The sequence below is a fragment of the Halostella limicola genome (assembly GCF_003675875.1).
In the GTDB taxonomy this organism is placed as follows: Archaea; Halobacteriota; Halobacteria; order Halobacteriales; family Natronoarchaeaceae; genus Halostella; species Halostella limicola.
This window is the reverse complement of the sequence record NZ_RCDI01000002.1, coordinates 329640-384117: the sequence shown is the minus strand read 5'-3', so window position 1 is coordinate 384117 and position 54478 is coordinate 329640. Positions and strand designations below refer to the sequence as shown.

At 68.4% G+C, this 54478-nt stretch carries 57 protein-coding genes and 2 pseudogenes (2 of these 59 only partly in view); 31 read left to right on the top strand and 28 right to left on the bottom strand.

The genetic code is table 11. The features are described from left to right. Positions 1 to 15: the 3' end of a hypothetical protein gene (locus D8670_RS09990; RefSeq protein WP_121817966.1), read on the top strand. Its footprint begins 726 nt before the window's first position; only the last 15 of its 741 coding nucleotides appear in the window; the start codon falls outside the window, past its left edge; it ends in the stop codon at positions 13 to 15. 78 nt (positions 16 to 93) lie between these two features. Here D8670_RS09990 and D8670_RS09985 read toward each other — a convergent pair whose 3' ends face one another. Beyond that, positions 94 to 1527 carry a short-chain fatty acid transporter gene (locus tag D8670_RS09985; RefSeq protein ID WP_121817965.1) on the bottom strand — a complete coding sequence of 478 codons (1434 nt, stop codon included), beginning with the start codon at positions 1525 to 1527 and terminating at the stop codon, positions 94 to 96. A gap of 57 nt (positions 1528 to 1584) precedes the next feature. Here D8670_RS09985 and D8670_RS09980 point away from each other — a divergent pair, with 57 nt between their 5' ends. From D8670_RS09980 to D8670_RS09960, 5 genes and pseudogenes are all read left to right on the top strand, one after another. Then, positions 1585 to 2811 carry an MFS transporter gene (locus D8670_RS09980; protein ID WP_121817964.1) on the top strand — a complete coding sequence of 409 codons (1227 nt, stop codon included), beginning with the start codon at positions 1585 to 1587 and terminating at the stop codon, positions 2809 to 2811. Between the two features lie 125 nt (positions 2812 to 2936). Further along, a pseudogene (locus D8670_RS09975) lies at positions 2937 to 4225 on the top strand (dicarboxylate/amino acid:cation symporter). A 272-nt stretch (positions 4226 to 4497) separates the two neighbouring features. Next, positions 4498 to 5061, top strand: a complete 564-nt coding sequence (locus D8670_RS09970; RefSeq protein WP_121817963.1) for a GNAT family N-acetyltransferase — start codon at positions 4498 to 4500, stop codon at positions 5059 to 5061. Further along, positions 5061 to 5645: a GNAT family N-acetyltransferase gene (locus D8670_RS09965; protein ID WP_121817962.1), complete on the top strand. Its 585-nt coding sequence runs from the start codon at positions 5061 to 5063 to the stop codon at positions 5643 to 5645. The genes D8670_RS09970 and D8670_RS09965 overlap by 1 nt, the downstream gene beginning before the upstream one ends. Then, positions 5645 to 6205, top strand: coding sequence for a GNAT family N-acetyltransferase (locus D8670_RS09960; protein ID WP_121817961.1), 561 nt, complete (start codon positions 5645 to 5647; stop codon positions 6203 to 6205). The genes D8670_RS09965 and D8670_RS09960 overlap by 1 nt, the downstream gene beginning before the upstream one ends. Before the next feature lie 133 nt (positions 6206 to 6338). On the opposite strand, the gene D8670_RS09955 is transcribed toward D8670_RS09960, so the two are convergent. Both D8670_RS09955 and D8670_RS09950 read right to left on the bottom strand, forming a co-directional pair. Next, positions 6339 to 7208 (bottom strand): SDR family oxidoreductase, encoded by an 870-nt coding sequence (locus D8670_RS09955; protein ID WP_121817960.1) that lies wholly within the window; start codon positions 7206 to 7208, stop codon positions 6339 to 6341. A gap of 103 nt (positions 7209 to 7311) precedes the next feature. Further along, complete coding sequence (locus D8670_RS09950) at positions 7312 to 9327, bottom strand: AMP-binding protein (protein ID WP_121817959.1); 2016 nt, start codon at positions 9325 to 9327, stop codon at positions 7312 to 7314. A gap of 150 nt (positions 9328 to 9477) precedes the next feature. Here D8670_RS09950 and D8670_RS09945 point away from each other — a divergent pair, with 150 nt between their 5' ends. Further along, complete coding sequence (locus tag D8670_RS09945) at positions 9478 to 10056, top strand: GNAT family N-acetyltransferase (protein ID WP_121817958.1); 579 nt, start codon at positions 9478 to 9480, stop codon at positions 10054 to 10056. 24 nt (positions 10057 to 10080) lie between these two features. Here D8670_RS09945 and D8670_RS09940 read toward each other — a convergent pair whose 3' ends face one another. Then, entirely contained in the window at positions 10081 to 10326 is a 246-nt protein-coding gene (locus D8670_RS09940) for a DUF8142 family protein (RefSeq protein WP_121817957.1), read from the bottom strand. 117 nt (positions 10327 to 10443) lie between these two features. On the opposite strand from D8670_RS09940, the gene D8670_RS09935 reads away from it, so the two are divergent. The 3 genes from D8670_RS09935 (at position 10444) to D8670_RS09925 (ending at position 13587) form a co-directional block, all read left to right on the top strand. Then, positions 10444 to 12129 (top strand): acyl-CoA mutase large subunit family protein, encoded by a 1686-nt coding sequence (locus tag D8670_RS09935; RefSeq protein ID WP_121817956.1) that lies wholly within the window; start codon positions 10444 to 10446, stop codon positions 12127 to 12129. 141 nt (positions 12130 to 12270) lie between these two features. Continuing rightward, complete coding sequence (mce, locus tag D8670_RS09930; RefSeq protein ID WP_121817955.1) at positions 12271 to 12654, top strand: methylmalonyl-CoA epimerase; 384 nt, start codon at positions 12271 to 12273, stop codon at positions 12652 to 12654. Between the two features lie 120 nt (positions 12655 to 12774). After that, positions 12775 to 13587, top strand: coding sequence for an aldo/keto reductase (locus D8670_RS09925; protein WP_121817954.1), 813 nt, complete (start codon positions 12775 to 12777; stop codon positions 13585 to 13587). Between the two features lie 68 nt (positions 13588 to 13655). On the opposite strand, the gene D8670_RS09920 is transcribed toward D8670_RS09925, so the two are convergent. Then, the gene (locus D8670_RS09920; protein WP_121817953.1) at positions 13656 to 14216 is read right to left on the bottom strand and encodes an NUDIX domain-containing protein; all 561 of its coding nucleotides are present in this window, start codon (positions 14214 to 14216) and stop codon (positions 13656 to 13658) included. 66 nt (positions 14217 to 14282) lie between these two features. Continuing rightward, positions 14283 to 14906, bottom strand: a complete 624-nt coding sequence (locus tag D8670_RS09915) for a ferredoxin--NADP reductase (RefSeq protein WP_121817952.1) — start codon at positions 14904 to 14906, stop codon at positions 14283 to 14285. 128 nt (positions 14907 to 15034) lie between these two features. On the opposite strand from D8670_RS09915, the gene D8670_RS09910 reads away from it, so the two are divergent. Both D8670_RS09910 and D8670_RS09905 read left to right on the top strand, forming a co-directional pair. Then, a complete protein-coding gene (locus D8670_RS09910; protein WP_121817951.1) occupies positions 15035 to 16786 on the top strand; it encodes a 2-oxoacid:acceptor oxidoreductase subunit alpha in 1752 nt (583 codons plus the stop codon). After that, positions 16783 to 17646, top strand: coding sequence for a 2-oxoacid:ferredoxin oxidoreductase subunit beta (locus tag D8670_RS09905; protein ID WP_121817950.1), 864 nt, complete (start codon positions 16783 to 16785; stop codon positions 17644 to 17646). Before D8670_RS09910 ends, D8670_RS09905 begins: the two co-directional genes overlap by 4 nt. Before the next feature lie 124 nt (positions 17647 to 17770). On the opposite strand, the gene D8670_RS09900 is transcribed toward D8670_RS09905, so the two are convergent. Further along, positions 17771 to 18424, bottom strand: a complete 654-nt coding sequence (locus D8670_RS09900; RefSeq protein WP_121817949.1) for a DUF6517 family protein — start codon at positions 18422 to 18424, stop codon at positions 17771 to 17773. A 107-nt stretch (positions 18425 to 18531) separates the two neighbouring features. On the opposite strand from D8670_RS09900, the gene D8670_RS09895 reads away from it, so the two are divergent. The 5 genes from D8670_RS09895 to D8670_RS09875 all read left to right on the top strand — a co-directional run bounded on the left by D8670_RS09895 (position 18532) and on the right by D8670_RS09875 (position 23307). After that, complete coding sequence (locus D8670_RS09895) at positions 18532 to 19911, top strand: geranylgeranyl reductase family protein (RefSeq protein ID WP_121817948.1); 1380 nt, start codon at positions 18532 to 18534, stop codon at positions 19909 to 19911. A gap of 348 nt (positions 19912 to 20259) precedes the next feature. Beyond that, entirely contained in the window at positions 20260 to 21090 is an 831-nt protein-coding gene (locus tag D8670_RS09890) for an aldo/keto reductase (RefSeq protein WP_121817947.1), read from the top strand. 66 nt (positions 21091 to 21156) lie between these two features. After that, positions 21157 to 21894, top strand: coding sequence for a hypothetical protein (locus tag D8670_RS09885; RefSeq protein ID WP_121817946.1), 738 nt, complete (start codon positions 21157 to 21159; stop codon positions 21892 to 21894). A 63-nt stretch (positions 21895 to 21957) separates the two neighbouring features. Continuing rightward, entirely contained in the window at positions 21958 to 22149 is a 192-nt protein-coding gene (locus D8670_RS09880) for a DUF7333 family protein (protein WP_121817945.1), read from the top strand. A gap of 78 nt (positions 22150 to 22227) precedes the next feature. Next, positions 22228 to 23307 carry a guanosine monophosphate reductase gene (locus D8670_RS09875; RefSeq protein ID WP_121817944.1) on the top strand — a complete coding sequence of 360 codons (1080 nt, stop codon included), beginning with the start codon at positions 22228 to 22230 and terminating at the stop codon, positions 23305 to 23307. Between the two features lie 309 nt (positions 23308 to 23616). On the opposite strand, the gene D8670_RS09870 is transcribed toward D8670_RS09875, so the two are convergent. From D8670_RS09870 to D8670_RS09850, 5 genes are all read right to left on the bottom strand, one after another. Next, on the bottom strand, positions 23617 to 24588 hold the full coding sequence (locus tag D8670_RS09870; RefSeq protein WP_121817943.1) for a phosphoadenosine phosphosulfate reductase family protein: 972 nt from the start codon (positions 24586 to 24588) through the stop codon (positions 23617 to 23619). A gap of 147 nt (positions 24589 to 24735) precedes the next feature. Continuing rightward, entirely contained in the window at positions 24736 to 25605 is an 870-nt protein-coding gene (locus D8670_RS09865) for an FRG domain-containing protein (protein WP_121817942.1), read from the bottom strand. Positions 25606 to 25716: 111 nt separating this feature from the next. Then, positions 25717 to 26286 carry a DUF7110 family protein gene (locus tag D8670_RS09860; RefSeq protein WP_121817941.1) on the bottom strand — a complete coding sequence of 190 codons (570 nt, stop codon included), beginning with the start codon at positions 26284 to 26286 and terminating at the stop codon, positions 25717 to 25719. Positions 26287 to 26473: 187 nt separating this feature from the next. Beyond that, on the bottom strand, positions 26474 to 27121 hold the full coding sequence (gene gfcR, locus D8670_RS09855) for a transcriptional regulator GfcR (RefSeq protein WP_121817940.1): 648 nt from the start codon (positions 27119 to 27121) through the stop codon (positions 26474 to 26476). Next, the gene (locus D8670_RS09850; RefSeq protein ID WP_121817939.1) at positions 27108 to 28184 is read right to left on the bottom strand and encodes a glucose 1-dehydrogenase; all 1077 of its coding nucleotides are present in this window, start codon (positions 28182 to 28184) and stop codon (positions 27108 to 27110) included. The genes gfcR and D8670_RS09850 overlap by 14 nt, the downstream gene beginning before the upstream one ends. Before the next feature lie 161 nt (positions 28185 to 28345). Here D8670_RS09850 and D8670_RS09845 point away from each other — a divergent pair, with 161 nt between their 5' ends. The 3 genes from D8670_RS09845 to D8670_RS09835 all read left to right on the top strand — a co-directional run bounded on the left by D8670_RS09845 (position 28346) and on the right by D8670_RS09835 (position 31612). Continuing rightward, positions 28346 to 29614: an HAD family hydrolase gene (locus tag D8670_RS09845; protein ID WP_121817938.1), complete on the top strand. Its 1269-nt coding sequence runs from the start codon at positions 28346 to 28348 to the stop codon at positions 29612 to 29614. Positions 29615 to 29702: 88 nt separating this feature from the next. Continuing rightward, the gene (locus D8670_RS09840; protein WP_121817937.1) at positions 29703 to 30941 is read left to right on the top strand and encodes a mandelate racemase/muconate lactonizing enzyme family protein; all 1239 of its coding nucleotides are present in this window, start codon (positions 29703 to 29705) and stop codon (positions 30939 to 30941) included. 302 nt (positions 30942 to 31243) lie between these two features. After that, entirely contained in the window at positions 31244 to 31612 is a 369-nt protein-coding gene (locus D8670_RS09835; protein WP_121817936.1) for a sensory rhodopsin transducer, read from the top strand. Between the two features lie 38 nt (positions 31613 to 31650). Here D8670_RS09835 and D8670_RS09830 read toward each other — a convergent pair whose 3' ends face one another. The 5 genes and pseudogenes from D8670_RS09830 to D8670_RS09810 form a co-directional block, all read right to left on the bottom strand. Continuing rightward, positions 31651 to 33045: a GntP family permease gene (locus D8670_RS09830; protein ID WP_121817935.1), complete on the bottom strand. Its 1395-nt coding sequence runs from the start codon at positions 33043 to 33045 to the stop codon at positions 31651 to 31653. Between the two features lie 199 nt (positions 33046 to 33244). Continuing rightward, positions 33245 to 33469, bottom strand: coding sequence for a hypothetical protein (locus D8670_RS09825; protein ID WP_121817934.1), 225 nt, complete (start codon positions 33467 to 33469; stop codon positions 33245 to 33247). 36 nt (positions 33470 to 33505) lie between these two features. Continuing rightward, on the bottom strand, positions 33506 to 34087 hold the full coding sequence (locus D8670_RS09820; protein WP_121817933.1) for a hypothetical protein: 582 nt from the start codon (positions 34085 to 34087) through the stop codon (positions 33506 to 33508). After that, positions 34080 to 35164 (bottom strand): annotated as a pseudogene (locus D8670_RS09815) (DUF3179 domain-containing protein). Before D8670_RS09815 ends, D8670_RS09820 begins: the two are co-directional and overlap by 8 nt. A gap of 90 nt (positions 35165 to 35254) precedes the next feature. Beyond that, entirely contained in the window at positions 35255 to 35887 is a 633-nt protein-coding gene (locus tag D8670_RS09810; protein ID WP_121817932.1) for a rubrerythrin family protein, read from the bottom strand. A gap of 88 nt (positions 35888 to 35975) precedes the next feature. On the opposite strand from D8670_RS09810, the gene D8670_RS09805 reads away from it, so the two are divergent. Beyond that, positions 35976 to 37112 carry an MBL fold metallo-hydrolase gene (locus D8670_RS09805; RefSeq protein ID WP_121817931.1) on the top strand — a complete coding sequence of 379 codons (1137 nt, stop codon included), beginning with the start codon at positions 35976 to 35978 and terminating at the stop codon, positions 37110 to 37112. Between the two features lie 37 nt (positions 37113 to 37149). Next, the gene (locus tag D8670_RS09800; RefSeq protein WP_121818581.1) at positions 37150 to 37956 is read left to right on the top strand and encodes an AAC(3) family N-acetyltransferase; all 807 of its coding nucleotides are present in this window, start codon (positions 37150 to 37152) and stop codon (positions 37954 to 37956) included. Here the strand turns inward: D8670_RS09800 and D8670_RS09795 are convergent. Further along, positions 37953 to 38285 (bottom strand): 2Fe-2S iron-sulfur cluster-binding protein, encoded by a 333-nt coding sequence (locus D8670_RS09795; RefSeq protein WP_121817930.1) that lies wholly within the window; start codon positions 38283 to 38285, stop codon positions 37953 to 37955. The genes D8670_RS09800 and D8670_RS09795 overlap by 4 nt on opposite strands. 123 nt (positions 38286 to 38408) lie before the next feature. Here D8670_RS09795 and D8670_RS09790 point away from each other — a divergent pair, with 123 nt between their 5' ends. Beyond that, on the top strand, positions 38409 to 39794 hold the full coding sequence (locus D8670_RS09790; protein WP_121817929.1) for a geranylgeranyl reductase family protein: 1386 nt from the start codon (positions 38409 to 38411) through the stop codon (positions 39792 to 39794). 82 nt (positions 39795 to 39876) lie between these two features. Here the strand turns inward: D8670_RS09790 and D8670_RS09785 are convergent, their stop codons facing one another. From D8670_RS09785 to D8670_RS09775, 3 genes are all read right to left on the bottom strand, one after another. Next, positions 39877 to 40596 carry a class I SAM-dependent methyltransferase gene (locus tag D8670_RS09785; RefSeq protein ID WP_121817928.1) on the bottom strand — a complete coding sequence of 240 codons (720 nt, stop codon included), beginning with the start codon at positions 40594 to 40596 and terminating at the stop codon, positions 39877 to 39879. A gap of 244 nt (positions 40597 to 40840) precedes the next feature. After that, positions 40841 to 41836 carry a DUF7972 family membrane protein gene (locus D8670_RS09780; RefSeq protein ID WP_121817927.1) on the bottom strand — a complete coding sequence of 332 codons (996 nt, stop codon included), beginning with the start codon at positions 41834 to 41836 and terminating at the stop codon, positions 40841 to 40843. A gap of 59 nt (positions 41837 to 41895) precedes the next feature. Then, complete coding sequence (locus tag D8670_RS09775) at positions 41896 to 43179, bottom strand: amidohydrolase (protein WP_121817926.1); 1284 nt, start codon at positions 43177 to 43179, stop codon at positions 41896 to 41898. Between the two features lie 168 nt (positions 43180 to 43347). Here D8670_RS09775 and D8670_RS09770 point away from each other — a divergent pair, with 168 nt between their 5' ends. Beyond that, the gene (locus D8670_RS09770; protein ID WP_121817925.1) at positions 43348 to 44922 is read left to right on the top strand and encodes a Na+/H+ antiporter NhaC family protein; all 1575 of its coding nucleotides are present in this window, start codon (positions 43348 to 43350) and stop codon (positions 44920 to 44922) included. Beyond that, complete coding sequence (locus D8670_RS09765) at positions 44919 to 45179, top strand: DUF7513 family protein (protein WP_121817924.1); 261 nt, start codon at positions 44919 to 44921, stop codon at positions 45177 to 45179. The genes D8670_RS09770 and D8670_RS09765 overlap by 4 nt, the downstream gene beginning before the upstream one ends. Here the strand turns inward: D8670_RS09765 and D8670_RS09760 are convergent. After that, a complete protein-coding gene (locus tag D8670_RS09760) occupies positions 45176 to 45508 on the bottom strand; it encodes an uS10/mL48 family ribosomal protein (protein ID WP_121817923.1) in 333 nt (110 codons plus the stop codon). The genes D8670_RS09765 and D8670_RS09760 overlap by 4 nt on opposite strands. Positions 45509 to 45619: 111 nt before the next feature. On the opposite strand from D8670_RS09760, the gene D8670_RS09755 reads away from it, so the two are divergent. Further along, positions 45620 to 46069, top strand: coding sequence for a bis(5'-nucleosyl)-tetraphosphatase (locus D8670_RS09755; protein ID WP_121817922.1), 450 nt, complete (start codon positions 45620 to 45622; stop codon positions 46067 to 46069). A 79-nt stretch (positions 46070 to 46148) separates the two neighbouring features. Further along, positions 46149 to 47216 (top strand): DUF5787 family protein, encoded by a 1068-nt coding sequence (locus D8670_RS09750; protein WP_121818580.1) that lies wholly within the window; start codon positions 46149 to 46151, stop codon positions 47214 to 47216. 40 nt (positions 47217 to 47256) lie between these two features. Here the strand turns inward: D8670_RS09750 and D8670_RS09745 are convergent, their stop codons facing one another. The 3 genes from D8670_RS09745 to D8670_RS09735 form a co-directional block, all read right to left on the bottom strand. Continuing rightward, entirely contained in the window at positions 47257 to 48324 is a 1068-nt protein-coding gene (locus D8670_RS09745; RefSeq protein WP_121817921.1) for a twin-arginine translocation signal domain-containing protein, read from the bottom strand. Between the two features lie 58 nt (positions 48325 to 48382). Beyond that, positions 48383 to 49684 carry a DUF7405 family protein gene (locus D8670_RS09740; RefSeq protein WP_121817920.1) on the bottom strand — a complete coding sequence of 434 codons (1302 nt, stop codon included), beginning with the start codon at positions 49682 to 49684 and terminating at the stop codon, positions 48383 to 48385. An 87-nt stretch (positions 49685 to 49771) separates the two neighbouring features. Continuing rightward, positions 49772 to 50269 (bottom strand): DUF5797 family protein, encoded by a 498-nt coding sequence (locus D8670_RS09735; RefSeq protein ID WP_121817919.1) that lies wholly within the window; start codon positions 50267 to 50269, stop codon positions 49772 to 49774. Positions 50270 to 50373: 104 nt separating this feature from the next. On the opposite strand from D8670_RS09735, the gene D8670_RS09730 reads away from it, so the two are divergent. Beyond that, entirely contained in the window at positions 50374 to 50610 is a 237-nt protein-coding gene (locus D8670_RS09730; protein WP_121817918.1) for a DUF5789 family protein, read from the top strand. A gap of 49 nt (positions 50611 to 50659) precedes the next feature. After that, entirely contained in the window at positions 50660 to 50971 is a 312-nt protein-coding gene (locus tag D8670_RS09725) for a transcription factor S (protein ID WP_121817917.1), read from the top strand. Between the two features lie 239 nt (positions 50972 to 51210). Here D8670_RS09725 and D8670_RS09720 read toward each other — a convergent pair whose 3' ends face one another. Continuing rightward, positions 51211 to 52134, bottom strand: a complete 924-nt coding sequence (locus D8670_RS09720) for a 2-dehydropantoate 2-reductase (RefSeq protein ID WP_121817916.1) — start codon at positions 52132 to 52134, stop codon at positions 51211 to 51213. 130 nt (positions 52135 to 52264) lie between these two features. On the opposite strand from D8670_RS09720, the gene D8670_RS09715 reads away from it, so the two are divergent. Together D8670_RS09715 and D8670_RS09710 are read left to right on the top strand one after the other, a co-directional pair. Then, a complete protein-coding gene (locus D8670_RS09715) occupies positions 52265 to 52888 on the top strand; it encodes a hypothetical protein (RefSeq protein ID WP_121817915.1) in 624 nt (207 codons plus the stop codon). Positions 52889 to 52980: 92 nt separating this feature from the next. Beyond that, positions 52981 to 53430, top strand: coding sequence for an NUDIX hydrolase (locus D8670_RS09710; RefSeq protein WP_121817914.1), 450 nt, complete (start codon positions 52981 to 52983; stop codon positions 53428 to 53430). Here D8670_RS09710 and D8670_RS09705 read toward each other — a convergent pair. Then, positions 53408 to 54130 (bottom strand): methyltransferase domain-containing protein, encoded by a 723-nt coding sequence (locus D8670_RS09705; RefSeq protein ID WP_121817913.1) that lies wholly within the window; start codon positions 54128 to 54130, stop codon positions 53408 to 53410. The genes D8670_RS09710 and D8670_RS09705 overlap by 23 nt on opposite strands. Next, positions 54127 to 54478, bottom strand: partial view of a nascent polypeptide-associated complex protein gene (locus tag D8670_RS09700; RefSeq protein ID WP_121817912.1) — the 3' portion only. 50 nt of this gene lie beyond the right edge of the window; only the last 352 of its 402 coding nucleotides appear in the window; the start codon falls outside the window, past its right edge — the gene reads right to left on this strand; it ends in the stop codon at positions 54127 to 54129. Before D8670_RS09700 ends, D8670_RS09705 begins: the two co-directional genes overlap by 4 nt.

Genomic DNA, 54478 nt, shown 5'->3' with positions numbered 1-54478 from the left:
TATAGTAGAAATTGAACGCGATGACACACTCGATCCGCACCCAGCGTGCCGGTCGATGTGTGAATAGTTTCAATTTCTACTACAGGCGGCCGATCAGTAGGGCAGGAGGAACAGTACGACCGCGAGGAATGGGATCAGCGCGAGCAGCATCGCGATGGCGTAGCCGAACATCTCGCGGGCCTTGATCCCGGTGATGGCGAGCAGGGGGATCGCCCAGAACGGGTTGAACAGGTTCGTGTGGGCGTCGCCGACCGCGTAGGCCATGGTCGCGTGCCCGATCGGGATGCCGAGGTCCTGGGCCGCCTCGACCACGGACGGCCCGATGACGATCCATTCGCCGCCGCCGGAGGGGACGAACAGGTTCACGACCGCGCCGGTGAGCCAGGCGATCACGGGGAACGTCTCCGTCGTCGACACCGCGAACAGCCCGTCCGCGATGGTCTGGGAGAGGCCCGAGGCGTTCATCATCCCCTGGATGCCGGCGAAGAAGGGAAAGAGGAGGATGATGCCGGCGGCGGCCTCCGCGGCCTCGCCGAAGCGCTCGCGGTACAGCGCGGGGCGCTGGTAGATCAGGAGCCCGGAGAACAGGAACGCGAAGTTGACCACGTTCAGGTTCCACCCGTCCAATCCCTGCGTCGCGAGCGTATAGGCGACCATGGCGACGCCGGTGAGCGCGATGAGGCCGCCGAGGAGGCGGCTGTTGTCGATCCGTTCGGCGGGCACCGGCCCGCCGTCGCCGTCCGCGGGCGCGCGCTCGCTCTCTGTCGCCTCGCCGCCGTCGGTCGCCGTTCCGAACAGTTCGTCCTCGGGGACGTACTCGGTGATCCCGTCGCTGCGCTCCGGCGCGGGCGCGAGGAGATAGAGCACGGCCGCGGCGAACAGAGTCGACAGCGCGGTCAGGGTCAGCGCGTACGCGCTGAAGATCGTCTGGCTCGTGGGGACGACGTCGGTGATTATCTCCTGCTGGATGAACTCGTTGCCCGGCGTGTTGAGCAGCAGCGGCGCGGACCCGGACAGCCCCCAGTGCCACGTCAGCCCGAGGCCCATGTACCCCGCGACACAGAGCAGGGGGTAGTGGACGTCGATCCCGCGCTCGTGGGCGGCCTTGCCCATCTCGCGGGCGAAGATGGCGCCGACGATGAGGCTCAGTCCCCAGTGGACCCACCCCATCACCATCGAGAAGACGCCGACGAGGACGACGGCCTGCTTGCCGTCGTTCGGTATCGACGCCAGCCCCTGCAGCGCGTCGTTCACCCGCGGGTGATAGGCGATCACGAACCCGGTCATCAGGATGAGCACCATCTGCATCGCGAACGTGAGGAACGCCCAGAACCCGTCCACCCAGAACTCCACCATCTCGAACGGGCCGACGTTCTCCACCGCGACGCCGACGCCGAACACCACGTACGTGAGGATGATCGCGAACAGGAACGGGCTCGGCATCCACCGCTCGACGACGTCCGCGAGTCGCCGCCCGGCGCGTTCGATGGCGTTGCCTCCGTTCGCAGTGCCTGTATCACTCGACATACTTGACGATCGTCGACAATACTACCTTTAAACCTTGCCCGATCGATGTTACGCCGGATGGCCGAGAGCGAGGGCGTCTATCGCGGGTGGCGGGTCGTCGTCGGCTGCTTCCTCGGAACGCTGGTCGTCTTCGGCGTCTCGTACTCCTACAGCGTGTTCCTGGGGCCAGTCCAGTCGGACCTCGCCCTCTCCCGCGCCGACGTGTCGCTGGTGTTCTCCGTCCAGACCGCAGTGATCTACGTCGCCGCCGCGGGGATCGGCGTCCTCGCCGACCGGTACGGCGTCCAGCGACTGCTCGCGCTGGGCGCCGGCCTCTTCGTCGCTGGCGCCGCCCTCGCGACGCGCGCTCGGACGCTGCCGGCGCTCCTGCTCTCTTACGGCGTCGTCGCGGGGGTCGGCCTCGGCGCGGTGTACGTGGTCTCGTACGCGACGGTCCCGCGGTGGTTCGGGCGCCGGCGCGGCCTCGCGGCCGGTATCGCTACGGCCGGCCTCGGCGTCGGGATGCTCGCAGTCGCGCCGGCGGCCAGCCGTCTCGTCGGGGCGACGGGGTGGCGGACGACCCTGCTTGCGCTGGCCGGCGGCGCGGCGGTCCTGCTGGCGGCGGCGGTCGCCCTCGTCGCGGACGACCCGCCGAGCCGCGGCGTCGACCCGACGCCCGAGTTCCCCGACGGCTACCCCGAGAGGCCGCCGACCGACTGGGCGACCTACCGCGACGAGGTCGTCGCCGTCGCCGCCTCCCGGACGTTCGGCCTCGTGTTCGCCGGGTGGGTGCTCGTCTACGCGACGCTGTACGTCGTCTTCGTCCACGTCGTCGCCCACGCCGGCGCGGTCGGCATCGGGGAGCGGGCGGGCGCGCTGGCGCTGGCCGCCGTCGGCGCGACGACGAGCGCCGCCCGCGTCGCCGTCGGGTGGGCGGCGGACCGGCTCGGCCGCCACCGCACGTTCGTCGCGTGCTCGGCGGCGATGGGCGCGGCGACGCTCGCCCTGCCACTGGTCGACACCGCAGTCGGGCTGTTCGCGTTCGCAGCCGTCTACGGCGCGGCCTACGGCGGCAACGGCGCGCTGCTCTCGCCGCTGACGACGGACCTGTTCGGGACGGCGAACCCGAACGCCGTGTTCGGCCTCGTCTCACTCTCGTTCGCCGTCTCCGGGCTGGTCGCCCCCTGGGCCGCGGGCGCGACGTTCGATGCGACGGGATCGTACGCGCCGGCCTTCCTCGCCGCGGGGGCGGCGGGACTGGCGGGTTCGGCGCTCATCGCCCTGGCGGGCCGGGAAGGGGCGTGACGCGTCGGACCGGCCGCACGCGGTTTCGGGGGACCGACGGCCGCGGCGCGCGATCTACCGGCAACACTTATGCAAACGATCGATGAAGCCCGGACCGGGTGGAGATATTGTCATCCAGTGGCGCGATGCGGTACTGGCGACGGTACCGCTCGATACCGATAGTGTACCGGATCGGCGCGGCGTTCGTGCTCGGGTCGCTGTTCGGACTCGCAGTGGGGGAACCGGCGACGCGACTCCAGCCGCTCGGCGACCTGTTCGTCCGGCTGCTGAGCATGATAATCATCCCCATCATCGTGTTCACGCTGGTGATGGGCGCGCGGAAGCTGTCGCCGAGCAGCCTCGGAAAGATCGGCGGACAAGTGGTGTTGCTGTACGCCGTCACGTCCGCGTTCGCCGTCTTCATCGGGCTCGCCGTGGGGAACCTGATAAACCCGGGACGGGCCTGGAGCTGACCGACGCGGAGCCGCAGGAGGCCGAGGCGCCGGACCTCCAGGAGGTGTTTCTCGGCATCGTCCCCGAGAACCCGATCGGCGCGATGGCCGCCGGGGACGTGTTGCCGACCATCTTCTTCGCCATCGTGTTCGGCCTGGCGCTGGCGATGATCCAGGAGAGCGCCGAGGACGAGGCGGTCCTGCGCGGGGTGGAGACCATCTTCGACGTCGTCGAGGCCGGGGCCGAGGCGATGTTCAAGATCGTCTGGGGCGTCATGGAGTACGGCATCGTCGGCGTGTTCGCCCTGATGGCGGCGGTGTTCGGCGAGGCCGGCGTCGACGCCATCGTCCCGTTCGCGCTGCTCATCTTCGCGGTGGCGCTGGCCGTGACCCTCCACATCGCCGTCGTCCACCTCGGCGGCATCGTCGTGCTGCTCGTCGGGCAGTCGCCGCGCGGCTTTCTCGCCGGCGGCAAGGAGGCACTGATCACCGCCTTGAGCATCCGTTCGTCGAGCGGCACGCTCCCGGTGACAATGTCGAACGCCGACGAGAACCTGGGGATCGACGAGAGCGTCTACAGCTTCTCGCTCTCGCTCGGCGCGACGATAAACATGGACGGCACGGCGATGTACTAGGGCGTTGTCGCCATCTTCGCCGCCAACATCGCCGGCGTCTCGCTGACGATCGGCGAGCAGCTCACCGTCGTCGCCATCGCGGTGCTCGCGAGCGTCGGCGCGGCCGGCGTCCCCGGCACCGGGCTGATCATGCTGACGCTCGTGCTGACTCAGCTCGGCCTGCCGCTGGAGATCGTCGGCTTCGTCGCGGGGGTCGACCCCATCCTCGACCGGATGCGCACGATGACGAACATCAGCGGCGACCTGGCGGTGACGACGCTCGTCGCCAAGTGGAACGACGCGGTCGACTTCGACGGCGGCACGTGGGTCGAGCGCGGATCGCCCGCGGCGACCGCCACCGACGACTGACGGCGACGGAGGAGGTCCACCGTCCGATGCCGATCGCGGGCGGTAGACGGGGACGACGCCGCCCGGGCGTCGCCCGGCGGTCCGCCGACCGGCGCGGTGCGACCGTTCGTCAATGAGTAACAGTCTCTCGAAATCGATTTAATCCTCCCCTCCGATCCCGGTGACATGTCAACCGAGCTCTCCAGACGCGGCGACCGCGTCGCGCGCTCCGCGACCGAACGTTCGGTCGGGTGCCGAGACGGACTGCGCCCCGTGAGCGGAGGTGACGACTGATGCCGGGACCGATCGTCGAGGCCGGCGACGAAGTCACGCTGCGTACCGTCGAGCGCGAGGACGCCGCCTTCCTCCAGCGGTTCTACGCGGACCCGTGGGCCCGCGTCGGCGTCCACGCCGACGGCCACAAGAACGAGGCCGAGGTCGAGGAGGCCATCGAGGAGGAGTTCGAGGACGACGCGAACGCGGTCTACCTCGCCTGCGTCGACGACCCGGACGCGCCCTACGGCCACCCCGACGAGGACGAGACGACGCCGGTGGCGTTCGTGTTCGTCTCCCACGTCGACCGCGACCGGCCGGGGATCGTCCACTGGGTCGCGCCCGAGTTCCGGGGCGAGGGGTACGGCGAGGCGGCGCTCGAACTCGTCGTCGACACGCTGTTCCGGACGTACGACGCGCACTCGCTGACCGCGGCCGTGCTGGACGGCGACGACGCCCGGGAGCGCTTCGAGGCGCTCGGGTTCGTCCACGAGGGCGCGAACCGGGAGATGCACTTCGTCGAGGGCGAGTACCGCGACGCCCACCAGTACGGGCTGCTCCGACGCGAGTGGGAGGGCGAGTGATGCCCGGACCCGTCATCGAAGAGGGCGAGCGCGTCGTCCTCCGCACGGTCGAGCGCGACGACGCCGCCTTCCTCCAGCGGTCCCGCACCGACCCCCGGATCCGGTGGCCCCTCGGCGCGATCCACCACGGCAACCGCGCCGAGTCGGAGGAGGCCATCGAGGAGTGGCTGGAGAGCGACGGCGCCGCAGCCTACCTCGCCTGCGTCGACGACCCGGACGCGCCCTACGGCCACCCCGACGAGGACGAGACGACGCCGGTCGGTACCGTGACCGCACGGCACCTCGACGGCGACCGGCCGTGGCTGGCGTACTGGCTGCTCCCCGAGCACCAGGGCGAGGGCTACGGCGGCGAGATGGTCGAACTCGCCGTCGACACGCTGTTCCGGACGTACGACGTCCGCGGCGTCAGCGCGGGCGCGTACGACTTCAACGAGGCGTCGCGGGGCCTGCTCGAATCCCTCGGGTTCGTCGAGGAGTCCCGTCGCCGCGAGGCGCGGTTCGTCGACGGCGCATACCGCGACGAGATACAGTACGGCGTCCTGCGCGAGGAATGGGAGGCCGGCGATCGTCCGCGAAGCGACTGATGCCCGGTCCCGTTATCGAGGCGGGCGAGCGCGTCGCGCTTCGTACGATCGAACGCGACGACGCCGCCTTCCTCCAGCGATCGAACACCGACCCGCGCGTGCGGTTCCTGCTCGGCTCCTTCGTCCACGGGAACCACGCGGAGCGCCGCGAGCAGGTGGAGGAGGTCGCGGAGGGCGAGGGCACGCGCGGGTTCGTCGCGTGTCTGGACGACCCGGACGCGCCCGCCGGTCACCCCGGCGACGCGACGACGCCGATCGGGGCGGTGCACGCCTACGGCGTCGACGGCGAGCGGGCGTGGATCTCGTACTGGCTGCTCCCGGAACATCAGGGTCACGGCTACGGTCGGGAGGCGGCCGAACTCCTCGTTGACCTCGTGTTCCGCGAGAGCGGCGTCCACGGCGTCAGCGCCGGGGCGTACGCCCACAACGACGCGTCGCGGGGCGTCCTCGAATCTCTCGGGTTCACCCAGGACGTCCGCGAGCGCAAGGTGGAGTTCGCGGACGGCGCGTACCGCGACGCCTGCACGTACAGCCTCCTCCGCCGCGAGTGGCGGTCGTAGCGCGAGGGCGACCGCTCCGTCGGCCGGGCCGTGCGCCCAGCGACGTCAGAGGCGTCCCCGGCGCGGCCGGGGAGGCGCCGGACCCGCCCGCTGAGGCACCCGCCCGCGTCGGTGATGGGCGCCTCGCTTACCGTTACTCGTAGGTCAGCGTCATCCCGCCGTCGAACAGCAGGTCGCCGCCGTTGAGGTGCTGCGCGTGCTCGGAGAAGCCGAACACGAACAGGTTGGCCACGTCGACGGGGTCCATCATCTCCTTCACGCGGGACTGGCCGAGCATCACGTCGTCTATCACCTCGTCGACGGAGATGCCGCGCTGCTCGGCCGTGTCGGGGATCTGGTCGGTGACCAGCGGCGTCTTCACGTACCCGGTGCTGATGGAGTACGCCCGGAGACCGTCGCCGCCCTCCGCGGCGATGGACTGCGTGAGGCCACGGAGACCGAACTTGGAGACGTTGTAGCCCACCTTGTCGGAGGTGACGAAGTGGCCGTGGACCGACGCCATGTTGCCGACGGCGCCGACGCCGTCCTCCGTCTCGCGGATGTGCGGGATGGTTCGTTTCGCGAGGTACAGCGGCGCGCGGAGCATCACGTCGTGCATCCGGTCGTACTGCTTCATCGGGAAGTCCTCGATCGCGTCGATGTGTTGCATCCCGGCGATGTTAGCGAGATAGCGGAGGGTGCCGTGGCCGGCGGCCGCCCCCACGATGCGCTCGATGTCCTCGTCGTCGGTGAGGTCGCCGACCACCGTCTCGACGCGCCCGTCGGCGCCGATCTCCTCCGCCAGTTCTGCCGTCTCCGCGAGGCCGTCTTCGTCGACGTCGGTGGCGACGGCGGTCACCCCGTTCGCGGCCATCGCGACCGCGGTCGCCCGCCCGATCCCGGACCCCCCACCGGTGACGAGACAGACCGTCTCCTCCGTGAAGTGGTCGTCGTCGACGAACAGCAGCGAGTCGTCGTCGACCGGTCGCGCTTCGAGACGTTCGTGTGTGTCACTATCAGACATACAGTATCGGACGGCCCAGACTACCCAAAACCCGGCGGTTGATATGTACACTGCGAGGCGACGAGAGCGGACGGCGGGCACCGTCGACCGACGGCGTGAACGCCTACCGCGCCGCGGCGATCTCGTCTAGGGCGTCGGGGTTCTCGATGCTGCTCATGTCGCCCAAGTCCTCGCCGGTGTAGGTCGCCTGGATGGCGCGGCGGATGATCTTGCCGGACTGGGTTTTCGGGAACTCGTCGACGAACAGCACCTCGCGGGGCCGGAAGGGTTTGCCGAGTTCCTCGCCGACCTGCTCGCGGAGGTCCTCCCGCAGGTCGTCGGACTCCCCGACGCCGTCCTCGGTGACGACGTAGGCGACCACGGCGGTGCCGGTCGTGTCGTCCGGCGCGCCGATCGCCGCGGCCTGGTTCACGTCGGGGTGCTCGATGAGCGCCCCCTCGACCTCCGCGGGACCGACCTTACGCCCGGCGACGTTGAGCGCGTCGTCGGCCCGGCCGTGGAGGAACCAGAAGCCGTCCGCGTCCTTCTGGGCCCAGTCGCCGTGGTCCCAGAGGTCCTCCCACGTCGACCAGTACTCCTCCAGGTAGCGCTCGTCGCCGCTCCAGAGGCTCTTGGTCATCGACGGGCAGGAGTCGCGGGCGACGAGGAACCCGCGCTCGTTCGTGTCGGCGATCGACTCGCCGTCGTGGTTCACGATGTCGATGTCCATGCCGAGGCCGGGGCCGCCGAGCGTGCAGGGCTTGAGGTCCTGGATGGGCATCGGCATGAGGAAGCAGCCGCAGATCTCCGTGCCCCCGGAGATGTTGACGATCGGCGCTTCCCCCCCGCCGACGTGCTCGTAGAACCACTGCCAGGACTCGGGGTCCCACGGTTCACCGGTCGAGCCGAGAATGCGGAGGCTGGAGAGGTCGTGGCCCTCGACCCACTCGTCGCCCTGCTTGCGCAGCGCCCGGATGGCGGTCGGGGAGATGCCGAACTGGGTGATCCCGTGGCGGTCGATCATCTCCCAGAACCGATCGGGTTGCGGGTAGTCCGGCGCGCCTTCGTACATCACGACGGTCCCGCCGAAGGTGTGCGTCCCGATCAGCGTCCACGGCCCCATCATCCAGCCGATGTCGCTCACCCAGAAGAAGCGGTCCGCGGGCTTCAGGTCGAAGCCGAAATGGAGTTCCTTCGCGCACTGCACCTGCACGCCGGCGTGGGTGTGAACGATCCCCTTCGGCTTGCCGGTCGTCCCCGACGAGTACAGCAGCATCGACTCCTGGTCGGCGGGCAGTTCCTTCGTCTGGAACACGTCGTCCTGCGGCTCGACGGCGTCGCTCCACCACTCGTCGCGGTCGTCCGTCCACGGAATGTCGACCGCTCCGTCGTCCTCGCTCGCGCCCAGCCTGTCGTAGACGACGGTGTGCTCGACGTGGCCGGCCTCCTCGATCGCCTCGTCGGCCGTCTCCTTCAGCGTGACGGGGTCGCCGCGGCGGTAGAACCCGTCGCCGGTGAACAGCACCGAGCACTCGCTGTCCGCGATGCGGGTGGCGGTCGCGTCCACGCCGAACCCCGAGAAGATCGGCACCGCGACCGCGCCGACCTTGAAACAGCCGTAGAGGATGGCGATGACCTCGGGCACCATCGGCATGTACAGGCCCACCGTGTCGCCCGTCCCCACCCCCTGCTCGTCGAGGTAGTTCGCCACCTTGTTCGCCTGCCGCTGGAGCTCGTGGTAGGTGACCTCCCGGATCTCGCCGTCCTCGCCCTCCCAGATACAGGCGACCTTGTTGCGCGTCTCCACGTCGACAGCGGCGTGGCGGTCCAAGACGTTGTGCGAGATGTTGATCGTCCCGCCGGGGTACCAGTCCGTGAACTGCGGCCCCTCGCTGTCGTCTCGCACCTCGTCGTAGTCCTCGTAGAACTCGACGTCGAGGTAGTCGACGACCTCGTCCCAGAACCAGTCGACGCCGGACGCCTCGACGCCCTCCACCTCGCTCGTGGTTCGCCGGATCAGGTCGTCGTAGTCGTCGACGCCGTACGTCTGCATGAACTCGTACACGTTCGTCGACTCCACGAACGCGTCGGACGGTTCGTGCACCACATCGTCTAGCTCCGCCAGTGATTCCGACGCCATGCTTGTCGTGCAAATTTCACCGCATCTGCAAAGTACTTTCCCGCGATCCGACCGCTTTGCCGAGTTCTGCCGGCGGGTCGCCGGCCCCGCCGTCCCCGGAGACGCCACCACTCACAAATACTTTTTGCCCGGCGGCGCGAAGGTTTCGATATGTACGTTCGGGACGCGAAAAACCGGGAGGAGGTCTGGCTGCTGGACCACATCGAGGAGATGGGGCTGGACGAGACAGCGTTCCGTTCGCGCGACTACGTCATCGCCCTCGACGAGGAGACGGGCGAGAAGTCCGGGTTCGGCCGCATCCGGATCCACAAGGTCGACGGCGACGACGTCTGCGAGCTCACGAGTATCGGCGTCCTGCCGGTGTGGCGCGGGCAGGGTGTCGGCGCCCACGTCGTCGAGCGGCTGATCGAGCACGCCCGCGACGAGGGCTTCTCGTTCGTGTACGCGCTCGTGGACGAGCCGAGCTACCTCACGCAGTTCGGCTTCGAGCGCATCGGCGAGAACGAGCTCCCCGAGGCGCTGCAGGGGCGACTGGAGGACAAGCGCGAGAACATCTCCCCGGAGGCCGTCCCGATGGTGCTGTCCGTCTCGGAATTCGTCATGCCCGCGCGCCTCCGCGAGGCGTTCAAGGGCGCCGAGGCCGGCGGCGACGAGGAGCCCGAAGAGTCCCCGGAGGACTTCGGGATCGACCCCGACAGCGCCTCGTACAAGTACGACACCGGCCGCTGACCGTACCGGGGTCGGTCCGAAGCGTTACTCCCCCACGCGGTCGTCGGGCGCGCCGCCGCGGTCGTGCGCGAACCCGCCCTTGAACGCGATCCAGCCGATGACGCTGATAAAGAGGATGGGCGGGAGGATGGCGAACCCCCAGAGCGGGTTGACGCCCCACATGAGGATCAGGAGCAGGTTCCCGACGCCGAGAACGAGAAACGGCGCGATGTACAGCGCCGCCCGCCGGCGGTCAACGTCCTCGTCGTCAGTGGGAATGGGCGTCGACATACCCGTACGTCCGTCCCCCGCCGGCAAAAAGTGCCCGGTGCCGTTCGACCGCGGCCACCCCGGCGGAGTTGCGCGATTCGTCAAGGATTAAGTCCCGGGGAACCCTCGTTTTTAATAATGTTCGACCCGGACGACCTCGAAGCGATACGCGAGACCAAGTCGGAGTGGGAAGCCGAGGACGTCGAACCGACGGTGGAGCGGTTCGGGGAACGGAAAGAGGAGTTCGAGACCGACACGGGCGGCCGGACGGTCGACCGGCTGTACACGCCCGACGACGTCGCCGACATGGACTACGAGGAGGACCTCGGGTTCCCGGGGCGCGAGCCGTACACCCGCGGCGTCTACTCGACGGGCTACCGCGGCCGCCTGTGGACGATGCGCCAGTACGCCGGCTTCGGGACCCCCGAGGAGACCAACGAGCGCTTCAACTACCTGCTGGACGAGGGCCAGACCGGGCTCTCGATGGCGTTCGACCTGCCGACGCAGATGGGGTACGACTCCGAAGACGCGATGGCCGCCGGCGAGGTGGGGAAGTCGGGCGTCGCCATCGACACGTTAGACGACATGGAGACCGTCTTCGACGGTATCCCGCTCGACGAGGTGTCGACGTCGATGACGATCAACGCGCCCGCGTCGGTGCTTCTGGCGATGTACATCGCCGTCGGCGACAAGCAGGGCGCTGACCGCGAGGAACTGCGGGGGACCATCCAGAACGACCTGCTGAAGGAGTACATCGCCCGCAACACCTACATCTACCCCCCCGAGCCGTCGATGCGGATCATCACGGACATCTTCGAGTTCTGCGCCGAGGAGACCCCCAAGTTCAACACCATCTCCATCTCGGGGTACCACATCCGCGAGGCCGGATCCACCGCCGCGCAGGAGCTCGCGTTCACCCTCGGCAACGGGATCGAGTACGTCGAGGCGGCCATCGACGCCGGCCTCGACGTCGACGAGTTCGCCCCCCAGCTCTCCTTTTTCTTCAACGCCCACAACAACATCTTCGAGGAGGTGGCGAAGTTCCGCGCCGCCCGCCGGATGTGGGCCCAGATCATGGACGAGCGCTTCGACGCGGAGAACCCCAAGTCGAAGCAGTTGAAGTTCCACACCCAGACCGCCGGCTCCACCCTGACCGCCCAGCAGATCGAGAACAACGTCGTCCGCGTGTCCTATCAGGCGCTCGCCGCCGTGCTCGGCGGCACCCAGAGCCTCCACACGAACGGCAAGGACGAGGCGCTCGCGCTCCCGACGGAGGAGAGCGTCCGCACCGCGCTCCGCACCCAGCAGATCCTCGCTCACGAGTCCGGCGCGGCCGACACCATCGACCCGCTCGCCGGCAGTTACTACGTCGAGAGCCTCACCGACGAACTCGAAGCGGAGGCGTTCGACCTCCTCGACACCGTCGACGACAAGGGGGGGATGCTCCGCGCCGTCGAGGAGCAGTGGGTGCAGCGACAGATCCAGGACACCGCCTTCGAGCGCCAGCAGGAGATCGAGGAGGGCGACCGGATCATCGTCGGCGTCAACGAGTTCGAGACCGACGACGAACCGGAGATGGACATCCAGGAGGTCACCGAGGAGGACGAGCGCCGACAGATCGACCGCCTGGAGACCGTCAAAGCCGACCGCGACGAGGAGGAAGCGCAGGCCGCGCTCGCCGCGCTCCGCGAGGCCGCCGAGGGCGACGAGAACGTGATGCCGTACATCGTCGACGCCGTGAAGGCGTACGCGACGGTCGGCGAGGTCTGTAACGTCCTCCGGGACGTGTTCGGCGAGTACCACCCCGGGAGCGCGCTGGGCTGACCTTTTTATATCGAGGCGCGGCCAGCAGCCGTCGTGACCTGAGAGGGATCGCGCGACGGCCGAGGCGGGTGCGCGACGCACCGTCGCGCGCGGCGACGCGTCGCCTGTTCATTTTAGTGGCTACTCCCCGTTCGTCCGCGCATGCAGTTCGACCACGCCGGCATCGCGACCGACGACGCCGACCACCTCGCGGACCTGTACGCCGACCTGTTCGACGCGCCGGTCGCCCACGAGGAGGCACTCGACGACCTCCGGGTCGTCTTCCTCGATCTGGGCAACGGCTACTTCGAGTTGCTGGAACCCACCGACGGGGGCACCGTCGCGGACTACCTCGACCGGAACGGGCCCGGGATCCACCACCTCGCGCTCGAAACGGACGACGTCGAGGCGGCGCTCGACGCCGTGCGGGACCACGGCGTCGACCTGATCGACGAGGAGCCGCGGCCGGGCGCGTGGGGCCACGACGTCGCCTTCCTGCACCCGAAGTCGACCGGCGGGATCCTCGTCGAGTTCGTCGAGCACTGATAGGGACTGCTGTAACCGGTTACCGGTGTTCGGCAACACCGGTCGCCGAAATACCGAAATGACGTACAGCAGTTCCTATGACCGGCCCGCTTTCTTTGCGGTGGCTGCCGTACGGCGTTCATGGAGACAGTCACCGCACAGGGCGTCGAGGTCCCGGCGCTCGGCCTCGGCACGGCCCGGATGGAGGGCGAGGAGTGTCGCCGGGCGGTCGAGACGGCGTTGGATCTGGGGTACAGACACGTCGACACCGCGCAGATGTACGAGAACGAGGAAGCGGTCGGCGCGGCGATCCGCGACCACGAGGTCGACCGCGACGACGTGTTTCTCGTCACGAAGGTCCACCCGTCGAACCTCGCGCGCGAGGACGTGTTCGACTCGTTCGAGGGGAGCCTCGACCGCCTCGGCGTGGAGTACGTGGACCTCCTGTTGATCCACGCACCGCGGTCGTACGCAGATACCGCGGAGACGCTCGGCGCGATGAACGAACTGCAGGAGGCCGGAAGCGTCGAGCACGTCGGCGTAAGCAACTTCTCGGCCGAGCAACTGGAAGAGGCGATCGCGGCCTCCGCGACGCCGGTCGTCACGGACCAGATGGAGTACCACCCGTACAACGAACAGACCGACCTGCTCTCGTTCTGCATCGAGGAAGACGTGCTCCTCACGGCCTACAGCCCGCTCGGGAAGGGGAAGATCGTCGACGACGAGACCCTCGCCGAGATCGGTGAGCGGTACGACAAGACCCCGTCGCAGGTCGCGCTCCGGTGGCTGCTCCAGCAGGAGAACGTCGCCGCGATCCCGAAGGCGTCGAGCGAGGAGCACCTCCGGGAGAACGCCGCGGTCTTCGACTTCGAGCTGACGAACGAGGAGATGGAGGCGGTGTTCGAACTGCAGGGCGGCCTGCTCGACCGGCTCCGGTCGGTACTCGGCCTCTGAGGCCGTTTCCTCACCGATCGGTCGGCATCACAATCGCCTCTGGGGCGTGGTCCGGCGTCAACACCGCGCTAGGGACGCTGCGCCCGGTCGTGGTCGGTCGCCCACTCGTGCACTCGCGACTGGACGACCGGATGGACGACGTCGGGCGGCGACTGCCACCACTCCGTCGCCGTCACGTCATCGCCCGCCGGCGTCGGCGTCCCCGCGTCGTAGTCGGCGTCGAAGAAAGCCCAGAGGCTGTGTATCGTCGGGCCGTCGGGATCGTCCGCGGCGACGGTCCGTCGCCGCCGAACCTGATAGAGGTCGCTGACCGTGCACGTCACGCCGGTGGCGTCGCGGACGGCACGCGTCGCCGCGGCTTCGAGCTGTTCGCCCGGGGTCGCGGCGGCACCGGGGACGCCCCACGCGCCGGCCGACTCCCGGGTCCGCACGAGCAGGACCCGATCGCCGTCCAGCACGCACGCGCTCGCGCCGCCGACGCGACCGTCCTCGGCCCGCTCGCGGGCGAGGGCGAACTCCTCGTCCGTCAGTTCGACGGTGTCGCCCGCCACGCGGAACCCGTCGTACCCCGCGCTGAGGTGATCGAGGCGCTCGTTGACCGCCCGGCGGGTACGTTCGAACAATGACATGTAAGATAGCCAATCATGCGCGGTACTTAGTTCCCGCCGTTCTTTTATCCCGCCGCAGTCCGGCGGTTAGCCGAAGTTCTCGACCTTCGCGTCGTCCGGGTCGCCGCCGGCGGCCTCGACGGCGGCCAGCGAGTCGTCGACGAACTCGCGGAACCCGAACACGTACACCTGCCCGCCGCCGGCGACCTCCGCGACCGCCTCGTCGAGGCTGCCGCCGGTGACGATGACGGTCGCGCCGCCCGCCGACAGCGCGGCGAGACGCTCCTCGTGCGCGGGCGAATCGTCCTGATACACGATAGCCACGTCGTGGCCGTCCGCCAGCGCGCGCTCGCCCATCCCGACGGCGGGACCGACGCCCGGTCCGCCGGCGAGCAGGACCACGTCCTCGTCCTCGTAGAACACGGTGCCGAACGGCCCCTCGACCGAGACCTCGTCGCCCGCGTCGAGGTCCGCTAACCAGGGGCTGAGGTCGCCGTCGGGGTCGACGCCGACCGTGATCTCGAAGGTCCCCTCGACGTCCGGGGAGGAGAGGGTGTAGTGTCGCGATACTTCCTCGCCGTCGACCGTCGCGCGCAGGAGCACGAACTGGCCGGGTTTCGCGTCGAACCCGTCGGGCGTCTCCAGTTCGAGCGCGACCGTGTCGGCGCCGACGGACCGGACGTCGCGGACCGTCACCTGAGTTGCGTCCATGGGCGTATCGTACTCGAGGGCGAGTCAAAGGCCTTCCTTTTACGCCGGACGCGTATCTATCACTTACGATTTGTTGGGTTGGTGTTTCAGAAGGCTTTTGATTTGGTGGGGGCTACTCCTACGTCAATATGGCCGAGGACCTGAACTGGGCGATCGGTGGGGAAGCCGGCGACGGCATCGATTCCACCGGAAAGATCTTCGCGCAGGCACTCTCCCGAGCAGGACGGCACGTGTTCACATCCAAGGACTTCGCGTCCAGGATCCGCGGCGGGTACACGGCGTACAAGATCCGTTCGTCGACAGATCGGGTCCAGAGCGTCGTCGACCGCCTCGACATCCTCGTCGCGCTGACCCAGCGCACCATCGACGAGAACGTCGAGGAGCTCCACGACGACAGCGTCGTCATCTACGACGGCGAGCGCTCCTGGGACGCGGAGATCCCCGAGGGCGTCACGGGCGTCGACGTCCCGCTGAAGTCGCTCGCCGAGGACGCCGGCGGGGCGATCATGCGCAACGTCGTCGCGCTCGGCGCCGCCTGTCAGATCGCCGACTTCCCGATCGAGAACCTCGACGAGTCGCTCGAGAAGCGCTTCGCCAGCAAGGGCGAGAAGCTCGTCGAGAACAACAAGCAGGCCGCCCGCCTCGGTCAGGAGTACGTCGAGGAGAACTACGACGACCTGCCCGAGTACAGCATCGACACCACCGACGAGGACCTCGTCCTCCTGAACGGCGACGAGGCGATCGGCATGGGCGCGATCGCCGCCGGCTGTCGGTTCTACTCCGGCTACCCGATCACGCCCGCGACGGACGTGATGGAGTACCTGACCGGTCGCATCGACCAGTACGGCGGCACCGTCGTCCAGGCCGAGGACGAGCTCTCGGCGATCAACATGGCGCTCGGCGCGGCCCGCGCCGGTGCCCGCGCGATGACGGCCACGTCCGGGCCGGGGATCGACCTCATGACCGAGACGTTCGGCCTCGTCGCCACCAGCGAGACCCCGCTGGTCATCTGCGACGTGATGCGCTCGGGCCCCTCGACCGGGATGCCGACCAAGCAGGAGCAGGGCGACCTCAACATGACGCTGTACGGCGGCCACGGCGAGGTGCCGCGGTTCGTCGTCGCGCCGACCACGGTCGCGGAGTGTTTCCAGAAGACCGTCGAGGCGTTCAACCTCGCCGAGAAATATCAGCTCCCGGTCTATCTCGTCTCGGACCTCGCGCTCGCGGTGACGGAACAGACGTTCAAGCCCGAGGAGTTCGACATGGACGCGATCGAGATCGACCGCGGGAAGGTCGTCGACGAGGACGACATCGACCAGTACCTCGACGAGCAGGACCGCTTCCAGCCCCACTACGACGCCCCGGACGGGGTCAGCCCCCGCGCGTTCCCCGGTACGGACGGCGGCGCCCACATGTCCACCGGCCTCGAGCACAACGAACTCGGCCGCCGAACAGAGGACACCGACGAGCGCGTCAAGCAGGTCGACAAGCGCAACCGGAAGGTCGAGACCGCCGAGCAGGAGGAGGACTGGGACTACCGCGAGTTCGGCGACGAGGACGCCGACACCCTCGTCATCTCCTGGGGATCGAACGAGGGCGCGATGGTCGAGGCGCTCGACTTCCTCGAGGACGACGGCATCGACGTGCGCTTCATCTCGGTGCCGTACATCTTCCCGCGTCCGGACCTCACCGAGGAGGTCGAGGCGGCCGAGGAGGTCATCGTCGTCGAGTGTAACGAGCAGGGCCAGTTCGCCGACCTGCTGGAGCACGACACCCTTACCCGCCTGAAGCGCGTGAACAAGTACAACGGCGTTCGGTTCAAGGCCGACGAACTGGCCGACGATATCAAGGCCGAACTCGAAGCGGAGGTTACACCATGAGCTCGGAAATCCGATTCACTGACTTCAAGTCCGACAAGCAGCCCACCTGGTGCCCCGGGTGCGGCGACTTCGGCACGATGAACGGTATGATGAAAGCGCTCGCCGAGACCGGCAACGACCCGGACAACACGTTCATCTGCGCCGGTATCGGCTGCTCCGGCAAGATCGGGACGTACATGCACTCGTACGCCCTCCACGGCGTCCACGGGCGCGCGCTCCCGGTCGGCACCGGCGTCAAGCTCGCCAACCCCGACCTCGAAGTGATGGTCGCGGGTGGCGACGGCGACGGCTACTCCATCGGCGCGGGCCACTTCATCCACGCCGTCCGCCGGAACGTGGACATGACCTACGTCGTCATGGACAACCGCATCTACGGCCTCACCAAGGGCCAGGCCTCGCCCACGTCGCGGGAGGACTTCGAGACGAGCACGACGCCCGAGGGCCCTAAGCAGCCCCCGGTCAACCCGCTCGCGCTCTCGCTCGCCGCCGGCGGCACGTTCATCGCGCAGTCGTTCTCCTCTGACTCCCAGCGCCACACCGAAATCGTCCAGAAGGCCATCGAGCACGACGGCTTCGGCTTCGTCAACGTCTACTCGCCGTGCGTGACGTTCAACGACGTCGACACCTACGACTACTTCCGCGACTCCATCGTCGACCTCGCCGACGAGGACCACGACCCCACGGACCGCGAGGCCGCCAAGAAGAAGATCCTGGAGGGCGACAAGGAGTACCAGGGCGTCATCTATCAGGACGAGAACTCCGTCCCCTACAGCGACCTCCACGGCCTCGACGCGAACATGTCCGAGATCCCGGACGGCGCGCCCGAGGACGCGATGGACCTCGTCCGCGAGTTCTACTAAGACGACCTTTTTTCCGCTCGGATTCGCTCGTTTCGCTCGCGCGGACATTTTCGAGAACTCCGCTCGTCCGTACTCCTCGCTACTGGACTATCCGCACTGACGAGAGGAGAGACCGCGACGCCGACTACTCGTCGCCGTGTTCGACCGACTGCATCAGCGTCTCGATGTTGTACTCCTCTTCGGGCCGCTGGGTCGGGTGCGCGCCCATCATGACGACCCAGTCGCCGTCGTGTTTGACCTTCGTGATGTACACCGCGACCTCGACCTCCTGTCCCTCGAACTCGGTGGTGCCGGTAAAGCGCGTCACGTTCGCCGATTCGCCGAGCACGCCGTTGACCGTCTTCGACTCGTCGACCGTGAAGTCTGTGCCGCGGTACTCCTCGGGCATCTCCGACTGGAACCGGTCGAGCAGTTCCTCGTTGGACATCTCGCTGAGCGGATTGAACGACCGCCCCAGCACTTCTACTTCCGGGATCGACGTGGTGGCGAACATGGCTATCTGCTGTTCCCGGTCGAGGAACTCGTCGGTCTTGGCGTAGACGTTGGCGTGCCCCTCGACAGCCACGTCGCGGTCGACGCGCTCGATAGTGCGGTTCTCGCGCAGGGACTGGGACTCCTCGTGCGTGTAGCCAGTCTCGTCGAGTCCGCTCTCGCTTACGGTCGCGTTCGACGCCTCGAACTCGAGCGGTTCGTCCCCGAGGACGAACCCGATGCATCCGCTGGTCGCGAGCAACAGCGCGACTCCTATCACTGCGGCGACGTGTGCGTTCCGTCTCATGATCGTTGTAAAGTAGTCGGGGATCGTATATGTCTTCCGCCCCCGGACAACGATCCGGCGGTGTGGCGACTGTTTGCACCCGTTTTTTATGAGATGGACTCGAACGAATGTCAATAATGGCAGACACGTACGATATCATCGTCGTCGGTGGTGGGACCGCGGGGTGTTTCGCCGCGGCGACGGCGGCCGGCGAGGGCCTCGACGTCGCACTCCTCGAGCGCAAGTCCGAGGAGGAGGCGGGCCACATCGCGTGCGGGGACGCTATCAAGGGCAAGAGCACGTTCCCGGACGTGATCGACCGCGAGTACCTGAAAGAGGAGTCGTTCCAGAACCAGAAGATCACGCGCGCCGTCTTCGAGAACCCCCACTCGGGCGACGACATCGACATCCCGCTCGGCACTCAGGGCGCGGTTCTCGACCGGAAGCGCTACGGCGAGGTACTCCTCGAAGAGGTCGACCGCCTCGGCGTCGACATCGAGTACAATACGGTCGTCCAGGACGTCGTGCAGGCCGACGACGGCCGGGTGACGGGGGTTCGCGCCAAGCGCCGCGGCGAGGCCCAGACCTACGAGGCCGACGTGGTCGTCGACGGCGCGGGCGCGCTCTCTATCCTGCAGGACAAGGCGGATCTGGCCGATGCTACCTTCGACACCAACGTCGACTACTCGCAGTTCTGCTCGGCGTACCGCGAGATCGTCCACGTCGACGAGCCGGTCGAGTGGGACGACGCCATCGTGTTCAAGCCGACCGAGGAGCTGGGGTATCTCTGGTACTTCCCGCGCTCCTCGACGGAGATCAACGCGGGGCTCGGCTTCCAGATGAACAAGGAGCCGATGGAGCTGGTCGACGTGCTCAAGCGCGACCTGGAGAACCGCGAGGAGTTTCAGGGCGCCGAGGTCGAGGACAAACTCGGCGCGGCGCTCCCGACGCGCCGGCCCTACGACTCGGCGACGGCGCCGGGCTTCGTCGCGGTCGGCGACGCCGCGGGCCACGTCAACCCCACCACCGGCGGCGGCATCCCCGGGGCCGCGAAGGCCGGCCACTGGGCGGCCGAGCGAGCGATCGCGGCCGTCGAGGACGACGACCCGAGCGAGGAGACGCTCTGGGAGTACAACCGGCAGGTGATGCAGGACTTCGGCAAGCGCTTCGCCGCCATGGACCTCTACAACATCTTCGGCGGGGCCCACGACGTGGACGAACTCGTCGCCGTCGTCTCCTCGCTCCCCGGCCAGCAGCTCGTCGACGCGCTCGGCAGCGAGGGCACCTCCTCGATGGGCCCGTGGCTCAAGCTCAAGACCATCGTCAAGACGTTCGGCCACTGGGACACGCTGTACGAACTGTACAAGGTCCACGAGTGCGCCGAGCGCCTGAAGGACGTGTACGACGATTACCCGACCTCCCCCGCCGGCTTCGAGGACTGGCGCCGCCGCCGCGACGCCATCATGGACGACGTCTACGAGATCACGGGCGCGGAGCCGAAGTACTGAGACGACACTACGACCTTTTTCCCGTTGGGGTTCGCTCACTTCGCGAGCGAACCTCTCACGGCAAAAAGCTCGGCCAAAAAGTCCGGCCGCTCCCTCCGGTCACGCCCGAGAACTGCTCACTCCGGTCGCGGACGTTCGTCGCTGACAACCTACCCTTCCCCGTCCGCACGAACGAAGTGAGTGCGGATTCGGAAGACGCTTTGCGTCTTCCGGCGAGTCGCGCGACGCTCGCCGCGGAGGCTCGCACCGCGCGCCCGGCCCCGTCGTTGGTGCGTGGTAACGTCCCAGTCGGCCTATACGTTCTCCGCATCCCGAACCCCTTTCCGCGTGACGGCCCTCGTTTCGACCATGTCTCAGGAGCAGATTTCTTCCGATAGCGTAGCGCGCGTCGACGGCATGCCGATGCTCGGTCTCGGAACGTGGCAGAACACCGACGCCGACCAGTGCGCCGAGAGCGTCCGAACGGCGCTGGAGGCGGGGTACCGGCACATCGACACGGCGCAGGCGTACGACAACGAGCGCTTCGTCGGCGAGGGCATCGCGGCGGCGGACGTCGACCGGGAGGACGTGTTCCTCGCGACGAAGGTGTGGACGGACAACCTCGCCTACGAGGACGTGATCCACACGGCGCGGGAGAGTCTGAACAAGCTCGACGTCGACTACGTCGACCTGCTCTACGTCCACTGGCCGGCCGGCGAGTACGACGCCGCGGACACGCTGCCGGCGTTCGACGAGCTGTACGACGACGGCCTGATCGAGCGCGTCGGCGTGAGCAACTTCGAACCCGAGCAGGTCCGCGAGGCGAAGGAGGTCCTCGACGCGCCGCTTTTCGCCAATCAAGTCGAGATGCACCCGCTCCTGCCCCAGGAAGACCTGCAGGCGTGTGCCGAAGCGGAGGGCGTGAACCTCGTGGCGTACTCCCCGCTGGCCCGCGGCGAGGTGTTCGACGTCCCCGAGATTCAAGAGGTGGCGGAGAAACACGACGCGAGCGAGGCGCAGGTCAGCCTCGCGTGGCTCCGCGAGAAGGGCGCGACGGCCATCCCGAAGGCCACCGGCATGGAGCACATCCGCGACAACCTCGGCAGCGCCGCGCTCGACCTCGACGCGGAGGACGTCGAGACCATCGACGGCATCGACCGTCGGGAGCGCCAGATCGATCCGGACTGGGCCCCGTGGTAAGGAACTGCAGTCCAACGCCGCGGTAGGGCCGGAAAACTGAAACCGGGTTATCGTGTCTATGCCTGTATGGCTACCAGGTCTAGGAGCGGCGGTCTCTTCGGCGCGATAGCGGTCGACCTGCGGCGGTTACACGAGACCTGGATGGAACTGGTCTTCCCGCGACAGCGCGAGTCCGCCCACTCCGTCCTCGGCAAGTGGACGCCGAACACGACGACGGGGTGGATCGGCTACCGACTCTGGGGCGCGATCGGGGCGCTCGTCGTCGCGCTTCTCTACCCGCTCGCGCTGTTCGGCGTCATGACCCGGTTCTACGCGCGCAAGTTCGACGGCACGGCGACGCGGATCGGCATCCTCGGCGTCGTCGCCGTCTCCGTCGTCCTCTGGGGCGCGCTCACGCTGTTCGCGAGACTGCGGTTCTCGTTCGCGGGCTTCCTCGCGGTGGGCGCCGCCGGCGTCGTCGCCACCGTCTCCGCCGCGCTCGCCGTCGTGTTCTCCCGCGTCGGCGGCCGCGCGACGACGGTGCTGCTCGGCTACCCGTTCGGCACGACCGCGATATTCCTGCCGCCGGTCGTCGCGGCGCTGTACTCGCCGACGCTCGCGAACGCCGTCTTCCCCCAGAGCGAGTCGCTGGCCATCTGGATCCTCGACAACGTGCTGTACGTCGGCGGGATCAACGAGTACCTGCGCTCGCAGTACTCGCTGCGGGGGCTGGGCTACGTCGGCATGTGGTTCGGCATCGCCGTGCCGCTGGGGTGGGTCCTCGGGAGCGTGGTGACGCTCGCGGACCTGATCCGCCCCGAGTGAGGGCCCCGCGCGACCGATCGATCTCGGTACTATTACGGTTTCCTCGTCCCTAGACCGACGCGTATGGAACTCGACCTCGCCAAGACGGCGGTCGCGTTCGTCGCACTGATCGCGGTCGGCGTCGGCGGCCTGATCGCCGCGCCGATGATGACGACCGAAACGGTTCTGATGATGGTGATGCCGTCGATGGTCGCGTTCGGGCTGATCTGCCTGGGGATCGGCGTCGCGCACGGTCGGTACCGCGCGGCGCACTGAGAGGGAACGAACCGCTGTGCGGACCCCTGTCCCCGATCGGTACGCTTTTGCCGCTAAGCCCGATACGTGGATGGCGGTATGGACGACCTGAGAACGGGACTCTCGTACGGCGACGTGTTGCTGGTACCCCAGCGGTCGCCGGTGGAGAGCCGCTCCGACGTCGATCTGTCGACCAGTCTCACGGACGACCTCGAACTGGGAACGCCGCTGCTGTCGGCCCCGATGGACACCGTCACCGAGTCGGCGGCGGCAGTCGCGCTTGGCGAGGTGGGCGGCTTCGGCACGATCCACCGCTTCGCGAGCATCGAGGAGCAGGCTGCGGAGGTACGGACCGCCGCCGAGGCCGGCCAGCGCGTCGGCGCGGCGGTCGGCATCAACGAGGACTACCTCGACAGGACCGAGGCCGTCGTCGAGGCGGGCGCCGACTGCGTGATGGTCGACGTGGCCCACGGCCACCTGGAGTCGTGTCTCGACGCCGTCTCCCGCCTCCGCACGGAGTTCGGCGACGTGGACCTCGTCGTCGGCAACGTCGCCACGCCGGACGGCGTCCGCGACCTCTACAGCGCGGGCGCGGACTGCGTGAAGGTCGGCATCGGTCCCGGGTCGCACTGCACGACGCGGAAGGTGGCGGGCGCGGGCGTCCCCCAGCTGACGGCGGTCGACGACTGCGCCGAGGTCGCCGACGACCTCGGGATCACCACTATCGCGGACGGCGGTATCCGCTCCTCCGGCGACGCCGTGAAGGCACTGATGGCGGGCGCGGACGCCGTGATGATGGGCAGCCTCTTCGCCGGCACCGAGGAGGCGCCCGGCGAGACCGTCGAGGTCGACGGCCGCAAGTACAAGCGCTCCCGCGGCATGGCGACGACCGCCGCCAACGAGGACCGCACGGACAAGGAGGTCGACGTCGACGCCGACGAGGGCGTCGAGGGCCTCACCGAGTACAAGGGCCCGCTCGGAGACGTGGCCGAGGAGTTCGCCGCCGGCATCCGGTCGGGCCTGAGCTACTGCGGCGGCCACACCATCGAGGAGGCCCGCGAGGGCGCGGAGTTCATCCGCGTCGCGGCGAGCGCCCGCGAGCGCGAGGGGGCACACTCGGACGACGAGTGGGAGACGGTCACCGTCGACCACGGCGTCGCCCGCGAAACCGAGCAGTAACCGGATTCTTCGAGACCGCACCCCCGCCGAGGGGGGAGTGTGTGGCTCTCGCGGCGGTTTTCACCGCTGGGCTGGCGCGAACGCGCCCGCCGCGTTCGGCGAGCGGGTGAGCGAACGCTATCGGTTCCCGATCAACCGCCGGAAAAAGCGTCCGCGCGAACGAAGTGAGTGCGGTTCGCCGCGGCGATCGTACGGCGGTGAGGCCGCCGTTTCACCGCGGCCGAACGTCGCGAGGCCGCAGAGGGTTTTTGGCCGAACTGTTTCGCGTGAGGGTCCGCTTCGCGGACCCGAACGTCCAAAGTGGTCGTCTTACATGTAACCGAGGTCGCGCAGGCGCTCCATCAGGTCCTCCTTGTCCTGGGCGCGGCCGGCGCGCTCGGTCGTGTTCTCCATGTCCTGCAGCCAGGCGGGCTCCTCGGCGGACTTGTCCGTCGAGACCTCGCTCCCCAGCGAGCGGAACCCGGCGAAGTACTTCGGCGACACCGGCACGTCCTCCTTCTCGACGCCCTCGGGCAGGTCGTCCTGGCCCTGCGGGACGTAGCCGTCGTCCGGGAACTCCTCGACGGTGTCCGGCACGACGAAGTTCCAGAACGCGTCCCAGACGGCGGGCTCGTCGAACTGGAGGATCGGCTGCACGCGGTCGTGCGGGGGGTAGATGTCGGGATCGTGACGCGGTGAGAAGAACGTCTCGTCGGCGCGGGCCTCCTGCTCGTCCCAGCGGACGCCGGAGAGGATGCCGTCGACGTCGTGTTCCTCGATGGCGTCGTTGAGCGCGACGGTCTTCAGCAGGTGATTGCCGACGTAGGTGTCGAGCAGGAACGGGAACGTGTCCTCCTCGTACTCGAGGATGTCGCGGACGTGGTGCTGGTTGTGCTCCGAGAGCTCGTCGATCGGGATCTCGTCGCCGGGTTCGAGGCCGTTCTCGTCGACGTACTCGCCGACGTCCTCGTTGCGCGCCCAGATGACGTCGAGGTCCCACTCGTCGGCCCAGTGGTCGACGTAGTCGATGAGTTCGTCGAAGTGCTGGTAGTGGTCGATGAAGACGACCGGGGGCACTTCGAGGTCGAAGCGGTCCGCGACCTCCTTGACGAAGTAGAGGGTGAGCGTCGAGTCCTTGCCGCCGGTCCACATGACGACCGGGTTGTCGTACTGCTCGAGGCCCTCCTTCGTGACTTCGATGGCCTTCTCGATCTTGTGGTTGATCGAGGGGTAGTCGGCGGGGTCCTCGCCCTCGCCGTCGCTGTAGTCGACGTCCACGTAGTCGGGGAAGTCTGCTGACATCGTGTAATGAGATATAATTAGGAGAGGTAAAAGTCTAATGGACGAACGGGGGGTGAAACCCTTGTGAAAGCGTGCCACAGACCCCGAGGCGGCCGAACGCGGGATCCGGGCCGTTCGAGCCGCGCGGGCCGCCGGACGGCCGCTCCGTCACTTCTCGCGGTCGGACGGCGACCCCTGGTGCTCGTTGTCGGGCGCCGACACCTGGTCCCCGTCGACGGGCGTGTAGTATCGCTCCAGCCAGTCCGCGAGCCCGTCGAGACCGGGGAACAGCATCCGCTCGGTGATGTTTGCGGCGTCGAGCTTGTCGCGGATCTCCATCTTGACGTCGCTCGGGATCACGACCTTCCGGTAGCAGTCGGGGTGGTCGCGGAGCCAGTCGCCGAGGTGGCGCTCCGGTCCCGGGAGGACCGAGAACAGCGCGAACTGGTTCACGATCCGCTCGTCGAGTGACGGCGGCTCGAAGAAGACGGGGGCGGGGTCCGCGTCGGCCGCGTCGAACAGCCGGTCGAACTCCCCCAGCGTGGCCGCACTTTCCGTCAGGTCGTCCGTGGTGAACACGTGCGCCGTGTCGAGCGAGTCGCGCAGCTCCGACGGGAGCTTCGAGGCCGCCTCGTCGACGTCGACCACCCACACCGCGCCGTCCTCGTCGAGCCGGTCCAGGTCCGCCGTCGCGAAGTGGAGCCCCACGAGCGGCGAGAACGTCCAGTCGAGGAGCCGGGTCGGGAGCCCGTGGTGCTGCGCGACCGACAGCCGGCGCCAGACGGACGCGGACGACAGCGACCTGTCGCCGGCGTACTTCGTGAAGTTGCGCAGGACGTCCCCCTCTATCGCCGCGCCGTGGGACGCGTCCGGCCCGAGGCGGGCCAGCGAGGTACGGAGGTAGGCGTCCGCGCTCGCGTGGCCGCGGTAGGCGTACGAGGTCCGGAACCGGTTGATTGCCGGGTTCCACGAGTCCTCGTACAGCAGCTCCTGGGCGTGCGTCCAGGACCTCGCGCGGACCGTTCGCTGGTCGTCCATGTCGGTTCGGTGACGATCGTCGGTTCGGTCGTCTCGGTCGGGGTCCGCACGTCCGATCCGCGTCGACCGATCCTCCCGTTCGGCGGTACCAGATAGTCGGTCGCAGGGCGGTCAGTCGCTGATGAACTTGTTGTCGCGCCAGTTGACGCCGCTCTCGCCCTTGTTGCCGTCGCCGGGCCCCTCGACCACCTCTATCGTCGCCGGCCGGTCCTCGCCGTCGACGATCCGCGTCGCCGCCAGTTCGTCGTCCTCGACGGTGATGGCCGTCAGCGTCCCCTTCTCGGCCTGGCGCGCGATGTCGCAGAGCACCTCGAACATCTCGTACTGGAGCGTCGAGTTCTGGAGGACCGTCTCGCGGTCGCCCTTGAACGCCGCGTACTCGACGAGCTCCGACTCAATCTCCTCTTCCTCCTCGCCCCACTGCGGCCCGGCGGTGCGGCGGTCCTCGGGCTCTTCCTCGTATACCCTGTTCTCGGTCACGCTCGCTTTCAGCTGAGCCGTCGGCGTGTACTTGCTGATGCTTTTGTCCTGGGCGACGGCTTTCAGGATCAGCGTGTTGTTCCGCCGCGTGATGTCGATGTCCTCGATCCCGCCCGGGAGGGTGGCGTCTTCGAAGAAGTCGTGGACTGTTTCGAGTGGCAGTTCGAGCGTCGAGTGGAGTCGATAAACTTTATTTGACATATCTGGTGATGATGTTCGAGGGTACTCCAACAGCTAACTGCTTGGGCTACACTACGACTCCGGCGCTTATATGGACTGCTATTTAATTCGGATGTACCGGGTGTAAAATATGCCGTTCGGGCCGATCCGTGCGGTACGGTATCACGGCCGTGTCGGCGGGCAGCCGGACGCACCCGGCGGGTCACCGTCACTCCTCGTCGGACCCGACGCGGATGACCTGCACCAGCGAGTAGACGGGGACGCCGTCGATCTCCTCGACGCCCTGCTTGTCCGCGAGGACGCCGCAGGCGACGGGTTCACCGCCCTGTTCCCGGATCGCCTCGATGGTCTCGGTCATCGTCGTGCCGCTGGTGATGGTGTCGTCGACGACGTAGCACTCGCGGTCGCGGATCTGCGCGAAGTTCCGCGAGAAGGTGCCGCCGAGGTCTTCGATGTCGCCCTCCTCCCACTGGTGCTTGCGGGGGGCGTACGTCCCGAGGTCCGTGTCGAGTTCGCGGGCCACCGTCGTCGCGAGCGGCGCGCCGGCCTTCTCGATGCCGATCGTGAGATCGACCTCCTCGCCCTGCTTGGCGAGCAGGTCCGCCATCGCCGACCCGACCGCGCCGAGGCGCTTGCTGTCCCGGCCGATGGCGCTCCAGTCGACGTGGATGTCGTGGGGGCCGCCCGCGGGGGGTTCGCTCGGCGTCGCGGTCGCGCTGGGGGACGTGCCGCTCCGCTCGACGAGCCAGCTCGCCGTTTCCCGGGAGACGTTGAGTTCGTCCGCTATCTCGCCTTTCGACAGGCCCCGCTCGGCGAGCTCCGCCGCCGATTCGATGAGGTCGTCAACGTTTTTCATGTGCGGTAAATTCGACCGCCGTTTTTATAGTCGTGTCGTCGTCGTCAAACGCGCGGTCGAGTTCGTCGAGCCCGTGGACGCCAGTGACCAGGTCGTCGAGGAACCAGTCGGGGAGATCGCGGATCGTCTCCACCGCGGCCTCGAAGTGTTTCACGTGGGAGTTGACGCTCCCGACCAGCGCCTTGTTGTGGAGGACGAACTCGTTGTGGAGGTCGCCGCCGTCGACCTCGAACTCCCAGGAGTCGGGGACGCCGAGCAGCGCGCCGACGCCGTTGGGCGCGAGCGCCTCGACCGTCTGGAAGGCGTGTTTCGCGTACCCGGTCGCCTCGTACACCAGGTCCATCCCCTCGTGGGCCTCGGACACCTCGTCGACGGGCGTGCGCCGGGAGTCGACGTACGTCGCGCCGAGCTCCTCGATGAGGTCGATGGTGGGGTCCGGCCGGTCGCGGCGACCGAGGCAGTACGTGCGGTCGAACTCCTCGCCGTGCTCGAACATCGCCAGCGTCAGCAGGCCGAGGCTCCCGTTGCCCAGCACCAGCGCCGACTCCGGGTTCCAGTCGAACGCCGACCGGGCGGCGTAGGCGTGTTCGAGCGCCTTCTCGGTGATGCTCACCGGTTCGACGAGGAACCCGAGCTCCGCCAGGTCGTCGGGGACGGGGACGAGGTACTCCGCCGGACTGACGAAGAACTCGGACATGAACCCGTGCGCGCCGACGATGCCCCGCTCGTGGTACTCGCCGCTCGGGGCCATGTCGGGCTCGCCGCGCTCGAAGTACTCGTTGCCGCCGTTGGGCGCGCGTCGGACCGTCGGGGCGACGACGTCGCCCTCGGACAGGTCGGTGCCGTTCGGGTCGACGACGACGCCGACCGCCTCGTGGCCGAGCACGATGTGGTCCTCCCCCTCCGGGAACCCGCCGTGCGCGCCGCTGATCACCTCGTGGTCGGTGCCGTCGACGCCGACGCGGAGCGTCTTCACGAGCGCTTCTCCGGGGCCCGGTTCGGGTTTCGGCTTCTCGATGACCGCGGGTCTCTCCTCGCCTTTGCGGACTGCGACAGCTTTCATGGGCATGGCAACGCACCCCGGGACGAAAAAGATTTATTCTATTTCGAGTAAAGATTGCCGCAGTACTTTCCGCCCCATCGGCGCTTGACCGCCGTCGCCCCGGTGAACGCGGGCGTTGCGGGTTCGGGCACGTTTATGCCGCTACCGGACCGCGATCACGTATGGAACGGTACGACCTCCTGTATCGGCTGTACGACGACTTCGACGCGGCGACGCTCCGGGACTATCAGGAGTTCGTCGACGTGTTCCCGCCGGTGGACTCCCGCGTGGCGCTCGAGCACTGGCAGAACGCGAGCGACGAGCTCCACGACCGGAAAGAGGAGATCCGCGAGGCGTTCGCCGCGGGCGAGACGTTCGCGGAGATCGCCGCGCACGCCAGCCGAGACCAGGCGTTCACGGCACTCGACCTGCACGCGAAGCACGGCCGATCGGTGAACGTGCTCGTGCTAGACGTCGACGAGACGCTGCGCTCCGCCGGCGGCACCGACAACGAGATCCCCCGCGACACGCTCCACCTGCTCACCGAGTTCCACGAGGACGGCGTCCCGATCGTCATCTGCACCGGCCAGACCTTGGAGAACGTGAAGGGGTTCATGATACAGGGGCTGGGCAGCGAGATCGTCCACTCCGGGAACCTCAGCATCGTGTACGAGGCGGGCACCGGGGTGTTCACGCCGGGCCACGGGGCCGACACGAAGCAGTTACTGTACGAGAACTTGGAGAGCGAGATCGTCTCAGTCTTCGACGAGATCCGCTCCCGGATACTCCCCGAGGCGCCCGAGAACCTCCGGCACGGCTGTCACCTGCAGGGCAACGAGTTCAACGTCACGCTCAAGCCGAACTTCGAGGTCGGGAGCGACCGGGCGAAGGAGGTCATCGACGAGGGCCTCGTGTACGAACTCGACCTGCTCGGCGAAGCGGTCGCCGGCGAGGTCGACGGGGCCGACGCCGACGCGGACGAGGCGGGGGAGTGGGCCCGCGCGTACTACGCCGCGCAGGACCCGGAGATCCGCGGCGTCCTCGAGCAGCGCGGGGAGTTCCCGGAGGCCGGAGCCGACGCTGTCCCCGGGCCCGTCGCGGACGTGTTCGAGCGCGTCGACGTGGCCTACTACGAGGCCGACGCCGCCGAGATCGGTAGCCTCGAACTGAACAAGGTCGTCGGCGTCGAGGCCGCCTTCGACGTGCTCGGCATCGACGACCCCTTCGCACTGGTGATGGGCGACAGCAAGAGCGACCTCCGCGTGATGGAGTGGGTCGCCGAGAACGACGCCGGCATCGCCGCCGCGCCGGACCACGCCTCCCGCGACACGCTCGACCACGTCCTCTCGACGGACGAACTCGTCTTCGACCGCGGCAAGAGCGCGGAGATGCTCCGCGCCGTGTACGCGCTGAACCGCCTCGCCGCGCTCAACGGCGATCGAGAACGGTAGCGTCGGCGGCGCTATCTTTCATTTTCGTTAGTTAACTCCCCCGAACGGTATCTCAAAGCTTTACTGTGGGGTGAGTAAACGGGGTACCATGGGAGTCGATTACTCGGACCTGCACGATCCGAACGCGGAGTATACGATGCGGGAGCTATCGAAAGAGACGATGGGCGTCACGCGCGAGCGCGGCGGCGGTCGCGACGTCGAGATCACCGACGTCCAGACGACGATGATCGACGGGAACTTCCCGTGGACGCTGGTGCGCATCTACACCGACGCCGGCGTCGTCGGCACCGGCGAGGCGTACTGGGGCGCGGGCGTCCCCGAGCTCATCCAGCGGATGAAGCCGTTCGTCATCGGCGAGAACCCGCTCGACATCGACCGGCTCTACGAGCACCTGATCCAGAAGATGTCCGGCGAGGGCTCCGTCGAGGGCGTCACCGTCACCGCCATCGCCGGGATCGAGGTCGCGCTGCACGACCTTGCCGGCAAGATCCTGGAGGTGCCGGCCTACCAGCTGCTCGGCGGTAAGTACCGCGACCAGGTACGCGTCTACTGCGACTGTCACACGGAAGACGAGGCGGACCCCGACGCCTGCGCGGACGAGGCCGAGCGCGTCGTCGAGGAGCTGGGCTACGACGCCCTGAAGTTCGACCTCGACGTCCCGAGCGGCTTCGAGAAGGACCGCGCCAACCGCCACCTCCGTCCCGGCGAGATCCGCCACAAGGCCGAGATCGTCGAGAAGGTCACCGAGCGTGTCAAGGACCGCGCCGACGTCGCGTTCGACTGTCACTGGACGTTCTCGGGCGGGTCCGCGAAGCGGCTGGCCGAGGCGATCGAGGAGTACGACGTCTGGTGGCTCGAAGACCCCGTCCCGCCGGAGAACCTCGACGTGCAGGAGGAAGTGACGAAGTCCACGTCGACCCCGATCACCGTCGGCGAGAACCGCTACCGCGTCACCGAGGAGCGCCGCCTCATCGAGAACCAGGCGGTCGACATCATCGCCCCCGACCTGCCGAAGGTCGGCGGCATGCGCGAGACCCGAAAGATCGCCGACGCCGCCAACCAGTACTACATCCCGGTCGCGATGCACAACGTCTCCTCCCCGATCGCGACGATGGCCTCGGCCCACGTCGGCACGGCCATCCCCAACTCGCTGGCGGTGGAGTACCACAGCTACGAGCTCGGCTGGTGGGAGGACTTAGTCGAGGAGACGGTCATCGAGGACGGCTACATCGAGATCCCCGAGGAGCCCGGCCTCGGCCTGACCCTCGACATGGACGCGGTCGAGGAGCACATGGTCGAGGGCGAGGAGCTGTTCGATCCGGCGTGAGCCGGATCGAGCCCGCGAATCTTCGATTCGACTCGTTTGACGAGGCGTAAGCCGAAGTCAAACTCGCGGAGCTTGGCTCCGCGGCGTTCGATCCGGCTCACGCCGGATCGAGCCGGCATGAGCCGGATCGAGCTGGCGAATCTCCGATTCGACTCGTTCGACGAGGCGTAAGCCGGATCATCCGGCGCTTCGCTGCTGTCATCCCCTTCGACCCGACTTTTCGCGCCCGTCGTCCCCGTCGCCCGCTGTCAGTTCCGGAGGTTTATTGCCCGGATCGTGGACCCCCGAACGGGTGAACACCCGTGATCGGAAAGCAGCAGTGGGCGATCCCCGAGGGGTACATCCCGGCCGAGAGCACCGCGCCGAAACCGGAACTGGTCAGCCACGAGACCGTCTGCGTCCTCAACGCGACGGACGAACCGGCGCATATCGAGATCACCGTCTACTTCTCGGACCGGGACCCGGTCGGACCGTACGAGCGGACCGTCGAGCCGGAACGCACCGAACACATCCAGTTCAACGACCTGGAGGACCCCGAAATACCGCGAGGAGAGGGGTTCGCGAGCGTCGTCGAGGCCGACGTACCGGTCGTCTGTCAGCACACGCGGCTCGACTCCCGGCAGGCGGAGAACGCGCTGCTCTCCACCATGGCGTTTCCGGGCGACGGCTGAGGGGCGTCGGCCGCGGCGAAAAAACGAGCGGTCGGCTGTCAGGCCAGCGGGAGGACCGCCGACAGGACCAGCGTCGTCACGATCCCGGTAACCGAGATGATCGTCGTGAGAACGGTCCAGGTCTTGAGCGTCTCGGCCTGCGTGAGGCCGCCGATCTCCTTGACCAGCCAGAAGCCGCTGTCGTTGTACCACGAGAAGATGTTGCCGCCCGCGCCGATGGCCATCACGAGGTAGGCCGGGTGGACGGCGAGTTCGGGCACTTGCGGGGCCATGATGCCCGCGGTGGTGAGCATCGCGGCCGTCGCCGACCCCTGCGCGATCCGGACGATGGCGGCGATGAGCCACGCGCTGACGAGCAGCGGGATACCGAGATCGCCCAGCGCGCCGGTGATGTAGTCGCCGATGCCCGACGCGGCGAGCAGCGCGCCGAACGCGCCGCCGGCCGCGGTGATCGCGGCGATGTTCCCGCCGCTTTTCAGGGCCTCGGTGAGCTCCTCGGTCCAGGCCTCGCGGTCGAGGGCGCTGTAGCGGAAGTACGTCCACGCCGCCGCCAGCGCCGCGATGGTGAGCGCGACGTTCTTGTCGCCGATGAAGGCGACGTACGGCTGGATCGACTCGAGGACCGGATACACTTCCTGAAAGGTGTTGACGACCGTGAGCGAGGCGACCAGCACCACGGCCAGGATGATGGGCGCTGCGGATTCGAGGACGCCCGGGAGGGTGCTGGTGTCGCGGTCGGCGACCTCCTGTAGCTCCTCGGTCGTCGTCGACATCGCGTCCCGGAGCGGGATGTCCAGACGCTTGTTGATCCAGCGACCGTAGACGAGCCCCGCCATGGTCGCCGCCGGGAGCGCCGTCGCGATGCCGATGAGGATCGTCATCCCGAGGTTCGATCCGACCTGGTCGGCGACCGCGAGCGGCCCGGGCGTCGGCGGGACGAACACGTGCGTCGTCGCGCCGCCGGCCCCGACCACGACGATGAAGAGCGTGTAGTTCTTGCCGACTCTGGCCCGCATCGACCGCGCGAGCGGCGCCAGCAGGTAGAAGACGCTGTCGAAGAAGACGGGGATAGCGAGTACCGAACTGCTACCCCACAGCGCGATGTCGGCGTTCCCTTCGCCGAGAACGTTCTGGAAGCCGCGGACGATCCGCTGTGCCGCGCCGCTTTCCAGCATCGACTTCCCGATGATCGCCGCCATCAGGATCGGGATCCCGATGCCGGCCATCCCCGCGCCGAAGGCTTCCGCCGTCGCCGTCGCGGCTTCGCCCGGGGCGAAGTCGGGCACGAACACCGCGTTGACCACGCCGACGAGGAACGCGGCGATGATCAGACCGACGAACGCCGGTAGGTCCAATACCACTAGCAGCAGTATGACCGCTATCAGCCCCACGACGAACGTCAGCAGGGGACTGTGTGCGAACTCGATTGCCAAGTGTGAATCACCCACTCGTGGTGTGGTTTAGACGGATGGATATAATTGATGGAAAATTTGGAATAACAATGTAGTATACAATACTATATAACAGACTTTTCTGACTCTGTACCGTTATTCGTGTACATAATATATTTTACCAATAATATGAAAAAGATGTTTCACTTGAGCGTGCTATCGGGCACCCGACGCTCACGGGCTAGTTCTCGTCCATCTTCTCGTCGACGTCATCGGGCGGCGACTCCTCGCCTTTCTCCCACTCCTCTCGCTGTTGCTCGTTCGGCATCTCCTGTTGCTCTTCCTGCGCGGCGTCGTCGGTGCGGTCGCCTTCCTCGTCCTCGTCGATCCGCTCCAGTTCCTGCTCGGTCTCTTTCTCGCGCTCTGCCTCCATCTCGCGCTGTCGGTTCTCGTCGTCTTCTGCCATAGCGTTCCCCCGGGCGTGGCTCCGCCGTCCAGCCTTTTACGTTGCGGGCCGGTCCCAGACGGCGGGGTCGACGCGCCGGGCGACGAGGACGAGGGTTCCGAGGAGGAAGACGACGCCCACCGGCACCAGCCAGGCGAAGGCAGTCAGCAGGAGGCCGCTCGCCTGGACGCCGAACAGGAGGAGGACCACGGGACCGCAACACGCCGTCCCGGAGAGCAGGGCGGGCACCGCCGCGGCGATACCGGCGGTGGCGCTCGGGCCGCAGGCCTCGGGCTGCGTCAGCGCCAGGTACGTCAGCGCGAGGTTCGCACCGACCAGCGCGGCGAGCGCGCCGCCGACGAGGACGTTCCCGGGCGAGAACAGGAGGCGGACGTGGTACAGGTCCACAAGCGCCACCGCCTCGAACGCGGCGGGGCCGACGCGGCGGACCGCGGCCGCGAGCGGGTCACGGGCGACGACGAGACCGGTGCCGACCCCGCGCCGGACGACTAGGTCGCCCAGCGCGAACAGATAGGCGGCGAGATAGCCGGTCCCCGACGCGGCGGCGACGAGCGCGCCGTCGCGGCGGCGCAGCCCCCTGCGGAGCACCGACGCCGTGTGCCTGACGGGATCAGTCATAGAGTTCGGTCGAGGGGTAAAAGCCCGCCCAGGCGAACCACATGGCGTCGAACGAGAGCATCCCCGGCAGCGGGAGGTCCGCGGGGTCGCGGCGCTCGCCGTCCGCGTCGACGACGCCGCCCCCGTCGGACCGGAACGTCCGGTTCTCCGGGTTCCGGTACACGCGGGCGACGTCCAGCGCCGGGTCGTGGACGGCGAGGAACCGGGCGTCGCCGGCGGGCGCGTCGACCACGCCGTCGTCGCGGAGCGCAGTTTTCTCCACCGCGACGGCGCCCTCGGCCGCCCGCGCGCCGACGACGACGGTCTTGTCGTTCAGACGGTCGTCCGCCGACAGCGGCGCGAACATGGTGCCGTCGTCCGCGTAGTACCCCCGGCGCGGATCGTACCCGCCGTAGGGATCGGAGCCGTAGTCGCGGACGTGGCCGGTGTCCTCGGTCAGCACCGCCGTCTCCGGGTGGGCCTCGCGCCATCGCTCCCAGGTCGTCCAGTGGAGGGGGAACTCCCGGAGCGTCTCGCCGGCGAGGTCGCCCTCTATCGCGGTCGCGAGCATCTGCGGCCACCTGCTGTCGGTGCCGCGATCGTACATCACGAGGTTGCTGTTGAGCAGGTCGCCGGAAACGCCGAACGTCGTCTCCCCGCGCTCGAACCCCTGCGCGGTGCCGGTGAGCGGACAGTACGTGACGCTGACCGGCGTCCCGCCGACCGCATCGTTGACGATCTCGTGGTAGACGAGCACGTACTGGGGTAGGCCCGCGCCTCGCCGTCGCGGGCGACGCCGAACACGACGTCGCCGCCGTCGAGCCGGTCGTCCGCGGCGTCGGCGCTCTCGAACCGCGGTTCGTCGATAGCGGGGATACCGTCCTTCGAGACGCCGCCGGAGACCACGTTCTCGCACAGGTGGTCCGCGGAGTACTCGATCGGCCGCTCCGTCCCGCCCGTCGGCGGTTCGACGCCGGTCGGCGACTCGGGAGCCGAGGCGGACGGGCCGCCGAGGCTCCCGACGCAACCGGCGATCCCGGAGACGGCGGCTGCGGCAGTCGCGGCGAGAAACCCCCGCCGAGGAGCGTGCTGATCCATACCACGGCTACCGAGCGTGAGGGATTAACGTTGGCCGCGGCGTGTGCGGCCGACGCACGAGCGCGGCGGGTTCCCGGACGAACGGCTCCGTCAGCAGAGCGGCTTGACGTCGACGCCGAGTTCGGTCAGCGCGTCCGCGTAGTCGTCGTACGCCACCTGGATCACGTAGCCCGCCGCGGCGGAGGCGCGCTCCCAGTCGTCGGCGTCGGCACAGAGGTCGTCCAGCAGGGCCAGCCCGTCGTCGACGACGGCCTCGGTCTCGGTCTTGAGGTCGCGAAAGAGGTCCGCCTTGCGCTCGTCGGCCTCGTTGACGAAGAAGGCGACGACCTGCGTGTGCGTCCGCACGCTGACCAGCGGGCGGCCGACCATCCCGGCGGCGACGCGGCCGATCGCGTCGTCGCGCCCCCGCAGGTACGCGTGCATCGCGCCGCCGTCGGCGGGCTCGTACTCGTCGGGCAGGTGCTCCGCGACGCGCTCGTAGTGCTCGGCCTCCTGCTCGGCCACGTCCTCGAACGCGGCGCGCGCGGCGTCGTGGGACTCCTCCGCGGCCCACTCCCGGAACGTTCGCTCCGCGCTGTGTTCGCTGTCGGCGGCGGCTTCGAGCACCGGCCGCTCCTCCAGGTCGGCGCCGGTCAGGGCGATCAGGAGCTTCGACGACCCGAGGCGGTTCAGCTCCGTCTCCTTGTCCGCCTCCACGGCCTCGCGGAGTTCCGCGGCGTTCATGCCCGCAATTATTACCGGAGCCCGCTTCAACGTTTGCGTCCCCGCGCTCGCCGCGTCGATTTATCCCGTCGCTCGCCGTAGGGGGCGTATGAGCGAGGCCGACGCGATCACTCCGAGAGCACTGGCGGAGCGACTGCGGGCCGGCGAGCGCGTCTCGGTCGTCGACGTGCGGGACCGCGACGAGTTCGAAACCTGGCGCGTCGACGGCCCGAACGTGACGGCGACGCAGGTGCCCGAGAACCGCTTCGTTCAGGCAGAGGTGACCGGCGGCGCGGCCGACCTGGTCGACGGGCTGGACGAACCGGTAGTGGCGGTCTGCGGGCGCGGCGAGGCGAGCGACTACGCCGCCGAACTGCTCCGCGGCGAGGGCGTCGACGCGGTGAACCTCGCAGGCGGGATGGAGGCGTGGGCGAACGTCGTCCTCGCCGCGGAGGTCCCGACCGGAGGCCCTGCGACAGTCCTCCAGTACCAGCGCTCCTCCAGCGGCTGTCTGGGCTATCTGGTACACGACGGGGAACGGGCGGCCGTGGTGGACCCGCTCCGCGCGTTCGCGGACCGGTACGTCGAGCACGCGGTCGAGTGCGGCCTCGATCTGGTGTACGCCGTCGACACGCACGTCCACGCGGACCACGTGAGCGGGATCCGGGCCGTCGCCGAGCGGAGCGACGCCGACCCGGTCCTCCCGTCGGGTGCCGAGGACCGAGGGTTGGCGTTCGACGCGACGCTGCTCGACGACGGCGACGACCTCGCCCTCGGCGACGCGACGCTGTCGGCCCTGCATGCCCCCGGTCACACATCGGAGATGACGGCGTTGCGCGTCGACGACGCCGTCCTCGCCGGCGACAGCCTCTTTCTCGACGCGGTAGCCCGGCCGGATCTGGAGGCGACCGCCGACCCGGAAGCGGCCGCGGCCACGCTCTACGACACGATTCACGAGCGGCTGCTGGCGCTCCCGGACGAGACGCTGGTCGCGCCGGGACACTACGAACTCGACGCGCGCCCCCGGACCGGCGGCGCCTACGCCGCGCCGGTCGGCGACCTGCGCGAGTCGGTACCGGCGCTCTCGATGGCCGAGGACGAGTTCGTGGCGCACGTCGCCGAGGACCTGCCGGCCCCGCCGGCGAACCACGAGCGGATCGTCGCGATCAACCTCGGCCGCGAGTCGGCGGACGACGAGACGGCGTTCGAACTCGAACTCGGTCCGAACAACTGCGCGGCCGGCTGACAGAAGACCTATGCCGTCCGCCCCGGTCGGCCGCCGTATGAGCGAAGGCGACATCGTCGAACGCACCGACGCGCCGGTGACGGCGGAGCGACTCGCCGGGGACCTCCGGGACCTCGGGCTCTCGGCCGGCGACGCGGTGCTGGTCCACTCCTCGCTGTCGTCGCTCGGGTGGGTCGCGGGCGGCGCGCCGACCGTCGTCGACGCGCTGCTCTCGGTCGTCACCGACGACGGCACGCTCGCGATGCCGACCCACTCGACGCAGCTCTCGGACCCGAAGTCCTGGGAGGCGCCGCCGGTCCCCGAATCGTGGTACGACGACGTTCGCCACGGGGGCGCGCCGTACCGCCCGGCGGTCACGCCGACGCGCGGGATGGGGGCGGTCGCCGAGTGCTTCCGGACGTATCCCGGCGTTCGGCGGAGCCGCCACCCCTGCGTCTCCTTCGCCGCGCGGGGCGCCGACGCCGAGTTCGTCACCGCCGACCACGCCTACGACTACCCGCTGGGGGAGGAGTCCCCGCTCGCCCGGCTCTACGAACTCGACGCGGCGGTGCTGCTGCTCGGCACCGGCCACGACACGAACACGTCGCTGCATCTCGCCGAGTACCGGGCGTCGTACCCGAAGACCGAGGTGGTCGACGGCGGCCCGATACTGGAGGACGGCGAGCGGCGGTGGATCGAGTACGAGGACGTGGCGGGCGACACGAGCGACTTCCGGGAACTCGGCGCGGCCTTCGAGGCGGCGGCCGACCCGCCGACGGGACCGGTCGGCGAGGGGCGGGCGACGCTGTGCTCGCAGGTAGAACTGGTCGACTTCGCCGTCGAGTGGTTCGAGGAGAACCGCTAGTCGTCGGCCGCGGCGGGGCTGTTCGCCTCGGCCTCGGCGTCGGACTCGATGCTCGGCGGGTACTTCCCGCGGTCGAGTTTCAGGTCGGACTGGGGCCGGGCCATGCAGGTCAGCGCGTACGACTCGGCCTCCTCCTCGGTGAGACCGCGGGCCGCGGGCTGGGTCACGTCGCCCTCGATTATCTTCGCCGAACAGGCGAGACACATCCCGACCCGGCAGGAGTACTCCTGAGCGATCCCTTCCTCGATGCACCGGCTCAGGATCGTCTCCTTGTCGGAGACCGTTATCTCCTCCCCGGTCCCGACGAACTCCACGGTGTAGTCAGCCATGTTCCGGGGCTACGTCGAACTCCGATAAAATTCTTTATCACCTTTCTGTCCCGTCGGTATCGACGGAAATCGCCGGCGAGGACAAATAAAACGTTTTGACAGTGGGGTGTGGACGGGAGTGGTATGACCAGTCACGAGCGGGACGTGGTCGTCGTGGGCGCCGGCACGGCCGGCTGCTACGCCGCCGCGACGATCGCGAGCGAGGGGTACGACGTCGTCGTCGTCGAGCGAAAGCCCGAGGAGGAGGCGGGCCACATCGCCTGCGGCGACGCGCTGAAGGGGGCCGACGCGTTCCCGGAGGCGATCCCGAAGTCGAAGCTCGAACCGGCGTTCACGAACACTGGGGTCGACCACGGTCGGTTCGAGATCCCCCAGGAGGACACCGTTCTGGAGATCCCCATTCCCGGCGAGCTCGCCGTCATCGACCGCTGGGAGTACGGCCGCCGGATCATCGAGGGCGCCGAGGAGGCCGGCGTGGAGTTCCACTACGACACGGTCGTTCAGGACGTCGTGCAGGCCGACGGCGAGCGGGGCGATGCCGACCGCGTGACGGGCGTCCGGGCGAAACGCGAGGGCGAGGTCGTCACCTACGAGGGCGACGTCGTCATCGACGGCGCGGGCGCGCTCTCTATCCTGCAGGACAAGGCGGACCTCGAAGACGCCACGTTCGACACGAACGTGAACTACTCGCAGTTCTGTTCGGCGTACCGCGAGATCGTCCACGTCGACGAGCCCGTCGAGTGGGACGACGCACTGGTGTTCAAGCCCACCGAGCGCGCGGCGGGGTACCTCTGGTACTTCCCGCGGACCGACACCGAGATCAACGCCGGCCTCGGCTTCCAGATGACCGAGGAGCCGATGCAGCTGGTCGACGACCTGAAGAAGGACCTGCGGAACCGCGAGGAGTTCCGGGGTGCCGAGGTCGAGGACAAACTCGGCGCGGCGCTCCCGACGCGCCGACCCTACGACTCCGCGGTCGCGCCCGGGTTCATGGCCGTCGGCGACGCCGCGGGCCACGTCAACCCCACGACGGGCGGCGGCATCGCGGGCGCCGCCTACGCCGGCAAGTACGCCGGCGAGGCCGCCGTCGGCGCGATCGAGGACGGCGACGTGAGCGAGGCCAACCTCTGGGAGTACAACGAGCGCGTGATGGACCACTTCGGCGCGCGCTACGCCGGCCTCGACGTGTACAACGTGCTCTCGACGGCCGTCGACGTGGACGACCTGATGGGTCTGCTCGCGGCGCTCCCCGGCGACAAGCTCGCGGAGGCGCTGTACTCCGGGAGCACGTCGATCGACTGGAAGCTCAAGCTCCGGACGGCGTTCCAGAGCCTGGGCTACTACGACGTCATCTGGACGTTCTACCGGACGAAGCAGCGCGCCGACGACCTCATCGAGCACTACAAGCGCTACCCCTCCAAACCGGGCGCGTTCGAGGCCTGGCAGGACCACCGCGACGACCTGATGGACGCGGTCTACGAGACGACGGGCGCGGAGCCGAAGTACTGACCCGGACCGCAGTCGCAAACGGTTCGCGGCGGTTACGAGTTCTCCCTCGGTGCCGGACGAACTTCGCGTCTACACTCAGTTGCTATTCAGAGTGTAACGCTCTAATACACAGGAACGTGGGGTATTTCAACCGCTTCTGGTAGGATTCCGGCTTTTTGTCTTTGAACGTCTCCTTCGGTTTCGGTTCGACCAGTTCGTCCAGTCGGAATCCGTTTTCGAGAAGTGGGTCGACGACCTCGGAAAACGGCCGGCGATAGAACGGGACATCGACTTCCTCACCGGAGGCCGACCACGTCATCCGTTCCTTTTCGACTTCGAAGTAGTTCTCGGCCTCGAACGCGACGTACTCATCGACCGGATGCTGCGCCGAAAACACGAGGAATCCACCGGGGCGGAGGATGCGAGCGAACTCAGTGAAGGGCTGTCGCCAGTCCTCGACGTAGTGGAGCGAAAGGCTGCAAACGACGCCGTCGAACTCACCGTCGCCGGCGAATTCGAGCGGATCTGTAATATCGGCCCGGCGAACCTCTGTCTCATCGCCGATCCGTCGTCTCGCCTGTTCGAGCATCTCGGCGTTCTGATCAACAGCGAGAACGTCCGCTCCCTTCTCGATCAACCACTCCGCGTACCGACCGAGTCCACAACCCGCGTCGAGGACTCGTTTGCCCTCTACGTCTGGAACGAGTTCCGTCGTCGCGGGAAACTCAAAATCCGCGCAATACGGGTCATCTTCTTGCGTCTCGTACGTGTTCGACAGTTTGTCGTACGCGTCCTCTACGGTGGGACTCTCGTCAGGCGGCATAAATACAACTGGATACCGATATTCGCATTAACCGCTTCGATCAGTATTTCATCCCTCGTTCGTTCGTAACTGGAATCGGAAAGCGGTTCTATCGAATCAGCCGACTGAAAACGGCAACCGCTGTACTCATCGAGGACCGAAAGTGCGAGGGAAAATCACACCGTTCCTGACTGTCGTGCGTGTCCGTCCCCACTGAACCACCAGCGACGAGGTCACGGACTTCGATCTAATTACTGAGAACTTGCTACAGCGGCCCTCCGTTCTGGACGTTGAACGGCACCGTCGACGCGGTGCCCCGTGTCACCGTCGCGATCCGCAGCACGTAGGCGAACAGCACGGTGATGGGGAGGAAGGCGATAGCGGTCAGCAGGAAGATGGCGATCTCGAGAAACGGCGTGTTGAGCATCGGCCCGAGGTTCTCCCCGTAGATCCACACCGAGACGAGCGCCGCGGTGATCGCGGGCACGCCGGTGTACAGGAGCTTCTTCGAGAGGTCGGCGAGTTCCCGTTGCATGTACAGCGTCTTGAAGTACTTCCGGGCGACGCCGACGTCTTCGAGGAGGTCCAGCATCTCGTCTAAGTCCTCGGCGGCGTCGGTCGGGAAGTCGTCGCCGTGGTCGCGCCGGAGCTTTCGGACCGTCCGGATGTCGTCGCTGTAGTCGATCTCCATGATCGTGAGCAGCGTGTCGAAGCTCCCGTACTCCTCGCTTTCGATGGTTTCTGTCGCGATGTCCGCCTGCTGTACGACGGAGTCGACGAACCGGTCGACGTCCGCCCGGACCTCGTCCGAACAGTCGGCGACGGCGTCGCGGAAGGCGATCGCTCGGTCCCGTTTCACGTCGGTCAGGAAATCGAGGAAGTCGCCGGGCGTGGTCGGACTCACCGCGTCGCCGAGCGCGTGCTCCTCGACCTCCTCCTGATAGTCGAGCATCTCGTCGACCCGCTCGCGGACCTCGTCGGGCGTGCCGAACTCCCGCGAGATGATCAACTGGTTGATCGAGATGACGATGGTGATGAGCGTGATGTTGCCGCCGATGAAGTTCGAGAGCGACCGCGTCACCGAGTCGGGGTTCGTCACCGCGACGACGTCCAGCAGACGGAGCGCGGTGATCGACGCGAGGAACGCGACGACGACGACGGCGGCGACCCGATTGCGGCTACCGGACAGCAGGAACCACCGGCGCAGGTCCCTGCGTCGCCAGCGCCGCAGTTCGTCGGGCGTCTCTTCGGGCGTCGACATACCGGTGGTAGAACGCGAAGCGTGAAAAGCGACGGCCGAGGCGACGCCGCTCTCGCCGTTCAGGGCCGAGCGTCCGCGGCGTCGAGGACGGCGTCGGCGAGCACGTCGACGCCGAGGTCGAGGCTCGCCTCGTCGACGTCGAACGTGGCGGTGTGGTGGCCGCCGGGGTGGTCGGTGCCGACAGCGACGTACGTCGCGAGGCCGCCCTGCTCCTGCACGCGCCGCATCAGGTACGTGGCGTCCTCGCTCCCGCCGAGGTCGTCGCGCCGGGTCGCGCGGTCGACGTCGGGGTGTTCCTTCGCGGCGTCCCGAACGAAATCGACGAGGTCCGCGTCGCTCTCCGCGCTCGGCGCTTCGCCGACGGTCGAGAGGCCGACCTCGCAGTCGTGCATCTCGGCCGCGCTCCGGATCACGCGGTCGGCGTGGTCGGCCATGTACTGCTTCAGCGCCGTCGTCTCGCCGCGCACCTCGACCTCCATCTCGGCGTGCTGCGGGATGATGTTCGACGCCGTACCGCCCTCGATCTGGCCGGCGTTGACCCGCGTCGCGCCGTCCTCGTGGCGCGGGATCGCGTAGAGGTTCTGCACGGCGGCGGCGAGCGCCTGGTTTGCGTTGCTCCCCTCGTTCGGCTTGCCGCCGGCGTGGGCAGACTCGCCGGAGAACTCGGCGTGGACGTGCTGGACGGCGAGGAAGCCGTCGACGCCCGCGACGACCTCGCCGGTCGGGTGGTCGAGGCCGACGTGGACGGCGAACAGGTAGTCCACGTCGTCGAGGTGGCCGCTCTCGGCCATCGCCTTCCCGCCGCCGACCAGTTCCTCCGCGGGCTGGAAGAACACCTTGAACGTCCCCTCGAAGTCGCTGTCGGCGATCCGTTCGAGCACGCCGACGCCGAACGCCGCGTGGGCGTCGTGGCCGCAGGCGTGCATCGACCCCTCGTGCTCCGACCGGAACCCCTCGGCCGCGGGGAGGTGCTCCTCGTCGGTCGACTCCGTGATGGGCAGGCCGTCGATGTCGACCCGCAGGGCCACCGTCGGCCCCTCGCCGCGGTGGAGTTCCGCGACGAGGCCGGTGTAGCCGCCCTTCAGTTGTTCCAGTACTTCCTCGTCAGCGCCCGCCTCCCGGGCGCGCTCGAACGCGGCGTCGAGTTCCGCGTCGCCGGGGACGCCCATCCGCTCCTCGGTCGCGATCGCGTCGGGGCCGACGTGGAGCGCGTCGACGCCGATCCGCTCTACCTCTTCGACGATACGCGCCGTCGTGTAGAACTCCCGCCAGGCCCGCTCCGGGCGGCGGTGGAGGTCGCGTCTGAGGTCCACGAGTCGGTCGTCGGAAACCTGCTGTGACATACCTCGACACTGGGCGGCGGTTCACTTAACCCGTCGGGCATCGGCGGCCGGCCCCCCGAACGGCGCGGTCGACGTGCGCACGTTCCGGCGATAGACGAGAGCGTAAATTCAACCCGCTGAATAAAACACGTAAAAACGTTAAAATAGGTTGACGATGGACGGTCGAACATGGCAGTAGGACCACCTGATGATGACGGCGGCGACGACATCGAACAGGAGCTACGGGAAGGAGATGCCGCCCGCGAGGAGAGGGGCATCGAGTTCTACGGCGGCAGGGGGATGAGCGCGTTCCCCATCGGCTTCTTCATCGCGTGGGCCATCGTCCAGAGCGGCCTCCTGCGCATCGGGGACACGTCGGGACTGGTCGCGGGGATGCTGATCGGCCTCATCATCGGCATGCTGTTCGTCAAAGGGTCCTGGAAGACCTACGCGAACACCGTCTTCGAGGGGATGACCCAACGGGTCGCCGCGACGGCCATCGTCGCCTGGCTCTGGGCGGGGATGTTCGCCAACACCATCCAGGCCGGCGGGTTCGTCAGCGGCCTCGTGTGGGCGGCCGACGCCGCGCAGGTCGGCGCGACGCTGTTCCCGGCTATCACCTTCCTCCTCGCGGGACTGCTCGCGACCGGCATCGGCACCGGGTACGGCACGACGGTCGCGTTCACGGGGCTGTTCTTCCCGGCCGGCGTCCTGCTGGGCGCGAACCCCGTCCTGCTGTTCGGCGCGATCCTCTCCGGCGCGGTGTTCGGTGACAACCTCGCGCCGGTGAGCGACACCACTATCGTCTCCGCCGTCACGCAGGACTCGGACATCGGCGGCGTCGTCGCCTCGCGGTTCAAGTACGCCATCATCGCCGCGGTGATCGCGTTCGCGGCCTACGTCGTCGCGGGCGGCGCGATGGAGGGCATTCAGGTCGCGGGCGACGCGCGGGACATCCTCGTCGACCAGAGCAACCCCAACGGGCTGGTTCACCTGATCTCGATGGGCGTCGTCATCGCGACGGCCGTGGCCGGCCGACACATCATCGAGGCCATCTCGTGGGGCATCATCGTCGCGGTGATCTTCAACCTCACGCTCGGGCTCTCCTCGGCGGGCGACATCCTGCTGTTCGAGGCCCCGAGCGACGCACCGCTCGCTGACGTGCTCTCGGGCCTGCCGATCGTCGAGATCGTCGACAGCGGCGAGGCGGCGGTCTCCGGTAGCATCTACTCCGGGGCGCAGGGCTTCTTCCCGCTGATCGTCCTCACCCTGCTCATCGTCGCCGGCGCGCAGATCATGATCCGGGGCGGCGGGTTCGAGGCGATCCAGGACTTCCTGCTGAACAACGTCGCCACGTCGGTCCGCAGCGCGGAGGTGACGATGGTCGGCGGCACGGCGATGGTCAACGGCATGATCACGATCAACACCGCCGCGGAGATCGCCATCGCGCCCTACATCTCCCGCATCGGCGAGAAGTTCAACATCAACGGCTACCGCCGCGCGAACATCCTCGACGCGAACACCTCGGCGCTGGGGTACATCTTCCCGTGGTCCGGCGGCGTCCTCGTCGGCTACGCGCAGATAACCCAACTCCCCGGCGAGTACGACTGGTTCACGCAGGCGATGGTCGTCAACCCGGCCGACGTGTTCCTCTACGTCTTCCACGGCTGGCTGCTCGTCGCCGTGTTCCTGGTCGCCGCTGTGACCGGGTTCGGTAGGGAATACGTTCACGACCGCGAGAGCGAGGAGGTGGCTCGCCTATGATCGAGAAGTACCTGAAAGGCTGGTCGTTCCGCAGCGCGACGCCGTCGTTCGAGCCGGGACAGGAGATAACCGTCGTCCTCACCGGCGTGCGCGGCGACGACGTCGTCGCCCGCGTCGGCGACTCGTTCCTGGCGATAGACGGCACGAGCCCCGAAGACGTCGACAAGAGAGCGAAGGTGAAGGTGACGGAGTTCGACGACAACGACCACGACGGCCGGGCGGAGCTGCTGGAACTCGTCGGCGAGACGACGTTCTAGTCGCGCCCGTTGCCGAGCGGGTTCACCTGTTCGAGTTCGGCCTCGACGTGGACCGAGGGCGGGAACTCCCGGTGCGTGACGCGCCGGGCCAGTTCGTCGTGGCCGTGGATCTCTAGCTTCCGAGCGTAGACGACGTAGTCCCAGTCGTCGAAGCGACCGCCGCCTTCGACGCGCTTGTGCTGGGGGACGCGCAGTTCCGCGGGCGGTTCGGAGTGCGGGCCTTTCAGTTCCGCGCCCTTTCGCTCCGCGGTCGACCTGATGTCCTCGACGACTCGGTCCAGCGCGGCGCGGTCCCCGCTCTGGAGGCGGAGTTTCGTGACGAACGTCATTGTTGGGTAGGGAACGGCGTCCCGCGGGTAAAAACCCACCGCGATGCGCTCGACCCGCGGCACATCCCCGCTCCGGTATCCTCTTAACCGGGCGTCGTTAACGTACGAATAATGACGGTCGAAGCGACGAGCGCCGGCGCGATCCTCTACCGGGATACGCGCGGCCGGCGCGAGTACCTTCTCCTGAAGAGCCGCCCCGGGGACTGGGAGTTCCCCAAAGGCGGCGTGGAGGGAGACGAGGAGCTACAGCAGACGGCGATCAGAGAGGTACAGGAAGAAGCGGGTATCGAGGAGTTCCGACTGCTCGACGGGTTCCGCAAGGACTACGACTACGTCTTCGAGGCGAACGGGAAGACCATCCACAAGACGGTCCACCTGTTCATCGCGAAGTCGTTCGAGGCGAGCGCGGAGCTCTCCCACGAGCACCGCGACCTGCAGTGGCGCGACTACGAGCAGGCGATCAACACGGTCACTCAGGACGGTCCCCGCGAGATCCTCGAGGACGCTCACGAGTTCCTCGACGAGAAACTCGAGGAAGAGGGCGAGGAAGCCGAGGAGTAAGCCCCCGCCGGCAGGCCGCGGTACGGCCGCGCTGCCCGAACCCGGAACGCCTTAGCCCGCCGAGCGTCCAGTGCCCACCGTGCTACCCGGCGGCGACGCGGAGTTCGTCTTCGAACTGCAGGTCTGCGGCTGGGCCGAGCGACGCTGGCCGCCCGGCGACGGGGCCGGCGATGCGGCGGACGACGGCACCGCCCGGATCGTCGCCCGACAGCTCGGCACGAAGCGGCGGCGCTGGGACACCATCGTGATCCAGACCGACGCGGACGCCCTGGAGCGGCGCGCCCGCTTCGGCGAGCGACGGCTCGACTCGGACCTCCTCCACGTCGTCCGCAACGCGCCGGCCGAGTGGGCGTGGTACCGCGACGCCCTGCCGGACCCCGGGTATCCGTGGCGCTACGTCCGCGAGGCGATCCACCGCGCCGACGACCGGGGGATCCTCGACACCCGCCGCGACGGGAACCGGATCGAGATCCGCCGGAAGTGGCCCTACCCGGACTGGGTCGACCGGATCGTCGCGGTCGAGAACAAGCCCGACCTCGACGCGAGCGCGGCCCGGGCGCTGCGCCCGCAACTGGAGCGCGACGTGGCGCTGTCGCTCGCCGACGAGGTGTGGGTCGCCACCCGCGAGACGGGGGAACGCGTCGAACCCGCGCTGCTCGAAGACGTCCCCGTCGAGGCCGGCATCCTGACGGTCGACCCCGCCGCCGACGCGGCGTCGGTCGCCTGGCACCCGCGGTCGCTGCCGGTCGACGAGCCGGGAACGCGCATCCTCGACCGCCCGTCCGGGAGCGAGTACGACCGCTCCCCCGCGACGTTCGAGTACGTCTTGCCCGAGGAGAAGCGAGCGAAGCGCCTGGCGATCGCCGAGCGCGCCTACGAGCGCGGCTGGCGGTCCTACGCCGACACGATGCGCCCCGACTGTCGGCACTTCCGGTTACAGGACGAGAACGGCCAGTTTCTCCCGCGGTGCGGGGCGAAAGGGCGCTGTCAGACCGCGGCGGAGTGTTCCGGGGCCTGTCCCGACTTCGAACCCGAACCGCCGGCGTGGCGCGCGAAGGGGTGGCCCATCGAGGGCGGGCCGGGCAAGCGACTCAAAACGCTGCTCGCTGACCGTCGGCGGCGTCGGCGGCCCGGTCTCTCGGAGTAGCGGGACAGCGGTCGCCCGTGGCCCCTCCCTCTCGAACGGCTCACTCGCCGACCGTGAACTCGACGGGCGGCATGTCGAGAAACGCCGTCTCGTACCCCTCGTGTCGCGACACCTGCGGCGGCGCGTCGACGGCGAGCGTCACCTCGTCGCCGTCCCCGAGGTCGCCGACCGACGCGCCGTAGTGATAGCCCAGGTCGGGCTGGATCGACTTCTGCAGGGGGTCCTCGAAGGCGGTCTCGCCGTCGCGCTCGACCGTCCCCGACAGCGACATGAGCGGGATGGGGACCTGATTGTACGGCGTCCGGGGAGAGGCGGCGAGATAGGTGCCGTTCTCGTCGATGAACGCCGGGTTCTCGACGGCGACGACCTGGAACACGGCGTCGCCGGTCGTCCCCTCGGCGAGGTGCTCGCCGGGGAGGTCCTCGGCCGCCGGCGCGACGGATGTGGGGACCATGTCCATCTCCATCAGGTCGACGGCGCCCGGTTCGCCCTGCTTCTCGTCGAACGTCTCGAACGTCAGGCCGTCGCGCTCGTCCCGGCTGTAGTCGAACTCGAAGCTCACCGATGCCGCGTCGCCGAACCGCCCCTCGAACGCGCCGAGGCGGCGGATGCCCGTCCCGGGCAGGTCGATGGTGACGTCGTACGTCCCGTCGCCGTCGAGCGAGAAGTTGTCGCCGAAGTGAAAGGCCATGTTCTGGGAGATCATCGTCCACGGCGCTTTCGCCGCCACTTCCTCCCCGTCGCGTTCGATCGTCATCCGCGGCCCGGAGCCGATCGGCAGGACCGTCTCGGTCTCGGGGTCCCACACCGACGCCATCAGGTGGACGTCGTCCTGCTCGCGGAGGCTCACTTTCTCCGCGACCGACGCCGTCACCGTCCAGAACCGGTGGGGAAAGGAGTACATCAGGCCGATGGCGTAGTCGCCGTCCGTCGCCGTCCCGATCATCTCCATCCCCTCGACGTGGGTCGGGTGGTAGACGGCGTCCGGTCGGTCCTCGACGACCGGCGGCACGCTCCGCGCGGACTCGGTCTCCAGCAGGTCGGTACAGCCGGCGACGGCGGTGGCGCCGAGCGCCCCCGCTCCCGTCAGAAAGTCGCGTCGCTCCATCGGACCCACGTAGGCACGTCGTCAGGAAACAGGTTCTGGTCCGCGCGTCGAAAGGGCCTCAGTCGGTCGATTCGGGGTCGGGTCGCGGGAGCGCCCGGAGCGACCGCGGCGGTACGAGGTAGTTCCCCCGCCGCCGGACCGACATGTACCGGAGGATGCCGTTGTTCGTGCGCTGGCCGACCGCCGACCCCTCCGAGAGGTCGGTGCCGTTCATCGCTTCCCGCGTCTCGACGAAGTCGCTCAGCGAGCGATGCAGGGAGACGAAGTGGACGCCGGCCTCCCCGCCGTCGGTCGAGTCGAAGTCGCGTCGGAGGATGACCGGGCGGTCGCCCTCGCGCGCCCGGGCGGCCTTCTGAGAGTGACCGACCATCCCCTTGGACCGCGCGTGCTCCTCGACGTTCTCGACGCACTCGCCGTCGATCTGCGTGTCCGTCCCGAGGTTGTCGCCGGTGCCCTCGACCCTGCCCTCCTCGGCGTGGACGGGGCAGAACATCTTGGCGACGCGCTGGTCGCGGGTGTCCTGCTCGTACCACTGCTGGAGGTTCAGCCGGATCCGCGACACCTGCTCGGTCGTCCCGCCGGCGAACGGCCCCGAGTCGATGGTCACGCGGTCCTCGGTCGCCTGGTTCTTCTCGAAGCCGGACTTGAAGCCCATGTACAGCGGCGCGTCCTCGGGCACCGGCTCGGAGTCCGGGATCCCGCGGACGTCCTGGTTCTCGGCCGGCAGGCCGTCGCCGACGAACCCGGTCCGCCGCTCGTCGCGCTCGAACGCGCCGGTCAGGTCGGCCTCCACCTCGACCCCGTTGAGCGTCTCCTGCTCGCCCATCAGGGCCTCCTCGGCGGCCAGCACGACCTGCGCGTGGTCGCTGGCGAGGTGGATCAGCGCGTCCGGTTCGTCGAGTTCCGGGTCCTCCAGCGGCGACAGCGCCCGCGGCTCGGGCAGGTCGACGGACTCGGGGAGCGTGGCGTCGTATCGCTCGAAGTACGCCGGCGAGTAGCCGACGGTGAACAGCAGCCCGTTGGCCTCCCGGCGGTAGGCGCGTTCGAGGCTCCGGAACGCGGTCTCGACCGTCTCGCGCTCCTCGTCCGTCGGCGTCCCGTCCCCGGCGTACGAGAGCAGCAGGAGGACGTTGTGCCGCGGGGCGAGGCGGTTGCCGTGCTCGTCGGCGACCAGTTGCTCGTCCCAGGCGTGCTGGCGTTCCGGCAGGGTCGAGAGGTCCGACGGCCCCTGCGGCACGTCGACGTCCTCGGATTCGTCGCGGTCCATGCACGCGGCCAGCGCCGCCGATCCGCCGATGGCGACGGCCGCCTTCGCGAACTCGCGTCGCGAGATCCCGCGCGAGGTGGGGGGCGTAGGCATCGCCCGCACTAGCGGTCGCAACAGAAAGGGGGTTCTGGTTCGCTCCTCGAAAGGACCGGACGGCCCGTACGCGAGGAGGTTCGCCGGCTATCCGGCGACTTCGACGTCGATCTCCGAGCGCTCGACGGCCAGCCGGAACGTCGGCACGGTGCGGTACTCCACCTCGACGACCTCCTTCCGGCGGAGGCTCTGGAGCGCCGAGCGCACGTCGTCGGTGTCCGGGTCGACGTCGAACCGGTCCCGGAGCTTGTGGAGCACGGAGACGACGCTCTCGGACCGCTCGTCCGGCCCGGCGAGCACCTCGAACACCTGCACCTGCAGCTCCGGCACGCGGATCACCGACGGGACGCTGTCCTCGCCGGCCTCGACGCCGGGTTCGACGTCGACCAGTTCCGCCGCCTCCTCCGTCGCCCGGATGAGGCTGTTGTCGTCGCGGTAGTAGTACTCCTTCAGCTCGTCTTCCAGGTAGGCGTGGACCTCGCTCCCGCCGTCGACGCCCCACCGCTCCTGCAGTTCCGAGTTCTTCGTGGGTTGCAACTCCACCACGTCGGCGAGTCGGTCGCGCGCCTCCTCCGAGAGGGTCATTACCGTCCCGTATGCGAAGGCGCTATTTTTGCTTTCCGTACTCTCCCGTCGCCCTGACCTTTCCGGCGATATTTAGAAGTCCCTCGACATAGTTACGTTCTCTCATGCCACAGCAGATCGACCTCGCCGCCGTCGAGGCTGCCCTGGAGGACCTCTCGTACCCCGTCCTGCGGCCGGACGCGGCGACCGAGTTCGCCCACTGCACGCTCGTCCTCGACGACGGCGAGGCGAACCTCGGCCAGCTCATCTCCGAGACGGACAGCGACGCGTTCGACTCCGCCGCGGCCCTGCGGACCGAACTCGACGAGGCGCTCGCGAAGGACGGTGTCGACGCGACGTGACCGAAACCCCGTCGTTTAAATCACCTGGGTCGCCTATCTGGAGCCAGTAATGGAATTCTGCGACGACTGCGGCTCTATGATGAAAGCCGACGACGGCCTCTGGGTCTGCTCCAGTTGCGGCAACGAACAGATCAAAGACGAGGACGCCGACTTCGTCATCACCGACGCGCAGGAGGAAAGCGAGATCATCGAGTCGAGTCCCGAGGACAGCGGCCTCCCGACGACCGAGACGCACTGTCCCGACTGCGGCAACGACCGCGCGCACTGGTACATGCAGCAGATCCGCGCGGCCGACGAGTCCGAGACGCGCTTTTTCATCTGCACCGAGTGCGAGCACAAGTGGCGCGAGGACGATCATTAAAGACGGCTTTTTCCCGCTCGGGTCGCCTCCGACGACCACTCGCGCAAAAAAGCTCGGCCAAAAAAGCCCGCGAGCGCCGACGGCGCTCGCGGTGAACCGCTCACTTCGTTCGCGGCCAATAGTCCCTGAAGCCCTGCCCTTCCCCGGGTCGTGCGGCGCTCGCCGTACTGGCTCGCGCCGCGCTCCCGGCCGGTGTGCGAGAGTTGTGGTAACGTCGTCTCTCCGCCCCCACACCTCGACTACCTCTGGTTGCGATCCGCCCAGGGCCGCAACACGGCTTCGACCGCCTCGTTCATCGGCGCGTCGACGCCAGCGTCGTCCGCGTGCCGCACCACGGAGCCGTGGAGGCCGTCCAGTTCCATCCGCTTGCCGTGGGTCAGGTCGTAGTGGAGCGACGAGTACATGTCGGGGTCGAGGTCGCGGGCGAAGTCGAGCCAGTCCTCGACGGTGTCTTCTGGGAGGTCGACGCCCTCCGCGCGGGCGACGGCGCAGACCTCTTCCAGCAATCGGCGGAACATCTCCCACGACGCGTCGGCGTCGCGCACCTCGCCGATCGGGAGGCGGGTCGTCGCGGTCATGCCGGCCTGCGCGCAGATGAACGCGAACTTCCGCCAGAGTTCGATGCGGACGTCGTCGGCGAGCACCGCGTCGACCCCGTCGCACGCGGACAGCGCGTCGTCGAGCGCCTCGATGCGGTCGGACCGCTTCCCGTCGAGTTCGCCGTAGACGAACCGCGCCGGGCCGCCGGTGTGCTCGACGACGCCCGGGTCGCCGATGGTCGAGAAGATGTACGCCACGCCGCCGACCACGCGGTCCTCGCCGACCTCCTCTGCGAGCCAGCGCTCGTTGTCGACGCCGTTCTGGAACGAGACGACCGCTCCGTCCTCGCCGAGCAACGGTTCGAGGTCCGCGGCGGCGCTCCGCGTGTCGAACGACTTCACGCAGAACAGGACGTAGTCGCAGAGGCCGACGTCGCTCGGGTCGTCGGTCGCCGGGGTGTCGACCGTCGTGTCGCCGGCGATGCTCTCGACGCGCAAGCCCTCGGCCCGGAGGGCGTCGAGGTGGTCACCGCGGGCGATCAGGTGGACGTCGTGCCCCGCGTCCGCGAGTCGGGCGCCGAGGTAGCCGCCGACGCCACCCGCGCCGAAAACGGCGAACTTCATACCACTCGATCCGGCGGGGAGATGATAGAGGTTCGGGACGTGGACCCGGACAGTCACCGAGAGATTCGAGAGGTCCCTCCCCGCCCGAACTGTGTGACATATATTACCGATACGATCGTCTCTCTAGACGATGTCTCCCGCGTTCGATCCCTCCGCGGCCGAAACCTGGAGTCGGCTCCTGAGCGCGCTCGCCGTCCTGACGACCGCCGCGGCGGCTGGTTACCTCCTGCTTCCGCTGCCGCTCTCGGACGCGTTCTTCGCCGCATGGGTGCTGTTCGCGGTGGGGCTCGCGCTCCTCGGCGCGGTCGGCGCGTGGACGGGGCGGCCGGTCCCGGTCTGGCTGGCTGCGCTCGCGCTGACAGCGCTTTCCGTGGTCGGGATGTGGTCGATCGCCGGCTTCGTCGGGCCCGCCGCGGCGCTCATGCTCGCCTCCGCCCTGCTCTCACGGCGGGCGGATCCGGACGGACCGGAGGGGACCGCCCCCGAGTCGAGAACGCCGGACGAGTCACTCCCGAAAGCGCTGGGCGGCGCGGCCAGCGCGGTCGTCGGCGCCGCCCTCGTGTACGCGGGCGCGTTCACCGGGGAGCTGTTCGGGGCCTGCGCCAGAGAGACGGTGGACTGCGCCCTCGCCCGGACCGACTGGGCCGCGGTCGGGATCACCGTTCTCGGACTGGCCGCGGTCGGTCTCGGCGCGTGGACACTCTGGCGGCAGGTCGGCGCCGCGCGAGCGCCGGCGGCGAACCGGACGCGATAGGGTGTCGGGGCGGCTCGGTCCGCCGAGGCCGGGACGCTCGCGGCCGGCCCTCCGACAGCTATTTGCCGCGATTCCGCCTATCCGGGTAGTCCATGAGCTGGCGCGACGTCCGGCCGGTGGCGCTCGCGGTCGTCCGCAGGGGCGAGGAGCTGCTCCTCGCCGAGCACTACGACCCCGCGGAGGAGTACACGTTCTACCGGCCGCTCGGCGGCGGTATCGAGTTCGGCGAACGCAGCGAGGAGGCGGTTGTCCGGGAGTTCCGCGAGGAACTGGGGGTCGAACTCGTCGACGTCGAGCGTGTCGGCACGTACGAGCGGGTGTTCGAGTTCGACGGGGAGCAGGGCCACGAGATCTGGCGGCTCTACGAGGGGGACATCGTCGAGGACTGGCCCTACGAACGGGACCGCTTCGATGCGGAGGAGCCGGAGCTGGACGAGACGTTCGAGGCCGTCTGGAAGGACCCGACGGCGTTCGAGACCGGCGAAGAAGTGCTCTATCCGCCGGAGCTGCTCGACGACCTCACTCCCGCCGGGCGACGGTGAGGTAGCCGGTGTGGCCGACGCCCGCGGTGGAGGGGCGCGAGCCCCGGTCGTCGAAGTCCATCTCGCGCTCGATCGTTTCGAGCGTGCGGACGTTCGAGAGGCCGACCTCGCGGGCGGTCCGCGCGACCTCCCGCGTGTCCTCGACGAACGGCGAGTACACCGCGACGTAACCGCCGCGAGCGAGCAGGTCGGGCGCGCGCTCGACCACGGCGGGCGCGTCCTCGGTGTCGAGCGTTATCACGTCGAACTCGCCGAGGTCGTCGACGTGCTCGGTCACGTCGCCGGCGCGCACCTCGACGGCGTCGGCGACGTTCGCCGTCTCCATGTTGGCGCGGGCGACCTCGGCGAACTCGGGGTCGCGCTCGAAGGTGAGCACGTCCGCGCCGATCCGGCCCACGTACGCGGCGAGCACGCCGGTCCCGGTGCCAGCGTCGAGCACGCGGTCGTTCGCCTCGACGCCGACCTCGCCGATGATCCGGCCCACGTCGCGGGGGACCATCGGCGCGCCCGTGCGTTCGAGGTGGTGAAAGAGGTCCGGCCCACGCAGCCGGCGGACGACGAACTCCTCGCCGAGGTGGGTCTCCAGGACGTCGCCCGGCTCGACGTCCTCCGGCACGTCGAGGACGCCGAGGTCGGTCTGTAGCTCCTCGCCGGGGTCCCGGAGGTACTCGCGGTCCCCGTGGACCAGAACGACCGTCACTCTAGGCTGTCGACGGCCGCGGCGAGGTCGCCGTCGTTCTCCTCCAGCGCCTCGCGGGCGTCGTCCTCGGGGACGTCGGCGCGCATCGCGACGATCTCGACGTCGTCGTCCGGGATCTCCGCCGCGCCGGCGTCCTCGTCGTCAGCGGCGCCGGCGTCCGCGGCCTCGGCGCCGCCGGCCGATCCGGCCTCGCGAGTTTCGGGCTCGCCGACGACCTGATAGGTCTGCTGGCCCTGCGCGTCCATGCGCGTCACGTCGGCGTCGGTGAACACGAGGTCCTCGTCCGAGGTCCGAATGATCACTTCCTGGGCGTCGAGCTCGTCGAAGTCGATGCCCATCTGTTCCATC

What these genes read in the sequence shown, in the direction of transcription:
- D8670_RS09985 (WP_121817965.1), bottom strand. Translation starts at nt 1,527, where the DNA reads ATGTCGAGTGATACAGGCACTGCGAACGGAGGCAACGCCATCGAACGC.
- D8670_RS09980 (WP_121817964.1), top strand. Translation starts at nt 1,585, where the DNA reads ATGGCCGAGAGCGAGGGCGTCTATCGCGGGTGGCGGGTCGTCGTCGGC.
- D8670_RS09970 (WP_121817963.1), top strand. Translation starts at nt 4,498, where the DNA reads ATGCCGGGACCGATCGTCGAGGCCGGCGACGAAGTCACGCTGCGTACC.
- D8670_RS09965 (WP_121817962.1), top strand. Translation starts at nt 5,061, where the DNA reads ATGCCCGGACCCGTCATCGAAGAGGGCGAGCGCGTCGTCCTCCGCACG.
- D8670_RS09960 (WP_121817961.1), top strand. Translation starts at nt 5,645, where the DNA reads ATGCCCGGTCCCGTTATCGAGGCGGGCGAGCGCGTCGCGCTTCGTACG.
- D8670_RS09955 (WP_121817960.1), bottom strand. Translation starts at nt 7,208, where the DNA reads ATGTCTGATAGTGACACACACGAACGTCTCGAAGCGCGACCGGTCGAC.
- D8670_RS09950 (WP_121817959.1), bottom strand. Translation starts at nt 9,327, where the DNA reads ATGGCGTCGGAATCACTGGCGGAGCTAGACGATGTGGTGCACGAACCG.
- D8670_RS09945 (WP_121817958.1), top strand. Translation starts at nt 9,478, where the DNA reads ATGTACGTTCGGGACGCGAAAAACCGGGAGGAGGTCTGGCTGCTGGAC.
- D8670_RS09940 (WP_121817957.1), bottom strand. Translation starts at nt 10,326, where the DNA reads ATGTCGACGCCCATTCCCACTGACGACGAGGACGTTGACCGCCGGCGG.
- D8670_RS09935 (WP_121817956.1), top strand. Translation starts at nt 10,444, where the DNA reads ATGTTCGACCCGGACGACCTCGAAGCGATACGCGAGACCAAGTCGGAG.
- mce (WP_121817955.1), top strand. Translation starts at nt 12,271, where the DNA reads ATGCAGTTCGACCACGCCGGCATCGCGACCGACGACGCCGACCACCTC.
- D8670_RS09925 (WP_121817954.1), top strand. Translation starts at nt 12,775, where the DNA reads ATGGAGACAGTCACCGCACAGGGCGTCGAGGTCCCGGCGCTCGGCCTC.
- D8670_RS09920 (WP_121817953.1), bottom strand. Translation starts at nt 14,216, where the DNA reads ATGTCATTGTTCGAACGTACCCGCCGGGCGGTCAACGAGCGCCTCGAT.
- D8670_RS09915 (WP_121817952.1), bottom strand. Translation starts at nt 14,906, where the DNA reads ATGGACGCAACTCAGGTGACGGTCCGCGACGTCCGGTCCGTCGGCGCC.
- D8670_RS09910 (WP_121817951.1), top strand. Translation starts at nt 15,035, where the DNA reads ATGGCCGAGGACCTGAACTGGGCGATCGGTGGGGAAGCCGGCGACGGC.
- D8670_RS09905 (WP_121817950.1), top strand. Translation starts at nt 16,783, where the DNA reads ATGAGCTCGGAAATCCGATTCACTGACTTCAAGTCCGACAAGCAGCCC.
- D8670_RS09900 (WP_121817949.1), bottom strand. Translation starts at nt 18,424, where the DNA reads ATGAGACGGAACGCACACGTCGCCGCAGTGATAGGAGTCGCGCTGTTG.
- D8670_RS09895 (WP_121817948.1), top strand. Translation starts at nt 18,532, where the DNA reads ATGTCAATAATGGCAGACACGTACGATATCATCGTCGTCGGTGGTGGG.
- D8670_RS09890 (WP_121817947.1), top strand. Translation starts at nt 20,260, where the DNA reads ATGTCTCAGGAGCAGATTTCTTCCGATAGCGTAGCGCGCGTCGACGGC.
- D8670_RS09885 (WP_121817946.1), top strand. Translation starts at nt 21,157, where the DNA reads ATGGCTACCAGGTCTAGGAGCGGCGGTCTCTTCGGCGCGATAGCGGTC.
- D8670_RS09880 (WP_121817945.1), top strand. Translation starts at nt 21,958, where the DNA reads ATGGAACTCGACCTCGCCAAGACGGCGGTCGCGTTCGTCGCACTGATC.
- D8670_RS09875 (WP_121817944.1), top strand. Translation starts at nt 22,228, where the DNA reads ATGGACGACCTGAGAACGGGACTCTCGTACGGCGACGTGTTGCTGGTA.
- D8670_RS09870 (WP_121817943.1), bottom strand. Translation starts at nt 24,588, where the DNA reads ATGTCAGCAGACTTCCCCGACTACGTGGACGTCGACTACAGCGACGGC.
- D8670_RS09865 (WP_121817942.1), bottom strand. Translation starts at nt 25,605, where the DNA reads ATGGACGACCAGCGAACGGTCCGCGCGAGGTCCTGGACGCACGCCCAG.
- D8670_RS09860 (WP_121817941.1), bottom strand. Translation starts at nt 26,286, where the DNA reads ATGTCAAATAAAGTTTATCGACTCCACTCGACGCTCGAACTGCCACTC.
- gfcR (WP_121817940.1), bottom strand. Translation starts at nt 27,121, where the DNA reads ATGAAAAACGTTGACGACCTCATCGAATCGGCGGCGGAGCTCGCCGAG.
- D8670_RS09850 (WP_121817939.1), bottom strand. Translation starts at nt 28,184, where the DNA reads ATGAAAGCTGTCGCAGTCCGCAAAGGCGAGGAGAGACCCGCGGTCATC.
- D8670_RS09845 (WP_121817938.1), top strand. Translation starts at nt 28,346, where the DNA reads ATGGAACGGTACGACCTCCTGTATCGGCTGTACGACGACTTCGACGCG.
- D8670_RS09840 (WP_121817937.1), top strand. Translation starts at nt 29,703, where the DNA reads ATGGGAGTCGATTACTCGGACCTGCACGATCCGAACGCGGAGTATACG.
- D8670_RS09825 (WP_121817934.1), bottom strand. Translation starts at nt 33,469, where the DNA reads ATGGCAGAAGACGACGAGAACCGACAGCGCGAGATGGAGGCAGAGCGC.
- D8670_RS09820 (WP_121817933.1), bottom strand. Translation starts at nt 34,087, where the DNA reads ATGACTGATCCCGTCAGGCACACGGCGTCGGTGCTCCGCAGGGGGCTG.
- D8670_RS09810 (WP_121817932.1), bottom strand. Translation starts at nt 35,887, where the DNA reads ATGAACGCCGCGGAACTCCGCGAGGCCGTGGAGGCGGACAAGGAGACG.
- D8670_RS09805 (WP_121817931.1), top strand. Translation starts at nt 35,976, where the DNA reads ATGAGCGAGGCCGACGCGATCACTCCGAGAGCACTGGCGGAGCGACTG.
- D8670_RS09800 (WP_121818581.1), top strand. Translation starts at nt 37,150, where the DNA reads ATGAGCGAAGGCGACATCGTCGAACGCACCGACGCGCCGGTGACGGCG.
- D8670_RS09795 (WP_121817930.1), bottom strand. Translation starts at nt 38,285, where the DNA reads ATGGCTGACTACACCGTGGAGTTCGTCGGGACCGGGGAGGAGATAACG.
- D8670_RS09790 (WP_121817929.1), top strand. Translation starts at nt 38,409, where the DNA reads ATGACCAGTCACGAGCGGGACGTGGTCGTCGTGGGCGCCGGCACGGCC.
- D8670_RS09785 (WP_121817928.1), bottom strand. Translation starts at nt 40,596, where the DNA reads ATGCCGCCTGACGAGAGTCCCACCGTAGAGGACGCGTACGACAAACTG.
- D8670_RS09780 (WP_121817927.1), bottom strand. Translation starts at nt 41,836, where the DNA reads ATGTCGACGCCCGAAGAGACGCCCGACGAACTGCGGCGCTGGCGACGC.
- D8670_RS09775 (WP_121817926.1), bottom strand. Translation starts at nt 43,179, where the DNA reads ATGTCACAGCAGGTTTCCGACGACCGACTCGTGGACCTCAGACGCGAC.
- D8670_RS09770 (WP_121817925.1), top strand. Translation starts at nt 43,348, where the DNA reads ATGGCAGTAGGACCACCTGATGATGACGGCGGCGACGACATCGAACAG.
- D8670_RS09765 (WP_121817924.1), top strand. Translation starts at nt 44,919, where the DNA reads ATGATCGAGAAGTACCTGAAAGGCTGGTCGTTCCGCAGCGCGACGCCG.
- D8670_RS09760 (WP_121817923.1), bottom strand. Translation starts at nt 45,508, where the DNA reads ATGACGTTCGTCACGAAACTCCGCCTCCAGAGCGGGGACCGCGCCGCG.
- D8670_RS09755 (WP_121817922.1), top strand. Translation starts at nt 45,620, where the DNA reads ATGACGGTCGAAGCGACGAGCGCCGGCGCGATCCTCTACCGGGATACG.
- D8670_RS09745 (WP_121817921.1), bottom strand. Translation starts at nt 48,324, where the DNA reads ATGGAGCGACGCGACTTTCTGACGGGAGCGGGGGCGCTCGGCGCCACC.
- D8670_RS09740 (WP_121817920.1), bottom strand. Translation starts at nt 49,684, where the DNA reads ATGCCTACGCCCCCCACCTCGCGCGGGATCTCGCGACGCGAGTTCGCG.
- D8670_RS09735 (WP_121817919.1), bottom strand. Translation starts at nt 50,269, where the DNA reads ATGACCCTCTCGGAGGAGGCGCGCGACCGACTCGCCGACGTGGTGGAG.
- D8670_RS09730 (WP_121817918.1), top strand. Translation starts at nt 50,374, where the DNA reads ATGCCACAGCAGATCGACCTCGCCGCCGTCGAGGCTGCCCTGGAGGAC.
- D8670_RS09725 (WP_121817917.1), top strand. Translation starts at nt 50,660, where the DNA reads ATGGAATTCTGCGACGACTGCGGCTCTATGATGAAAGCCGACGACGGC.
- D8670_RS09720 (WP_121817916.1), bottom strand. Translation starts at nt 52,134, where the DNA reads ATGAAGTTCGCCGTTTTCGGCGCGGGTGGCGTCGGCGGCTACCTCGGC.
- D8670_RS09715 (WP_121817915.1), top strand. Translation starts at nt 52,265, where the DNA reads ATGTCTCCCGCGTTCGATCCCTCCGCGGCCGAAACCTGGAGTCGGCTC.
- D8670_RS09710 (WP_121817914.1), top strand. Translation starts at nt 52,981, where the DNA reads ATGAGCTGGCGCGACGTCCGGCCGGTGGCGCTCGCGGTCGTCCGCAGG.